The organism is Mucilaginibacter lappiensis, assembly GCF_900155965.1.
GTDB classification, from domain to species: Bacteria; Bacteroidota; Bacteroidia; order Sphingobacteriales; family Sphingobacteriaceae; genus Mucilaginibacter; species Mucilaginibacter lappiensis.
Genome location: NZ_FTMG01000002.1, coordinates 1 through 57,671 on the forward strand (window position 1 = coordinate 1; position 57,671 = coordinate 57,671).

The window sequence follows — 57,671 nt, forward strand, 5'->3', positions numbered from 1 at the left end:
CAAGAAGAACAAAAGTAAAAGTAAGGGTAAACCTGCCGTCGGTCAGATCTTCAAACAAATGGCCCAGGGCTTGCTGAACAGCAAATACATTGGCTGGGGTGCGTTTGCCAGGCGGCTAAGGGGACGTAAAGGGCCGGCAGTCGCCATAAAGGCTACTGCAAGAAAACTTGCCGCTCAATATTGGCGCCTGATCGTCAAGGGAAACGAGTTCGTTGAAAGAGGTATGGAGGCCTATCAAACGATCCTTATCCAGCAGAAAAAGAAGCGCTTAGAAAAGTTAGCCCTCGAATTAGATATGAAACTTGTACCTGCTTAATTAAGTATGTCATGGGTAGGAACGAAGGATCTATTAGCCCACTTCCATGTTGGCGAATAGATGCGTCACTGCGTTCAGCATGACAAATAAAAAATCAAACAACCACCTTCTTCCTAAACCTCCCCTTCACCACAATAAACCCAATCAATAAAACCGCTATAAAACTGCCGGTTTTAGGCAGGTAATCGCCATGCTCTACATAAAAAGTAAGTTCGGAGTTGAGATTAATATCCTGTTTTATGGCAGCCTGTGTCCACCATTTCGTTTGCTGCACGATATCACCACGCTGATTAATGAAAGCCGAGATACCGGTATTAGCTGACCGTGCTACCCAGCGGCGGGTTTCAATGGCCCGCAGTTTGGCATAGTCCAGATGCTGGTCTTTCCCTGAGGTGTTTTCCCACCAGCCGTCGTTGGTAATAATAGCGATGAACTGAGCACCCTTACGTACCGAACGCGCCACATATTCGCCCCAGATAGATTCAAAACAGATCACCGGGTCGGCACCGATACCGCTTTGTGAGTAAAACACATCCGCATCTGCTTGAGGACCATAAGCGCCCGTGGCACCACCCAAGTGTTCAAATACCGGTTTCAGGAACGATAAAGTGTTGCCAAAAGGCAAGGATTCGGCACCTGGCACCAGTCGCGATTTATGGTAGATCTGTACATTACCGCTGTTTTCGATGCCTATAGCTGAGCTAAAATTATCCGCGAATACGCCTGGATGCTGTGTAGCGCTGGCTGTTGGGGTAGCTCGTGAATTATAAAACCGGTAGGTTTCGCCGCCGGTTATCAGCGTGCTGTTTTTGTATTTGCGTAAAAAATACTGGGCCTGTTTAAAGTAAATATTGTTGTTGATACCATCCTCGTTCATATATTCCGGAATGGCGGTTTCGGGCCATAAAAAAAACTCGGTATTGGGTTGGGCCACACTCCGCGACAGGTGGATCATAATATCGATCTGCAGGTTAGCCGGGATAGTCCCTTCCTTTTCATAAGGATCTATATTAGGCTGAACCGCCACCACGTTCGATGGGTTTTTTTGTTCGGTATAGTTATAGTAGGTAAATAACGAAAAGCTAAGCGGCAGTAAAATAGTCAGTACAAACGCGGTGATTAGTTTAAGGCGCAGTTTTTTTGCCTGTGCCTCACGCAAACCTATATAAATTAAAAAAGCCAGTATGTTTACCGCCCATACCCAAATGGTGCCGCCATAAACGCCGGTATACTCGTACCATTGTATCCACTGATGGCTCACCGCGAAGCCGTTGCCAAGCGTCATCCAGGGGAAATTCAGATCCCAGCTCTGGTGCAGATACTCATAGCCTATCCATAAACAAACCAGGCCCGCTAAACTCCAGTTTCGGCCGGTTACCAGTCGTAACCGGTAATACAACCAGCAAGCCAAAGCCATCAGCAACGGCCCCAGCGAATACGGTATCAACGAAATGGGAATAGCTACCAGGTTGCCCACTATTTTCAACGCGTTGTACACCCAGTAAACAGAGCCTACATTCCAGATAAAAAAGCCGATAAAGGCCAGGGTGAATATTTGCTTCCCCTTTTTAGCTGACGTAGATTGGATAATGTTTTCCATCGCCAGCAGCATGGGCACAAAACCAATAAACAGCAAAAAGGTAGTATAAGGCGTAGGCGGCCATGCTATCCACAAAAGTAATCCGGAAAGTATGGCTAAAGGAAGATTTTTTTTCATTAATAATGTATCTATTATGTCATTGCGAGACAGAAGCAAAGAGCCCCCTCTAAATCTCCCCCGGAAGGGGAGACTTTTGGGAATTATTTTTAAGACCCTCCCTTCCGGGGAGGGTTGGGTGGGGCTCATTCTTCTTCGTCTTTATATTTATTCTTCGATGTTTTGCTTTCGGCCCCGGCCACACAGATCACAAACTCCCCTTTTGCGGGATGTGTTTCATAATATAATTTTACCTCCGCTACGGTCCCCCTAACGGTTTCCTCAAACATTTTAGTGAGCTCACGCGATACGGATAACTGGCGGTCGGCACCAAAATAAGTCGCCATTTCATCCAGTGTTTTCAGTAAACGGTGCGGCGATTCATATAGTATTATGGTGCGCTCCTCTCCGGCCAAAAACTTGTACCGTGTTTGTCTGCCTTTTTTCAGCGGCAAAAACCCTTCAAAACAAAACTTATCCGTAGGGAAACCTGAGTTCACCAGCGCAGGCACAAAGGCCGTAGCTCCAGGCAGGCATTCCACCGCGATATCAAACTTCAGCGCCTCGCGCACCAGGTAAAAACCCGGATCGGATATGGCAGGCGTTCCCGCATCAGATATCAGGGCGATGTTTTTCCCTTCCAGCAAAAATTTCACAATCTCGTTGGATGATTGGTGCTCATTATGCTGGTGATGAGAAAACACTTTCTGATGGATGTCAAAATGTTTCAGCAACGGCGCCGATGTACGCGTATCCTCTGCCAGTATCAGGTCGGCCTCTTTCAAAACACGTATGGCCCTCAAGGTAATATCCTCCAGGTTGCCTATTGGGGTGGGTACTAAGTATAGTTTACCTTTTTCGTTCATGGTTATATTTTGTCCATAGACGATGGTCCATAGTCCATGGATTTTATTTGCATGCCTGATTTTTTAGACTATGATCAATGGACCATCGTCTATGGACATGGTCTATCAACCGGAACTTAAAAACTATCGACTATGGTCTATGGACTATCGACTTATTTATATCTTTGCCTAAAAATAAAATAATGCTGCAAGTTAGTTATATCCGCGATAACCGGGAACAGGTTTTAGAACGTTTGGCTGTAAAAAATTTTAAACAGGCCGAACTGGTTGATGAAATTATTCAGTTAGACGATAAACGCCGTCAAACTCAAACCAGTATGGATAACGTTTCGGCCGAGGCTAATTCAGCTGCCAAACAAATAGGCGACCTGATGCGCGCTGGTAAAAAAGCCGAAGCAGAAACCATCAAAGCCAAAACAGGCGCCTGGAAAGAGGACATCAAAAAACTGGGCGAGCAGCTGGCTTTTATTGAAGAAGAATTATACCAAAAGCTGGTTTTATTACCTAACCTGCCGCACAGCTCTGTACCCAAAGGTTTAACTCCCGAGGAGAACGAAGTGGTATTGGAAAACGGGACAAAACCAACATTGCCAGCCGACGCCCTGCCACATTGGGAGCTGGCTGCCAAATATAACCTGATTGATTTTGAACTGGGTGTTAAAATAACCGGAGCCGGTTTCCCCGTATATAAAAACAAGGGCGCTAAACTACAACGCGCCCTCATCAACTTTTTTATTGACGAAGCTGAAAAAGCAGGCTACAGCGAAGTAAGCGTACCGCTGATGGTGAACGAAGCATCTGGCTTTGGCACATCACAATTACCGGATAAAGAAGGACAGATGTATCATGTTGGTGTTGATAATTTATACCTGATACCAACAGCCGAAGTGCCAATCACCAATATGTACCGCGATGTGATACTAAAAGGTGAAGATCTTCCGGTAAAAAACTGTGGCCATACGCCATGTTTCCGCCGCGAGGCCGGTTCATACGGCGCGCATGTACGTGGCCTGAACCGTTTGCACCAGTTTGATAAAGTAGAAATTGTACAGGTAGTACAACCCGACCGCTCTTACGAGGTTTTGGAACAGATGAGCGCCCATGTGCAGGGTCTGCTCCAAAAATTAGGATTGCCTTACCGTGTGTTGCGCCTTTGCGGTGGCGATATGGGTTTTGCATCTGCCCTAACCTATGATATGGAAACCTGGAGCGCCGCCCAGCAACGCTGGCTGGAAGTATCATCCGTATCCAACTTTGAAACATTCCAGAGTAACCGTCTTAAACTGCGTTTCCGCAATACCGAAGGTAAAACCCAGCTGGCCCACACCCTCAACGGCAGTGCATTAGCGCTACCCCGCATTGTGGCCACCCTGTTGGAAAACAACCAAACCGAAAGAGGCATCAGAATACCGGAGGCATTAGTTCCGTATACGAAGTTTGAGTGGATTGATTAATTCCATCACTTCTTTATAATTTGTCATTCTGAGGAACGAAGAATCTACCTCCCAATCGGATTCTTCGTTCCTCTCCTTTTTTGCATCACATTCTTCTTTTGACTACATTTGGGTACAACTGAATATGCCACAACCCAAAAGCGCAAATACCATGATAAGCGTTGTTTTTGCAATGATTGGTATTCCTGTGTGTTTGCTTGCTGGCTATTTTGGCTTCTTTTCATTTATTTATTTAATAGGCGACTTAGATACCCTATTCAATCAAGGCCTGATTGACGACACATTATTAGGTTCTTCCTGTTTTACCCTCATTACAATACTGCTTTTCATCCTGGAAATCTGTTTTTTTAGATTAAGCGTCGGGAACATTGGCCTAAAAACAGAAAAAGGGTTCTGGACCTTTTCAACTGGTTTATTTTTTATCGTTTTCATATCATGCCTTTTTTTCGTGGTAAAAGATCACATATTTTATAGCTTCTCTTTCGCCTTATTGTTTCTTTTAGCTTTTTACACATTAGGCAGCTGGTATGCCTTATCGAATGTGAACCAAGTAATTAAACAATCAACAAACGCTATGATACCCTAAAGCCCTCCCTTTTGGAGAGGGTTGGGAGAGGTCTACAAATAACGCTGAAACTCCTTCCGCACAGCCAAGGGCTTTTTCCCGGTAATACTTTTAAAATGCCGGTTAAAATTGGAGAGATTAGAGAAACCCGATTCATAACTGATAATTACAATGCTGTAGTCTGTTTCTTTTAGCAGTTTGCAGGCATGGTTCACGCGCACTTCCAACAAAAAATCAAAATAACTTTTGTGCACCCGCGATTTAAAATACCGGCAAAAGGCATTGGGCACCATATAAATAACCGCCGCTATTTCCTTTAAGGTAATAACGCGGTGAAAATTATTAAGGGTGTACAGGTAAATTTTGGTGAGCCGGGTTTCGTCGCCCGCGTTAAATGTCTGCTGTTGTATCTGCGGATTTAAAGAGCGATATCCCCGTTCTCCGGCTATAGGTGCCAATAGCTGCATCAGTAAGGATATCCGTTCGCTGGCAGCAGCGTTAAGCAATTGGTTTAATAAAACAATTAAACGTATACGCAAACTACCTTGAAACGCAAGTACGTTCCCGGCCTGACGTATCACGTTGCGCAGGTATTCATTTTCGGGTAAACTGATAAACTGTGCGCCAAATATTTCAGGGTTAAAATGCAGCGTGAGCAATTGTAACGGCAGCTTTATCCGGCCCTGCTTTTGCAAAGGGTATTCAAAAGTATGGGTATCAAACCGAAATAAATGGGGAAGGTTTCCGCCCAACATCAGCAAATCGCCAGCGGCTACAGGTTCTATTTTATCACCCACCAGCAGCACCCCATGCCCTTCCATAATATATATGAGCTCAATTTCGGGATGATAGTGCAGTTCGTTATAAGAATGATAATGCGCGGTAAGCTCCAGACTAAACGACTGGTTAGCCGGGGTGCTGAGCTTTTTTAACCTTGCCTTCATTTTAAATTATTGATTTAGTGAATTAATGTTTGTAAAAGCCTTTGTTCCTATTCCAGGAATCTTTACTCTTTTATTAAAACTATATTATTATCACCAATATAAATTAAAACTATATAAAATTGGTTAATATAGTATTATTTATTGTATATAAGCTCCAGTTTCCGAACGTTTTATCCGATAGTTTTGTAGAAAAAAATGAAGATGAAAACAACAAACTATATTTTGCAGCTAAACGAGGCCGGTATCAATGATATTGACCGTGTGGGTGGCAAAAATGCCTCTTTGGGTGAAATGCTTCAAAATTTGAAGTTATTAGGCATCGACATTCCTTTTGGATTTATTGTTGTTGCCGATGCCTATTACAGTTTTATAAAATATAATAAGCTCGACGTGCTGATCAGCACCCTCATTGGTCAAACCGATGTGGATGACCTGGCGCAGCTTAAACGCTGCGGCGGCGCTATCCGCAGGCTCATCCGTGAGGGAGAATTCCCCGAAGAGATCAAAACGCAAGTTGCCGGCGCGTATGATGCTTTATGCGCCTATTATCAAAAAATGGATGTTGATGTGGCCGTACGCTCATCAGCCACAGCCGAGGATCTGCCCGATGCTTCATTTGCCGGGCAACAGGATACTTATTTGAACATTGCCGGTGCTACCGATTTGCTGGATGCCATCCGCAATTGCTTCGCATCGCTGTTTACCGATCGTGCCATCAGCTACCGCAAAAGTTTTGGGTATGATCATTTCCAGATAGGGCTTTCGGTATGTGTGCAAAAAATGGTACGTTCGGATATTGGCGCTTCCGGGGTGGCTTTCTCGCTCGATACCGAGAGTGGCTTTAAAGATGTGGTGGTGATAAACGGCGCATTTGGCCTGGGCGAAATGGTTGTTCAGGGAGCCGTAAAGCCTGACGAGTTTACCGTATTCAAACCCCTGCTGGGCAAACCTGGTCTGCGCCCTTTAATTGAAAAAAAATTAGGCACTAAGGATAGTAAGATGGTTTATGGCGAAGCTCATGAACCGCGTGTAAAAGTAGTGCCTACTACCGAAATCGAAAAAACGCGTTTTTGCCTTACCGATGATATGGCCTTGCAACTGGCCGCCTGGGTGGTTGCTATCGAAAACTATTACACCGCCCTTAAAGGCAAATGGTGCCCTATGGATGTGGAATGGGCCGTTGATGGCGAAACACAGCAGCTTTATATTGTACAGGCCCGGCCAGAAACCATCCACTCCCGCAAAGCACAGCAAACCCTGCAAATATTTACCATGGACGCGAAAGCTAAAAGCACGCAGTTGCTGTTGCAGGGTATTGCCGTTGGCGATAAAATCGCTTCCGGCCGAGTGCATTTGCTGGAGAACGCAGACACTGTTTCCCTGGCACAACTGAATTTTAAAGCCGGCGATGTATTGGTAACCGACATGACCGACCCTGATTGGGAACCCTTGATGAAAAAAGCGGCGGCTATTGTCACCAATAAAGGCGGGCGTACCTGTCACGCTGCTATTGTGGCCCGTGAATTGGGGGTGCCCGCCATTGTGGGCTGCGGCAACGCTACGGACTTATTGAGCACCGGTCAGCAGGTAACGGTATCCTGTGGCGAGGGCGAAAACGGCTACATTTATGCCGGAGAGATTCCTTTTAAAATACAGGAGTATGACCTGAGCACGTTGCCCTCCGTTGACACACCTATTATGATGAACGTGGCCTCGCCCGATATCGCTTTTAAACTGGCCGGTTATCCGCATTGCGGAGTGGGTTTGGCACGCGAGGAGTTTATCATCAGCAATTATATTAAAATACACCCGCAGGCCCTGTTGCAGCACCGGGAGTTGAAAGATGAAGCCCTGACCCTGCTGATTGAAGATACCATTAAAGGCTATGCCGATGAGCAAACCTATTTTATAGACAAGCTCTCCTTCGGCATTGGTAAAATAGCTTCAGCTTTTTATCCACACAAGGTGATTGTACGGTTCTCTGATTTTAAAACCAATGAGTATGCCAGCATGCCGGGCGGCAGTTACTTTGAACCATCAGAAGAAAACCCGATGATTGGCTGGCGGGGAGCTTCGCGCTATTACTCTGCGGCTTATAAGGAGGCTTTCGGTATGGAATGCCGCGCCATAAAAAAGGTACGCGAAACTATGGGGTTGAAAAATGTGGTGGTCATGATCCCTTTTTGCCGTACCATTAATGAATTGATGCGCGTTTATGAAACCATGAAGGAATACGGTCTGGTTCGCGGTGAAAACGGATTGGAAGTATACCTGATGGCCGAAGTTCCATCCAACGTGATACTGGCCGATCAGTTTGCCCGGTATATTGATGGTTTCTCCATTGGCTCGAACGATCTGACTCAGCTGGTGCTTGGGCTTGATCGCGACTCGGCCCTGGTAGCTGACATTTATAATGAACGCAACGAAGCCGTAAAAATGATGATCTCGCAATTGATCAAGGCTGCAAAAAAGGCACGCATTAAGGTAGGTATCTGCGGTCAAGGGCCATCGGATTATCCCGACTTTGCCCAGTTCCTGGTTGAAGAAGGTATCGACAGCATCTCCATAACCCCCGATTCGTTCCTGAAAACGGTTGAAGCGATCAAGAAAATAGAAGACCAGGCCAACTATCAGGTGAAGCAGACTGCCTGACAAATTTTATAGTATCGACAAATAACAAGAAAAGCGGCCATGAAAAAGTCGCTTTTCTTGTTTTCATAAAGTGTCCTCGCCCGCCCTCTTGCACCAAGCATTTCCTTTAAGTACATTTGGGATCAACATGTTAATTATCCCTAATGAAAAACAAATACCATTCCCTGCTGGCCATAAGCGGCATTGCCCTGCTTGCCGGATGCAGCCAAAACAATAACGGCAGCAAAGAAACCGATAAAGCCATAACTCCAGATGAGATCAAATCGCACATAGCGGTACTGGCCAATGACTCGCTCCTGGGCCGTAAGCCTTTTACCGCCGGCGAAACCAAGGCGATCGCCTACATCTCGTCTGAGTTTAAAAAAGCTGGATTGGAGCCCGGCAATAACGGCAGTTATTTACAGGATGTACCCATGGTAGAGATCACCAGCCATCCATCAGAAACCATGGAGATCAGCGGTGGTAAATCGCCTATAAGTCTCCATAAACTAACGGATTTTGTAACCTTTAGTCGCCGGGAAGTTGATTCGGTACAGCTTAAAAATTCTCCGCTTATTTTTGCAGGATACGGCATTGTGGCTCCCGAATATCACTGGAATGATTATGCAGGTCTTGACGTAAAAGGCAAAACAGTAGTAGTCCTGGTAAACGATCCTGGCTTTAAAAGCGGTGACCCCACCCTATTTAAAGGCGATACCATGACTTATTATGGCCGTTGGACCTACAAATTTGAAGAGGCTGCTCGTCAAGGCGCTGCCGGTGTTATCATTGTGCACCAAACCGAGCCTGCCAGTTATGGCTGGGAGGTAGTATCCAACAGTAACTCAGGGGCCAAGCTCTACCTTACTCAAAAAGACAAGCATATGTCGCGCTGTAAAGTGGAAGGCTGGATCACGGAAGATGTTGCCAAAAAACTCTTTGCCGATGCGGGCATTACCGGCGATCTGCGCGCTATTGCCCGCAGCAAAAGCTTCAAGGCTGTTCCGCTTAACCGGTCGGTTTCTTTAACCATTAATAACAAGCTTAAATATTCTACATCACATAATGTTATTGGTACCATTAAAGGCAGCACATCCCCCGGCGAATACATTTTGTATACCGCCCATTGGGATCACCTGGGCATTGGCAAGCCCGATGCCAAAGGCGATAGCATTTATAACGGCGCGGTGGATAATGCCAGTGGTGTAGCTGCTATTATCGGCGTAGCCAAAGCATTTCAACAGGCTAAAGAAAAACCAAAACGCTCCATTGTATTTTTAGCGGTAACCGCCGAAGAGCAGGGCTTACTGGGTTCTGAGTATTATGCCACCCACCCTATTTATCCACTTAATAAAACCATTGCTGATCTGAACATGGATGCCCTGGGCAGCTATGGCGAAACCAAAGACATTGCCATCACCGGAAAAGGACAAAACGATCTGGAAGATTATGTGGCCGATATAGCCAAACAAGATGGCCTCACTACCGTGGGCGATCGTCACCCAGGTGCGGGCAGCTATTACCGGTCGGACCATTTTAACTTTGCCAAGCTGGGCGTTCCGGCGCTGGACATCAACAATGGCAGCATCAGCAAAACACAGGGTGCAACCTACGGCGAAGAAAAGCAAAAGGAATACAACGATCAACGCTATCATCAACCGGCAGATAATTATAGTGCGGATATGGACGCCACCGGTATGGCCCAGATAGCTGATATTCTTTACCGCATAGGCACCAAACTCAGTAACGAAACCACCTTCCCCGGCTGGAAACCACATTCGGAATTTAAAGCTGTAAGGGATAAGTCATTAGGAAAATAATAGCATTTAAAAACCCATGTCATTGCGAGCCAAGCGTGGCAATCTCGTAGCGTTTATATCGCGAATAGTATGTGCTCCCGACGAGATTGCTTCGTCGTTCCTCCCCGCAATGACATGATTTTTATAAGAGGGAGCTCCCCAAACTAAAAAATCCACCCCGTAACAGAAGGTGGATTTTTCTTGATATATATACTTGAAACTATCAGCCCTAAAAGGTCTGTTTAGTTGCTCATTTTAGCGATGTTGAAGCTTTCGAAGGCCATTTCTTTATTATAATCGTTGGCGATATTTTTGTAGTTGATCAGGTCCACAATGGTTCCGATAAAGCAAAAACCGGCAGTAAAAAAGTAAACCAGGCCCATGCCTATCTGATCGGTCATGAAGCGTTGCACGCCTGATACACCTACAAAACCTAGTAAAGTAGCCAGCATAATATCCTGTGGGTTTCTTCTTTTACCTCCGTAAATGTTTATAAAATACCGCTGCTGATTTTCTGTTAATGCGGCTGTAGCCTGTTGTAAAACAGTAAATTCTTCGGTTGTCATGCCGTCGAACATCATATATGCGTTTGGGTAAGAGTTCATCTTCGTAGCGTTTAAGGTTATCGTTTGTTTAATGATATAAAGATATTACGATAAGCAAAACGAGCCTATGAAAAACTGGTTAGCAGCGGAAACAAGTCGGTAAGCGGGATGGTTTTGGCGGTAAAAACCCATATATGCAGAGAAGATGCTTACAATTGCACGAATAGTGTTCGTGCCATGGCTTTTAAGATACTTATCAGGCTTATTTGTAAAATGTCTTTTTAAATCAATCGATGAATTAAAAAACATTGAAGTGTTTAAGCAACATATGTTTTAGAAAGCATAAATATTATACATAGTTTTAAATCTATCTTTACCTGTATTTAAAATACCATTTATGGCTATAAACGACGCCCTATTAATTTTTTTTATAAAGAATAAATTGCGAGGCAAAGACAGACTATTCACTTTATTAGCCAAATTAGGATTTAGAAGGTTTATACTATTGAATGTGAAGTATGACATTCAATTACAATTAAACCCTAACGAGTATATTGATAACTTAATCATTAAGGAGGGTTTTTACGAATCAGAAATTACTGAAGAAATATTTAAGCATTTACAATCAGATGGTATCTTTTGGGACATTGGCGCTAATATTGGGATCCATAGTATAGCGGTTAAAAAGAACTTTCCAAACTGCAAGGTTTATAGCTTTGAGCCAAACCCCAGTACATTAAGCTTGCTTTATGACAATATAAAACTTAACCACTTAGATATTCAAATATGTGGTTTTGCGCTTTTTGATAAAATAGGTTCAATGACACTACATATAACAGATGGTAATTCAGGAATGACAACACTAACGCCCTGGCACGAAATCAAGTTCAATCAAGCTACCAAATGTTTAACAACAACCGGCGACACACTTGTATCAGAAAGCTTTGATGCTCCTACTGTTATAAAACTTGATACAGAAGGATCGGAATTACACGTTTTAAAAGGATGTAAAGAAATACTGAAAAACCCGGCCCTGAAGGCCATAATATTTGAAGCAGGCAGCGATTTGCTGGAAAACTTAGACAATGACGAAACCGCTTTGCTTTTAAATGAATTTGCCTTTAAAAAGATAAAGCGATTAACCCGTAATGAAAATACACATCATGGTTTATCTAATTTTGTAGCATTAAAAGATTAGATATGCTTGTTTTATATCAGTGGGCAAGTTTACCTGGCAGGAGCCGAGCGGTTATCTTTATCTTTAAACCGACACCCGAAACCCAGTCTGTCTCTACCTAAAACATAGATCCGGTGAAAAATAACGATCACTGCAGGAATGCCCAGCCAATGAGCGTGAAAGGAATTGCGGATGTCGCCGTGGAACAAATAAATGATGGAATGCCCCAGTCCGCAGCCGGGACACCACTTAAATCCCATGAGTTTTAATGGACACAGCGTAAAATGCGATTCGGCGCCTGGCGTACTAAAAGCCAGGGACAGCATAGCCGTTATCCAGAAAACCAGTTCAAAATATTTTGAAAAGAGCCTTTTAATCAACCTTGTTCGCTTTGTTATGGAACAGCAAAGATACAGCAAACGCCAGTAACACGCCTACCAGCAAAGCGCCGAATATACGGCCAGACGATGCCTCCATTACATTGCTCATGGATACATGTGCGTAGCTAAAATATAATATGGTGGCAAAAACGGTTACAATACCACCCGCAATTAATATTTTAAAACTTTGTATCAGGGCTTCTAAAAAACCCATTTGACCTTTACAGTCGTTTTTACGATAACTGTAAATCCCTATAAATAATCCCAGGGCAGGGATCAGGAATGAAAAGTACTCCAGTGTGGCCACTTTTTCGTCGGTTGGTGAAATACCAGAACCGTGCATCACAAACATCCATACTCCACTTAATACGCCAATGACAATACCCCAAATAATTGCATTCTTCATGGTTATAAAATTAGGTTAAAACAATAGGTAGGCTATAATGATAAGTTTATTCAATTTACCATTAAAAAGTAATAATTCATAGAGATTGTTTCATTTTGGAGTAAAGATTTTTGGAATAAAGAGCAAGGACTATGAGATGATTGGATCATTGGACCTTAGGGCTATTGAACCGTAATTCCAAAAAACTTATAATTCCAAAGGCATATGCTCCAAAAGTCTCATAGTCCTAAAATCCAATAGTCTCCAAAAGTCCTATCATCTTTTTACATATATTTGCATCAGTTTTGAACATCCGTGATATTTTAGACAGATACAAGGCTGATGACAGGATCAAAGCGTTGGCAACAGCCCTTAACGCTTCAAAAAATCCCAGAATACAGCTACGTGGTTTAGTCGGGTCAAGTGATTCGGCCATGGCGGTAGCATTGTATTTTTTGCAGCACAAGCACATGGTATTTGTACTGCCCGATCGTGAAGAGGCCGGCTTTTTTCAGGCTGATATTGAAAATCTTACCGGTAAAGAAGCCCTGCTTTTCCCCTCATCATACCGAAAACCCTTTGAGTTTACCCAGCCCGACAGCAGCAATGTACTAGCCCGTGCCGAAGTACTAAACGAGCTTAGCCACTCCACCGAGTTTGGTCAGCTGATTGTGACCTACCCGGAAGCGCTTGCCGAAAAGGTGATTGACCGCGCTTCACTTGAAAAAAACACGCTTGAGATAGCTGTTGGCAGTAAACTGAGTATTGAGTTTATCAATGAGTTTTTAATTGAATACGATTTTGACCGCGTTGATTTCGTTTACGAGCCCGGGCAATTTTCTGTTCGCGGGGGTATTGTTGATATCTTCTCGTTTTCACACAACCTGCCCTACCGGGTGGAGTTTTTTGGGGACTTTATTGAGTCGATCCGCACGTTCGAAATCGAAAGCCAGCTATCTGTTGAGCAGGTTAAAAGCATTACTATTGTACCTAATGTACAATCTAAATTTTTAACTGAAAGCAATATCTCCCTGCTGGAATATGTAGAGCCCGGCACGCAGGTATGGATAAAAGATGTACAGTTTACGCTGGACATTATCCAAACCGGTTTTAAAAAAGCGGTAAATCTCTGGAAAGCGCTCTCTGCCGAAGAAAAAACGCAGAACCCGGAATGGATAGACCCCAAATTCGGCTTTACCGACGAAAAACTGATAGCCGATCAGCTGTTTGACTTCCCGGTGGTGGAGTTTGGCAAACAATTCTTCTATCAGCCCACAGCCTCCATCAATTTTGAGATGCGGCCGCAGCCATCTTTTAATAAAGATTTTACGCTGCTTATCCACAACTTTAAAAACAACGAAGCCGATAAGATTGAGAACTTTATCCTTACCGATTCGGCCCGACAGGTGGAACGTTTATACGCTATCCTGGACGACCTGGATAAAACCGTAAAGTTTACGCCCATCAGCGTTTCCATCCGTGAAGGTTTTGTGGACCAGGAACAAAAACTGGCCTGCTATACCGATCACCAGATATTTGATCGCTACTATAAATACAAACTCAAAAAAGGTTACCAGCGCTCACAAGCCATCACCCTGAAAGAGCTGCGCGACCTGAAACCCGGCGATTACGTTACCCATATTGACCATGGTATTGGCAAATACGCCGGTCTGGAAAAGGTGGAGGTTAACGGCAAACAACAGGAAATGATCCGCTTGATTTACGCCGATAACGATTTGCTGTATGTAAACATCAACTCGCTTAATCGTATATCTAAATACAGCGGCAAAGAGGGCACCGTACCCAGGATGAATAAACTGGGAACCGATACCTGGGAACGTCTTAAGAAAACAACAAAAAAAAAAGTTAAGGACATAGCTCGCGACCTGATCAAGCTTTACGCCCTCCGTAAGGCCCAGCAAGGGAATGCTTTTTCGCCCGATAGTTACCTGCAAACCGAGCTGGAGGCTTCTTTCCTTTATGAGGATACCCCGGACCAGGAAAAAGCTACTGCCGACTTTAAAAAGGACATGGAATCGCCGCATCCTATGGATCGACTGATTTGCGGGGATGTAGGTTTTGGTAAAACCGAGGTCGCCGTTCGCGCAGCATTTAAGGCTGTGGCCGATAGCAAGCAGGTGGCTATACTGGTGCCAACTACCATTTTAGCGGCGCAACACTACAAAACATTTACTGATAGGCTCAAGGGATTCCCGGCCAATATTGATTACATCAACCGGTTTAAAACCAGCCGGCAGATCAAGGATACTTTAGAAAAACTTAAGGAGGGTAAAGTTGATATCATTATTGGCACACACCGTCTGGTAAGCAAGGATGTGAAGTTCAAGGACCTGGGCCTGATGATCATCGACGAGGAGCAAAAGTTTGGTGTATCAACCAAAGAGAAGCTGAAACAAATGCGTGCCAATGTGGATACGTTGACGCTCACCGCCACCCCAATTCCTCGTACATTGCATTTTTCATTAATGGGCGCGCGCGATCTTTCCATTATATCTACCCCGCCACCCAACAGGCAGCCCGTAGTTACCGAGTTGCATGTGTTTAACGATACACTGATCAAAGAGGCCGTGGAGTTTGAACTGGAACGCGGCGGACAGGTATTCTTTATCCATAACCGCGTGGCCGATCTGCCCCAATTAGGCGGCATGATCCATAAACTGGTACCCAAGGCCCGTATAGGTATAGCCCACGGTCAGTTGGAAGGCGACGCACTGGAAGATGTAATGCTGAAGTTTGTGAACCATGAGTACGATGTACTCGTAGCGACAACTATTATTGAAGCCGGTCTGGATATCCCGAATGCTAATACCATCATCATCAATTACGCCCACATGTTTGGCCTGAGCGACCTGCACCAGATGCGCGGTCGTGTGGGACGAAGCAACAAAAAGGCTTATTGCTATCTGTTAAGTCCGCCACTATCCACATTAACGAGCGAGGCCCGCAAACGCCTGAGCGCTATTGAAGAGTTCAGTGACCTGGGTAGCGGCTTTAACGTAGCCATGCGCGATCTGGACATCCGCGGCAGCGGTAACCTGCTGGGTGCCGAGCAAAGTGGTTTTATTGCCGAAATTGGTTTCGAGATGTACCATAAGATCCTGGACGAGGCCATACAGGAACTAAAGGAAGATGAATTTAAAGGTGTTTTCCCGGATGATAAACCACGACCGTTTATTTCCTTTACCCAAATTGATACCGACCTGGAGATCCTGATCCCGGATGAGTATGTGACTAATATATCGGAGCGCTATAACCTGTATACCGAACTATCCAAACTGGAGAACGAGGTTGAACTATCCGCCTTTCAGCAGCAACTGCATGACCGTTTTGGCAAAGTACCGCCGCAGGTTAACGATTTGCTGAACACCATGCGCATGCAATGGCTGGGCAAAGCCATTGGTTTTGAAAAGATCTCGCTTAAAAAGAATGTGCTGCGCGGCTATTTTATCACCAACCAGCAATCGCCCTATTTTGAATCGGACGCTTTTCGTAATGTGCTCACCTTTGTACAAAGCAACATGCGCCGCACCAATCTTAAAGAAGTAAAAAACACTTTGCGCCTGAGCATTGAAGGCGTAAACAGCATTGACCAGGCCGTGTTGTTTTTGAATGAAATTGTGGGTATGGTTGGGGTGGATTAGGGTATTAATAGATACTGATGTCAAAATCATTTTGAGCAGAGGCAACAAAGCTTATCTGAGGAGCTACGACTTTGTCATAGATATCATCTATTTTTCCATCAAAATTTATGTCTTTAAAGATAAGCCCACCAACTACACCCAAGGGCGACTGTATCGGGTGATTCCCTATATCCTGCTGAGATTTAAAAACACCCACCGGAATGTATCCGTCGTAAACGTTTTTCTCGCTTCCTTTCTCAACAATAACATAGTATTTATTTAAAAGTCGCACGCTAAATTTAGCCATACCAGCCTGGTTGGTGGTTCCGGTATACTCAGGCGCATTATTAATCACAGAAGACGAATCGGTATATAGCCTTATCGCGGCTCCACTTGATGGACTTCCAGTTCTACCGTCTGTTACTGTAATTTGAAAAGAGGCTGAACCATGTTTACTACAAGAAAACAGGAAAGATGCTAATATAGTGGCCAGCACATAAGATTTAAGTTTTTTCATGACCGTTAAAAATACAAACAAAACCCTATTTCGATAAATAAAAAGAGCTTTCGAAAGCCCTTTTTATTTTGATTAAAGCGGCTTGCGAGGACACAAACCGCGGAGACAAATCAAATCCGAAATCGAACATCCCAATTCCGAAATACAATTAAACCTTCTTATAAATATCTCTCAAATTCCTTCCCATTTCCTGGTAATCCAGCCCGTATCCTACAACAAATTCGTTCTCAATTTCAAAACCTACATATTTCAGTTCAGCAATCGGGCTTAGTAGTGCTGCTGGCTTCAGTAATAAAGAGCAAACCGCTATAGATGATGGGTTACGCTGTTTTAGTTTATCTATGAGATAGTGCACGGTATTGCCCGTATCTACAATATCCTCAATGATCACAACGTCGCGGTCTTTAATATCCATGATCAAATCAATATCATCGCGAATCTTGAGCTTGCTGGTAGTTCCGCCATAGTAGGAGGCCAATTTAGTAAAGGCTATTTCGCAGGGTCTGTCAATTTGTTTGATGAGGTCAGCAATAAACAAAAAACTGCCGTTCAGCACGCCAACAAACACCGGTATACTATTTTGATAATCAGCGTTTAATTGCTGACCAATAGCCGTTGTTCGTTCTATTATAGATTTTTCACTGATAAGGGGTTCAAATTCAAGATCGGCTATTTTAATTTTCATAAATGGGGGTTACTTTAATGTTTGGGGGCATTTTCAACTACGGTATGCTAAGTAATTACATACACATTACGATTTTCGCCCTAAAATAGTATAAATCGCTTACAATAGCATCAAAATAATTATACTGCATATAATGTATCTTTGCCCTCCATATGATCGATTACCAGGCATACACTTTACCCAATGGCATCCGGATATTATATAAGCATGCACCCTTTGCCATAACCCATTGCTGTTTTATTGTAAATGCCGGCTCGCGCGATGAAGGCGAACACCAGGAAGGCCTTGCCCATTTCATTGAGCATCTGTTATTTAAAGAAACCGAAAGGCGCAGCACCAACCAAATTTTAAACCGACTGGAACTGGTAGGTGCCGATTTGAATGCCTATACCACTAAAGAGTATACCTGTATACACGCATCATTACTTAACCAGCATCTGGAGCGTTCCATGGATCTGTTTGAGGACATCCTGTTTCACTCCACCTTTCCGGAGGATGAGCAGGAAAAGGAAAAGGGTGTAATCCTGGATGAAATAGCCTCCTACCTTGATCAGCCCGAAGAAGCCATACAAGACGATTTTGAAGAACTGCTTTTTAAAGGCCACCCCATCGGTAATAACATTTTAGGAACAACTGATTCTGTTGGGCGAATGAATGGCGATGATATCCGTGCCTTTATCCGGGCTAATTACAGCACATCCGAAATGATATTTGCGGTTCATGGCAATTACGATTTTAAAAAAATCATCAAACTATCCGAAAAATACTTCGGGGGTATTGCAGCTCATCATCCACAAAAAAACAGGATAGCGCCGCAGGCCAATCAAAATGGCATCCATATTGTTAAAAAACCGATATCACAAACGCATTGTATCATTGGCAACCAGGCTTATTCATCGTCGCACCAGCACAAAAGCGGTTTATTGCTGCTTAATAACTTGTTAGGCGGTATGGGCATGAGCAGCAGATTGAACCTCGAGATCCGTGAAAAGTATGGTATCGCCTACACTATTGAGTCGAACTATACCACACTTACCGATACCGGTATTTTTTCCATTTACTTTGGAACCGATGCCGAGAAAGCAGAAAAAGCCTCTCGCCTGGTTCACAAAGAATTGAAAAAACTGCGGGATCAAAAACTGGGTACATTGCAGCTGCACCAGGCCAAAGAAAAATTTATTGGCCAAATTGCGCTTGCCGAAGAAAATCGCATGAGCCTGATTATATCGATGGCAAAAAGTTTGCTCGATTTTAACCATATTGATACGCTGGAGGATGTTTTTGCTAAAATAAATGCCGTTACAGCCGATCAGTTATTGGAAATAAGCAACGAAATTTTTGATATTGACAAGCTAATTACACTGAATTTTGAACCTAAATAAGAATAATCCTGTATTTTTGTAAAATGAAGTATCCTATCATCGCCTACGGAGATCCTGTTTTAAGGAAAAAAGCAACAGCCATTGAACCAGACGAGTACCCTCATATAAAAGAACTGGTTGAAAACATGTTTGAAACCATGTATGCCGCGCATGGCGTTGGTTTAGCCGCCCCACAAGTGGGTATGTCTATGCGTTTGTTTGTGGTTGATGCTTCTGTTTTCAGCGATGATGAGCCCGAACTTAAAGGCTTTAAAAAGGTATTTATAAACGCCACTATATTAGAAGAAACCGGCGAAGAATGGGGCTTTAACGAAGGCTGCCTGAGCATACCCGATATCAGGGAAGATGTGTACCGCAAACCCGTGGTAAAACTATCTTATTACGATGCGGAATGGAAGCATTATGAAGAAACCTTCAATGGCCTTGCCGCACGCGTGATACAGCATGAATATGATCATATTGAAGGCAAACTTTTCACCGATAAATTAAGTCCGCTGCGCAAACGTCTCATTGAGAAAAAACTGAACGATATTTCAAAAGGGATGGTTGATGTCGACTACAAAATGAAATTCCCCGCTGTTAAAAAAGGAAGATAATTTAAGTCGCAAGTCAGGAGTCTTTAGTTCAAAGTCAAAAATGGATATATTTTCTTGACTCTAAAGACACTGTACCCAAAAGAGACTTATGACTACTCAAACTCAGAACTTCGGACTTAATTACTGCTGCTCTTATTATCAGCATCCGTAATCTGTTTGATCAAACTACCCCATGCAAACGGGTTAAGCAATGGATTTGGTGTTAGCGAATGCGAATTCAGGATACTGGTATGCATGCCCTGGGCTGTTGCCGTTTGTATTTCCTGCGCATCGCGGGGTAATACGTTTCCTAAAGCCACCAATGATGTGCGGCTTATGTTTTTACGCGCTATCTCCAGATCGTCATCAGCAAGTTTTATCGCTAAAAAGTCTTTCTTAAACTCATCTGTAGTTGCCCACGGGAACACATGGAATGTAGGCAGGTTGATGATCTGTGGCTTTAAACTAACTTGTAAGGTATAGCTTTTATTGGACACATTTGAAGGAATAACAACCGTTACCGGTCCATATCCAACGCAGGTAAAGCGCAGGGTATCCTGCTCATGCGCCACAAACGAAAAATACCCCTTGTAGTTTGACTGGCCTACCGAATTATGTGTGGAGGTATTGGTAATGGATACATAAGGCACAATAACATTGGTACTGTCGGCATTATGTACTACACCTGTAAACTGCACAACGGGCCTGTCGTCATGTTTTTGTGCAACGGCTCCAATTGTCACAAATAAAAATAATATGGCTATCAGATATTTCATATACCAATCACCCTCTCCGGATATATTACAGGTTATGCCCGGAAAAAGTTTCAAAACTTTAATCAAAAGTACGTTAATGCCGTAAATAAGGGAGGCATTTTAACAATACTTAACACTATCTTAAATTTTCAGGGAGCACCGCGTTAGGGTCGTCAATGTCTGTCAGGTTGATGGCCTCAATACCGGTTACTTCCGGAACGGCTTTTTTAATAGCCTGTTCAATACCGGCTTTAAGTGTCATGATGCTCATTGGGCATGACCCGCATGAACCTAACAATTTTAATTTAACTACACCTTCAGGGGTGATCTCCTCAATCGAAACATTCCCGCCATCAGCCTCCAAATACGGACGGATGCTATCTAAGGCTGTCTCTACTTGACTTAATAAACTCATTTTAACTAAATTATAATAAAAGTAAAGTTACAACAAATTGTTTATTTGTTCATCAGTTTATTAGTTCATTGGTCTTAATCATGTAATCTTATACAATTAATAGCCAATAATAACCAGACGCAAATAAACCCGTGAACTACTGAACTAATGAACCAACCGCTTTTGCGTTTGAAATAGCTACCTGCTGTGCTACACGGCGGGCCATCTCTAAAAAGGCCTGGGTCATTACTCCATCTTCTTCCAGTATGGTTGGCTTGCCGGCATCGCCAGAGTCACTTATACCCTTTACTAACGGAATTTCTCCTAAAAATGGTACATCCAATTGCGCAGCCAATTTTTGACCACCGCCTTTACCAAAAATGTAATATTTATTTTCGGGCAGTTCGGCAGGTGTAAAGTACGACATGTTTTCGACCACGCCCAGTATCGGCACATTAATGGCCGGCATTAAAAACATCCCTATCCCCTTTTTAGCATCGGCAAGTGCCACATTTTGAGGCGTTGTCACAATTACAGCTCCTGTAACCGGGAACGTTTGTGTAACCGTAATGTGTATATCGCCGGTTCCCGGTGGTAAGTCTACAACTAAATAATCCAGTTCGCCCCAGTCGGCATCATTAAACAGCTGTTTTACCGCGGTTGATACCATTGGCCCGCGCCACGGCACGGGTTGATTAGGATCTGTAAAGAAACCGATGGATAACAGCTTGATACCATATTTTTCAATCGGCTCAATACGCGTTTTTCCATTAACCTCGCTGGCTTGCGGGCGTGCCCCCTCTAAGCCAAACATAATAGGAACCGATGGACCGTAAATATCAGCATCTATCAAACCCACTTTAGCCCCAGCTTTGGCCAGTCCTAACGCCAGGTTTGCCGCCACGGTTGATTTACCAACACCTCCTTTACCCGATGCTACCGCTATAATGTTTTTAACGCCCGGAACGCCGGTGTTTTTTTGCGACGTAACTCTCGAGGTCATGTTGATGCTCACCACAGCCTCTTTGCTTATAAAATAGCTAATGGCATTACGGCAAGCATTCTCTATCATTGCTTTCAGCGGGCAGGCCGGTGTGGTTAGTATCACCGAAAAGCTAACGTTGTTGCCATCTATATGAATATCCTGTATCATGTTGAGGGTAACCAGGTCTTTTTTCAGATCTGGCTCTTCCACATTGCCCAGGGCTTGTAAAACTTGTTCTTTGGTAATTATCATAATATTATGGCAAATTTATGAAAACCGGCCGTTGATTTGCGTTTGTTAAAGAAACAATTTGCAGAAACAACCGTTTGCAGGGGATAAGATTTAGTTTAGTTTTGGAAAAATTTACACATGAAGCGTCTTAATCCTAAATACATACGCATAGCCGCATTTATACTGATACCCTTACTGCTTATCCTTTTAATAGGCGGCTACATTGCCTATTCAAAACGCGAGGCCTTGCTTCAAAAAGCTATCAGCAAAGCTAAAGCAAAAGCCAGGAGGGATTATAATTTAGATGTAAAAATAGGTTCGGCCCACTTCACGGGATCCAGCACAGTAGCATTTTCTGATATCTCGATAGTGCCCGAAAATCGCGACAGTTTGCTGAATATCAAAAGCCTGGTGGTAAGTGTAAAGCTGTTACCACTTATTGTTGGCGATATTAAACTGGCCGATGTTTCCCTACAGGATGGGTTTATAAATTTGACCAGCGTAAAAGGGGTTAAAAATTTCGACTTCCTGTTTAAAAAGAAAAAAGATACTACCGCCACACATGATAAGGTTGATCTGGCCGACCTGGCCGATCACCTGGTGAACGAAGTACTTTACAAGATCCCGGATAACCTGCATTTGAATAATTTTTCGATCAGTTTCCGGGATGATAGTACACGGCTAAAACTGCTCGCCAAAACTGCGCTGATCAAAGATGGTAACCTCACATCAACCATTGATGTGGATAACGGCGCTGCTACCTGGCATATTGCTGGTAAAATGCACCCCTCTGATAAAGACATCGACGTAAAATTATATGCCGACGGCAAAAAAGTAGAGCTGCCTATCATTCAAAAAAAATTCAGGCTCGTTTTAAACTTTGATACCATCAGCACAAAACTCACCAAGGTGGAGCACAGTGGCGGCGAAACAAAAATTTATGGTTCGTGGGCCGTACATAACCTGCTTATTAACCACCCGGGTATCTCATCGGGCAATATCGTTTTTCCCGATGCATCTATTGATGCTAATGTGTTTGTGGGTAGCAATTATGTATCTATCGACAGCTCGTCGCTCATCCACATTAAAAAACTTACCGCGCGCCCTTTTATTAAATACACGCTGAACCCGGTAAAAATATATGAGCTTAAGCTCAATACCGGCTGGCTAAACGCGTCCGATATCTTCGACTCCTTCCCTTCGGGTATGTTTGATGCCCTGGATGGCATACAGGTTGCCGGCAAGCTCAACTACGCGCTTAATTTTTATATGGATTCATCCAAGCCCGATGACCTGCAGTTTGATTCACGTCTGAGTAAGGATAATTTCAGGATTGTGAAGTACGGTAAAACCGACCTGACCAAGCTTAACAGTTCGTTTGTTTACACCCCTTATGAAAAAGGTAAACCCATGTCACCGCATCTTATCGGGCCGGAAAACCCGGAGTTTACCCCGCTTGAACAAATATCACCAAACCTGCGCAACGCTGTGATGACGGCCGAAGATCCTTCTTTTTATACCAACCATGGTTTTGTGGAAGAAGCCTTACGCAAATCATTAGTGACCGATTTTAAAACCAAGAAATTTAAGCGGGGCGGTAGCGGTATATCCATGCAGCTGGTAAAAAACGCCTTTTTAAGTCGCGAAAAAACATTGGCCCGTAAAATTGAGGAAATCCTGATTGTGTGGATCATCGAAAACAATCGCGTAATGACCAAAAACCGCATGCTGGAAGTTTATTTCAATATTATTGAATGGGGACGCGGTATTTACGGTATATCAGAGGCATCGCATTATTATTTTGGCAAATCGCCTGCTGAGCTTACTCTGGGCGAAAGTATTTACCTGGCGAGTATTGTGCCCTATCCAAAGGGTGGCTTATACGCTTTTCAACCCGATGGTACACTCCGTCCAGGCCTTCATGGATACTTTAACCTTATTGGTAAATTAATGGCGCAAAAGGGCTATACGGCCCGCGACACCAACGCTTACGGCTTTTATGGCGTTCGCCTGCGGGAAAGCCTGCGCCGGGCAATTGCACCCGTGGATACCGCTACTGCCGATAGCCTGATGAAACAAAGCGACGACAATGAGGTAATGCCGGTACTGGAAGACCCGGTAAAGAAACCAAGCTTCTTCCAACGTTTGTTTGGTAAAAAAGACACCACCGCTAAAAAGGCAGAAGAGCAGGAAAAGATCAAAGAGAAAACCGCTAAAGAGAAATTGAAGGAGCAGATTGAAGCGCTTAAACAGGAGTATAAGCTAAAAATAGATAATATTGATACTACAGGCAAAACCAGGAAGGATATAAGACAGGAAAAGCGACGCCTGAGAAAAGAGCAAGATGATAAAGAGGATGAGCTGAAACAAAAGGCCAACTTATAATTGATGAACGGTCTTGACGTAAATTGAATGTTTAAACATTCAATTTACGTCGGGGTGACTATTTAAAATGTTTAAACATCTAATTTTGTTTAACAAATAGAAAATATCATGTCACTCATAGAAAAATTACAATGGCGCTCAGCCGTTAAAAAATTTGATACTGCTAAAAAAATAACTGCCGCCCAGCTAGATGGTTTATTAAGCGCCGTACAGTTAGCTCCGTCATCATATGGCCTGCAATCATACAAAATAATTGTTGTTCAGGATGCTGAAACTAAAGCCAAACTGCGCGCTGCAGGTTATGATCAACCGCAAATTACAGATTCATCTGCCCTCTTCGTTTTTGCGTCGCTAACCACGCTTGACGAAGATTTTGGTAAAAAGTTCATCGACCTGATTGCTTCAACCCGTAATGTTGCACGCGAAACACTACAAGGTTATGAGCAGGTAATTTTAGGAACCCTGAGCAGCCGTACCGACGAGCAAAAAGTAGCCTGGTCACACAGACAAGCCTATATAGCCCTAGGTGTTTTGTTAAGCGCCGCTGCCGAACTGGGTGTTGATGCCGCACCGATGGAAGGCTTTGATGCCGAAAAATTTGATGAAATACTGGGATTAAAAGAAAAAGGCTTAACCGCTTCGGTTATCGCGGCCGTTGGTTTCCGCGCCGATGATGATCATTACAGCCAAATGATCAAAGTACGCCGCCCAAAAGAAGAACTGTTTATTCACGTATAAATAAGAATCAGATATAAGAGTCAAGAATTAAGAAAAGCCCGGTTCCAAACTCTTGGCTTTTGATTCTTGACTCTTGGTTCTTCCTTCCCGTAATACCAAGTGAATCAATGGCATGGCCTTTGCATAACTATCATGATGATTAAAAAGATCATGGCAAAGAAAATATTGATAGTTGATCATAATGGCTTAATGACGGAGGTAATGTCATACATATTAATCAGTAATGGTTATGAGGTAATGACCCTTGACAATGCAGCCCAGATATTCAGCAGCATCCGCCAAAATCAGCCAGACTTAATTATCCTTGATGCCGTTTTACCCGGTATAGATGGCATAGATGTGTGCCGCCTGCTCAAATGGAATAAAGAGACCCAAACCCTTCCCGTAATTATTTGTACCGATAATGATGATACCGAAAACTACCTGAAACAGGAAGGCGCTCCCAATGATGTATTGCATAAACCTTTTGGTATGAATAACCTGATAGAAACAGTTGAGCACCAACTGGCCGCCTGAATAAAAGCCACCTGTTTTGTTTAAAATGCTCGATTTATAAACAACAATTGTATATTTACCCCGAGGAGAAAAAGATGGGTCTGCCACTACGAATAACATACAACGATACCGACCACGTTTACCAGATAAACACCGCACCGATCAGTAAAGCCACCACCGAGCTTGAAATACTATTAAACGGCGAAAAAATAACCCTTCAAAAAGACATTCGCGGAGCATGGATCCAACAGGGAGAAGGCCAGCTGATTGATCCGGAATTGGCCCAGGCATTAGGCCGGTCTGTATCCCTTAGGTTTAGGATGTAGTTTTTCCAGCTACCCTTTGTAGAATAAAATCTACATTAATCCCTTTCTCTAACCCAATATAAGCTTTCGTTGCTTTTATAAAGCAAACCAAGTATTTTTGTTTCATGAGTATTCTTGTAACCGGAAGCGCCGGTCACCTCGGTGAAGCCATTTTGCGAAGCCTGAAAGCACAAGGCAGGCAAGCGCAGGGTGTGGATATCAAAGCATCAGCGTTTACAGATCATATAGGGTCCATAACCAACAGGGAATTTGTCCGCAATTGCCTCAAAGATGTACAGGCCGTAATTCATACCGCAACGCTGCACAAACCCCACATCGCAACCCACACCAACCAGGATTTTATCGACACCAATGTTTCGGGTACACTGGTACTGCTCGAAGAGGCCGTAGCTACCGGTATAACTACTTTTGTTTATACCAGTACCACCAGTACGTTTGGTGCGGCGATGAATTCCGCTCCCGGTGAGCCTGCGACCTGGATTACCGAGGAAGTAACGCCCATCCCCAAAAACATTTATGGTGTAACCAAAATAGCAGCCGAGAATCTGTGTGAAATGTTTGCCCGCAAGCATGGTCTTGGGGTAGTGATTTTGCGAACATCACGGTTTTTTCCCGAAGCGGATGACGATGCTACGGTAAGAGGAAAATACAGCGCCCCCAACGTACAGGCCAACGAACTGCTGTACCGCCGGGTGGAAATGGAAGACGTGGTTGACGCACATATCCTGGCTATTGAAAAAGCCCCGACTATTGCATTTGGCCGTTATATCATTTCGGCCACAACACCATTTACGCAGGGAGATCGGGCCATGCTCCATACCGATGCCCCGGAAGTAGTAAAACGGCTTTTCCCTGATTACAAGCAGCTTTTTGCCAGCCAGGAATGGACCATGTTCCCGCATATCGATCGCGTTTATGTGAATAGCCTGGCCCGCACCGAACTGGGCTGGCAGCCTAAATATGATTTTGCCTATGTACTGAAATGCCTTGGCGAGGGCACCGATTTCAGAAGTCCGTTATCCCGTGAAGTTGGCAGCAAAGGATACCATGATACTGTTTTTGAGCAGGGCCCTTACCCGGCTGAATAGCCTTCTATTAGTAGATGGGGTTAAGTATAATTCCTAAACAGGTGGTCCATTTGGTTAAAAAGTGGGTTTACATGGTTTACACTTTTCATGGTTAACGCTTATATAACTAATTAATAATCAATTATTTAAATGTAGTTTTTCGTTATATAGTGTGTTTATATGTAAACCCACTCAAAGTCTCTTGAAAGGCCTTCCTAGTTTACCTCGGACCCAGCTATATCCCTCAGGGTCCTCTGCGAGTTTAAGTTAACCCATAAAATCTAAATATGAACTAAAGAGTCCCCGGAAGGCAAGTTCAGGATCAGGAGACTCCGCAGGAGTCCGGTATTTCTTTAGATTTTATCTATAAACAGGTGGCCTCTCTGAGGCCGAATGGTACTCCAGGTATACTGATTATAGTATAAAGCATTGCCGGCCCCAGCGGTGCCACCTGTTTATAGCTCTAAAAAAGCACCTTCTTTGGCTCCGTAGGTGCCTCCCGTTGAAATTTCAAGTTGATCAATTTTGTGGGTTAACTTAAATCTGCGAGAGACCCTGAGTGGACTGTAATATTAAAAAAGGGCTGTCACCCTAAGCTCTGTCGAAGGGTAGAGCGCAGGGGGACTGCCCACCGTGCTTCGACGGAGCTCAGCATGATACCACCTCACCTTATTAATGGTTAATTACTCTTAGTAGGGCTTTACCTATCTTATTTTGTTCTTTTCCTTACCATGAACTTGTCTTTGTCTGGATAAATTCCCTCTGATAGTTCAGCGGGCTTTTACCGGTTATCTGTTTAAAATATTTATGGAAATTGGTAAAGTTGTTAAAGCCACTTTCATAGCAAAGCTGTTTTAAGGGCAACTTATTTTCGATAAGTAGCTTACAGGCATGGCCTACCCTGATCTCCAGTAAAAATTTGGAGTATGTTTTACGCGTGCGCGATTTAAAATAACGGCAAAAGGAGTTTGGACTGATACCCGCCAGATCGGCAAGTTCATCCATGTGGATCTTGTTTTTGAAATTGGCCAGCGAGTACTCATAGATCACGTTGATACAATCGTTTCTGGATTTCTCCATGTTTGGACTAAAACCAATGGACGACAGGATATCGGCATGATCATACCCGGCAATAATATTTAATGCTTCCATCAACAGGATGATCCGTTTGGAGCCTTCGGCGCTAAGCAGATCTTCCATGATCCCGGCAATAGCCTTTTTTGCCCTGCCTGTAATTTGTATACCCCGCCTCGCTTTTTCCAATACCATTTTGATCATCTTATTTTCGGGTAATTGCAAAAACCCATTTCCCCAAAAGTTTTCGCAAAAATGTGCCACCCTGATGTCAACCGGAGCCGTATCCTCTTTTGAAAAATAAACATCATCAAAGCGCCAGTAATGAGGCAGGTACGCCCCTATCATCACCATATCCCCGGCGTTGAACTGCCTGATATTATCGCCGACGAACTGGGTTCCGCTCCCTTTTTTAAAATGGATCAGTTCAATTTCCGGGTGGTAATGCCACCTGTTGTTAATACACGGAATGAGGTCTTGTCGTACACTAAAAGACTGAGCAGGACCTGCTGACACTTTGAGTAATTGTGGCTTCATTCAATTGGTTTTTAACTGGTTATTAAAACAAAACTATTGCTCCCGGATAGAGATATCGGCAAAATCAACATCTTCATCCCTGATGTATTCTGCGCTTTTCAGGCTACGGTATATGCCCCATTTCGGACGGCAAAATGATGTACCCTTTCGCCACAGATCGATATCCTTATTGGTATAATTCAATAATACTTTGCCATCGGCCACCCGCTTAATGGTGACCGTGTAGGTACCATGAGTATCATAATGCAGTGTTTCGGTTGCCTCAACCCAGGCTCCTTTAAAATCGGCCAGGCTTACTTTGGTTAAAACACCCTGAGAGGTTTCTTTTGCCGATCCGGTATGGATAACTTCAAATTGATCGGGCTTGCCAAACCGGGGCGTAAAGGTGATGACTGGTGCCCCGGCATCACCATCGCCAGCTTTAATCTGGTGGATATGCGTAAATGTAGGTTGAGCTTTAAAACCGCTGTCTATTTTAAATTTCCATTTGTATTCAACCGTTTCGCCCAGTTCTCCCTTCAGATTAGCGGCAGAGGGGCCATAAGTTTTGATCTCTACCCGCTCCCGGTCGAAGTTTTTACAGCGATCATTATCTTCTTTCACATGGCTGTGAAAAACAAACACATATTCGTTCAGCTGTTTATCAAAAGCTTCGGTAATATGTTTAACCGGATGGGCGCAATCCGGAACTTCGCAGGCATCGCCGCCCAGCACGCGCGATATCTGCTTATAGGCATCGCTGCTCCCATCGGCTTTTAGCATCTCCTGGGCCTTTAGCGTGCTGCCCGTAAGCAGCACGCCGGCTATTAAAAATATACGCCTGATAAATTTCATGGCTTAATCAAGTGCTCCGGTTTTCATTTTCCCGGCAGGGTTTGTTGTTTCGGATGCCACCACACCCTTCACTTCTAGTTTAATTACCGTGGCTATATTATCTGTAGCGCTGGCAGGTACATTTACGGTTACGCCATCGTTGGAAGTTTCGGTCTTTAAGGCGGCTCCGCTCGCCAGCATCTTGGCGTTAATTATTTCATTTTTTAATCCGGGAACAACCAGCTTGCCATCTGATGGCCAGTTAAATACAGACAAATACAGTATGGTATTTTTACCATTGGGTTTAAGTGTGCAACGGCCCCAGCTTAGCGCAGGTAGCGGACTTGCTTTGGTAGCGTATATGGCTTCGCTGTTTACTTTCATCCACTCACCCATTTTTTTTAAAGAGGCTATACTTTCCTGCGGAAATTCGCCTTCGGCATTCGGACCAACATTTAACAGGTAGTTGCCCCCTTTGGAAGCGATATCAATGAGGTTATGGATCAGTGTTTCGGGCGATTTCCATTTATGATCATAACTTTTGTAGCCCCAGGTACCGTTCATGGTCATACAGGTTTCCCAGTCTTTGCCATCAAGCTCGCTCTGGTTCGGGATCTTTTGCTCGGGGGTTTTATAATCACCAGCAAAGTTGGGTCGTTTCAAACGATCATTAGTGATGATGTTGGGCTGCAGCTTGAGCAGGTCATTCAGCTTTTGAGCAAACTCATCGGTCATATTGGTTGGCGTATCCCACCAGATCACCGCTACATCACCATAGTTGGTTAACAGTTCTTTTACCTGCGGCACGGCTACCCTGTCGATATATTCGGCCATGGTTGATGTGGTTTGAGCCGGGTCCCAATGACCGGTGTGGTCTTTGGTATAAGCATCTATTTTGGCCGAATCTGGATTTGGCCAGCCTTCGGCGCTTACTTTGCGGGCGGCCGCGCCACCGGGGTTATTCCAATCCTGCGCCTGCGAATAATAAAAACCCAGCTTAATGCCATACTTTTTGCAGGCAGCCGCCAAAGGTTTTAAAACATCCTTGCCATAAGGTGTGGCATCGGCAATGTTCCATTTACTGGCATTTGATTTAAACATGGCAAAGCCATCGTGATGTTTTGCTGTGATCACAATGTATTTCATACCGGCTTCTTTGGCCAGTTTTACCCAGGCATCAGCATCATATTTTACAGGATTGAATTTTTTGGCAAAAGCCTGGTATTCGGCGACAGGTATCTTGGCCCTATTCATGATCCATTCGCCGCCATGCCCTATCTCATAGCCTTTGTACATGCCACCTAATCCGGCATAATCGCCCCAGTGAATGAACATACCGAAACGGGCCTCGCGCCACCATTTCATGCGCTCATCGCGCGACAGCTCTTTTTGAGCAAAAACACTATGTATAAAAAATACGGACAGCAAACATGCTATAAAAAGTTTCTTCATCAGGTTTTTATTTCGGCAGGTATTACACCTGCCCTGGTTTATAATATTACTATTGAATTAAATAAACAAAGCCGGTTAAGTAGCCAACATGGTTTACGGTTATGCTTAATTGGTTATGAGCATACATTTGGTATAGCTTTTACTATTACTATACAATGCGCGTGGTGTTTGGTACCACATTTGGCTGCAATAATCTACGCAAACGTTTTCGTTCGGGTTATATCTTATTGTCCGGGCTTCTCCCCCTTTCCATATACATACCGAAATTATTGATGGCCACATAATCGTTGGCTTTCAGTACGGTTAGGCGAACCTTCCAGGCGATGGTTGACGAGAATTTTACCACCAGGTTTTTCCCTATAGTTGTCCCCTGCGTCAGCAGTTTCCAATCGCTGTTCAACTGGGCCTCTACTTTATAAGCTGTTATATGTTGCCCTTGCTCGTTGATCTGCAGGGTGTTTATTTCCACAGGGCCTTCCATATCAACCTCGAGCGTTGCTTTGGTTATGCCATCATTCGTGCACCAGTAAGTATTGGGATTACCATCAATCGCTTTTTCACCACCAAACTCTCGGGTGCTGCCTTTCACATCACTGGTATTTACCGGTCGATCAATAGCTTCGTTAAATCCAAGTTTATCTGTTTGCGTTTTAAGCTGCAATGTGCTTACCTGCTTATTCGGGAACATATCTACAGTATTGGCTCTGTACCCTATATTTTTAAGGCCCTTGATACCTACTCTCTCTGCCAGTTGGGCCAGGTAAAGACTTTGTATCTCCACCGGCGAACCGTGCGAATCAAAATTACCATCGGGCAAAACAGGGGCACTGTCAAACAAGCGGGCGGTTTGTTCGCGCTTGCCGATACAACCAATGGCCCAGTTTGCCGCGCCCGGCGGGTTTTGAATAATGTATGTTTTGGCTATGCAATTCCAGGCTACGGCCCAACCCATTGTCCACCCATGACCCGAGCCGGCGATGCCCCGGTTCATAAAATCTATACCGCCATCGGGTACGGTACAATTATCTACCAAAAGCCCGGTCGCCCAGCGCTGGTGGGGTTGAACCCGGCTCCGTGTACCCCTAAAGGTGCAATTGAGTAAAACATTCGGTCCGGCAATTAAGGAGGAGGTCCACACAAAATACATATTGCCCCCAGTGATCTCGCAGCGGTCTATCAGGTTTTGGCCGCCTTCTAAACTAAAATCTGTTGGTTTTGATGCGCCGAGATTGGCGTAAGTATGTTTCACGATCACTTTTTCCATAGTGATGCGGTTACCGGCAAGTACCGTGGTATTCATGGTTTCTTCGCAATACACTTCTTTAACCCAGCAGTCGTCACCCCCAACCCGTATACCGGCATGGGGGGCATGCCCGTAGTCAATTTCAAGCGGTGGGCATTGGATATGGATATTTTCGACGCCCACCTGCGTAACCCGCGGTACCGGTTTTGCTTTTACGATGATGGTACCCGGAACATTTAAAAACCGGGCATCGTAGGAGTCGGCCAGGGGAATATCAACCGTTATTTTATTACCGGAGATGGAAACGATCCTCCTTTTGGTAATACCCCGTGCACCTGCTTTGAGCCAGGTTTCTTTTTTACCATCGCGCCACATATTGTCCATCCCCATAAAATGAACCCAGCTTTCGGTTACCTGCCGGTTAATAGCTATGGTATCGCCAATGGCAAATCCCGATGCATTACTTACGGTAAAAGAGGTGCTGCCCGATGGTACATAGGTATCTGTAATAATTGTTTTGGCAGCATTGGCGGCTGTACTATCAGATCTTTCTGTCTTACCCAAGGGAACATTGGTGTTGCCGCGACCGATCACGATGGCCGTATGGTGCTCTCCAACCATTTTGATGGTGGTACCATTTGCCCCAGCGCCACGCAATACCACTCCATTTGTTGATAAGAGTAAAGAGCCGGAGCAGGTAAAGGTTCCCTGGGCCAACTCCACTGCACCACGGAAACCGTTCTGAAGGGGCATGGCCGATACCTCGTCTATAGCGTTTTGTATGATCTGCGTATCATCATTGCCCGATGGTTTTACGACACGCTTTACCGGAACATTGGGCAATACGACTCCACCGCCCATATAGCCAGCGGACGAGAAATCCATGATCCTGTCGCCGGTGGGTGTGGTTTTATAAATCAGCTTACCGTCCTTACCCCGGTATACCCACTGGCTTTTACTTTTTTGTGCGAATGCGTTGACTGTTATCAACCAGCATAATATAAATAAGCTAATGTGTTTCATTTGATATATCTCCTTTAATTTTTAGCCTGATAACCCACCTCGGCAGCGCTAAGCGCATGTGCTTTTATCGGAGCATTACTTTGTTCGTCGGCACCAATGTCAAACGGCGCGGTTCGTGGCTGACCGTCCATATCTGTACCTAAAGCAGGATAAGCGGTCGTTCCATGGTCAATAGCCGGACTGCCTGCTTGTAAATGATAAGTTCCAGAGGTATTTCTTGCCAGTTTAGGGTCAACAGTAATATAACCCTCCGCGGGCATATTACCCGCATCCTTTACCTGGAATACGATATTGCCTGTCCACTGCGGATTAGTATACGGGCCGGAGATAGTAGCCGCCGGCCCGCCACCCTGGATGAGATTATCGGCTACAGTGATGTAAGTAGCTCCCAGCCCATTTTTGCGCGCGGTTTGGATAATATTTTCTTTGTTGTTAACCAATGTGTTAAAGGCGATCAGTACCCGGTCTGGCCGGTCGTGCGCGGTAAGCTGGGCGCCGTCGGCAACCTCTCCGTCACCATTCCCAACCATAATGGCTGAGCTGCAGTTTTCAAAATAATTGCTGTAGATGAGATGATCGTCGCCAAAGATCCTCAGGCCCGGCGTATTGAAAAAGTAATTGCCATATACCAAACTTTTGTTGCCATGGCGCAAGGTAAACTGCGCCGGGCAATCCCGGATGGTATTATACCGGAGTATTACCGCCGATGCTTTAACCGAGATCAATTCATTTTCCCCTTCACAGCGTTCAAAAAGATTGTATTCCACCACACTGTTGCTTGATGATAAGCTGAACCCACTTAAACCGAACTGCAACGCTTCGGCACCGTTTTTACCGCCCTGGCTGGCAAAATTGTTAAAATAGTTATGGTGGATGTACAACCTTTCGGCAATCTGTTTTCCTTCACCACGGATGGCTATAAACCGGCCCATGGCATTTTTATTCTGAAAGGTGTTATGATCCACTTCCTGGTCGCTGCCGGCGATGGTGAGGTCTTCCCCATCACCCTGGTTTTCAAATATGTTTTGAGTAAAGCGACAGTGGGTAGTGCCTACCCCCATTTTGGCTTTGGATGCCGCATGGGTGAACTTAAAGCCCCGGATGATCACATATGCCGCCGGGCTCTGTAAACTAAAACCGCCCTTGCCCGTAATTTCCGCGGCACCTGTATGCTGAGCGGCAATAGTAATCGGTTTTTCGCGGGTTCCTTTTCCACGAACAACTACATCTTCGGTGGTAGTATAAACGCCATCGGCCAGCAGGACCATGCTACCAGGCTTTGCCTTATCAATAGCCTTCTGCAGATCGGCAACTGACGATACTGTAATCGTTTGCGCCAACAATGTTTTTGAAGCCAGCAATAATAAAACAACAAAAGCAACAGCCATCCGGGATATTTTGCTTTTTAAATAGATGTAGGGATATTTTTTGTGCATTGCGATATGTGTTTTACTGGGACAAAAAGTACAATATGACTAACATCGGTTTATTTTTTAACGGATTACTTGTGCAAACAAGCTAATTTATACACTCCATTGGCTTTAACATTATTGTTACAAAACCAGCCAGTTACGGTGGGATACGGATTTATCATATCTGTTTCCCCTTGTTTTTAATTTCAGTGTGTTTAAAGAACCGGCCGCAACAGGGAGCCCCATCGCGACCGGCGAACCAATTAAACCAAGTACTATTTTGTTTGATAAAAAAGCACCCTGTCAATTACCTGTATAGCCCCGTTGATGGGCAAAATATTACTCGTACGCACGCTTACATAAGCTACCGAATTTGAAAAATCATTTAGCCGCATAGTAAAGTTTTGATCGTTATTAACCCGCAGGGTCATGATCGATGTAGGATTCAGCGGATCATAATTTAATGGTTGCAGTGTGGTGCCCACCACATTGGTAGGTGTTAAATTGTTAAAGGAATATGCCCCTTGAACAATTAAATACAACAGGTAGTTTTTTACCTGATCTTTAGGGTAATCGCTCCATTTTGTACCCGGCTTGCCATTTATTAGGTATTTGCCCCAGTAACAGTCGGCCGTTATAGTTGGCACTTTATTTACTACCGTTGTTCTGAAAACAGCATCATTATGCAATAACACAAATGTACAATTGGTTTTAATATATAAATTGGTATCAATCCCCGAGTATTCGATGGCTTGGAGCATGAGCTTAAAAATGGTATCCTTTCCCGAAAAGTTGTAGCTGCGGTCCTTGATATACTGCCAGGTAGTTTTGTTAATATGGGGATCAAGTACATAGGGGTGATAGTCGGCATTTTCCTGCAATTTTAATCCGGCCAGATTACACCCGGCCATGCTTATTAAAAGGCCCATACATGCAAGCCATACAATTGCTTGTTTCATCTTCTTCATTTGATATAGATTAATAAGGTGGATTTTGAGTGAGTTTGGTATTGGCATTCAATACATTCTGGTTTATTGGCCAGAATATTTTCCGGATATCGCCAAAACCTGTTGGAGGGAAGCCCTTTTGTGTTTGTCTTGCTTTAATTAAAGGGTCCATGGTTGAAACGATGATACCGTTGCGCTGCAGATCGAACCAGCGTTTAGCCTCACAAAAGAATTCCAGTTGCCTTTCGCGCAGAATGCCATTCCCATTTACCGGATTGCCATAAAGCATCGCATCAGCATTGTTAAAATCACTTGCTTTATAAGCTGGTAAACCGGCACGGGTATGTACCATATTTAAATAAATAAGCGCGTTAGCCAGGTCGCCGGTCCGGTTTAAAGCCTCGGCACGCAAAAGGTAAATATCAGCAAGGCGGTATAGTGGGAAGAGCAAGTTAGCCTGCGGCGAAGTAGGATAGATCTGGTTGCCGTTCTTATCCAGGTTGGGAGCATAGTACTTTAATATTTTATCGTGATTGTTCACTTTAAAATCAATGCTTTGTGCTCCCCTGATATCTGCGGCTGTAGTTGTAAAATAGGTCCATAATGCTGGGTCAACAGCAAAATCGCTGTTGGTATCCCCCGCTCCAATTTCCTGCGATGTTTTATTGCCGCCATCAACTGTGAAGTCCCAGTTCAAACTCCAGATATCCTCCTTGGAGTTTGTAGGCGATGTAAAGATATTTTTCCAGGTGGCAGTCGGTTCCAGGCTGTAGCGTTTTAAGGCTAATAGGTTATCGCACCATAGCAAGGCGTTGGTATAGTCATGGTTGTACATATAAACATCCATCAACATGGCGGCAATTCCCCCGGAATTAAGATTCCAAACCACCGATGCTGTTTTGTCAGACAGGTCATAAGCCTTCAGCAGATCGGGCAGGATCTCGTTTTTCATAATATCGGCTGCCGGGGTTACCCCTTTATATGGGTCGGTACTCAGGTCTTCATAGGGTTCGGTCCACAGCGGCACGTTGCCCCAAAGCCTTATCAGCCAGAAATAACAATAAGCCCTAATACCCAATGCCTGTGCCTGGTAATCTTTTGACAATGCCGGATCAATTACCGGTATAGTTGGAATGTATTTTATGGCAAAGTTTGCCCGGCTTATAGTGGTATAGAGCAGCGTCCAGTCGGCGCCATTTGTATTGGGCGTTAATACATTGATAGCCAAAGGCAAGGCATCGTTATAGGTTGGGTGGAAAGTGAGGTTATCGCTCCGGCCATCGCCCCAATAGATGAACTGGCTGTTAAACATATTCTGAACACCATCATATATACCCGCAACGCCAGCTTTGGCGTCATCGGCATTTTTCCAGAACTTATCACTTCCTAACTGACTTTTAGGGGGTTGATCCAGCAGCTTTTTACAGCCGGATATCGTGATCATCAATGTTAAAAAAGTAACGCTTAATATTTTTTTCATGTCTCGATGAATTAGAAATTAACATTTATACCAAAACCAAACTCTCGCCTGCGCGGATAACGGCCATTATCATTACCCGGGGTGAGGGCTGAGCTGGAAGAAAATTCAGGATCATACCAGGAGTAATTTGTCCAGGTAAGCAGGTTTGCACCGTATACATAAGCCCCAATGTTTTTGAGCTTATAGCGCGAAGCCAGGTTGCCGGGTAAATTATAGGTAAGCTTTGCGTAGCTCAACCTTATAAACGAAGCATTTTCCAGGAACCTGGTTTGCGTACCCGGGAAATTTGCTGTTGAGTTTTTCCGGCCCATGTAAGGGATATCGGTAATATCGCCCTGCTTTTTCCAGGAATTATAGGTAGTATTATTATCGGCAACAATACCTGATGTAGCCAGGTTATCTAATGTTTGCCGCGGACTGTCATAGATTTGGCCGCCCCAGGTAGTATTCAGGGTAAATGATAAGGAAAACTGCTTATAATTTATGGTATTGATGATGGAAGCGTAAAATGACGGCTGCGCATTACCTAATACCTGGCGGTCATTGGCATCAATTACGCTATCTTTTTTAACGTTATCAAATATCATATCGCCACCAAGCAGCAATGCTCCGCCGGCATACATATGATGTACAGTACCGCTATATGTTTGCCCGTTCAGCGTATATTTTTGAGCGGTTTTACCATCGGCAGAAACGCCTACTGGTGTTAACCTGTTCCAGTTGCCATCATAAGCGTTGGACGCATCATACTGGTAAACCCCAAGGCCTTTGTAGCCATAAAAATCGCCAATCTTTCCGCCTTCCTGCACCAGGTAAGTGGCGCCTCCTGCTGTTGCCAGGAAAGGCTGATGATTGTATAAGCTCTTGATGCGGTTGCGTTCAATGGTAAAATTGGCCCCAATATTCCAGTTAAAGTTTTTGAGGGCAACAGGTGTTGCATTCAACGAAAGTTCAAATCCCTTATTGGTAACATCGCCCACATTTACATATACATTGGTGAAACCCGTTTCCACCGGTATATTGCGCTGATAAAGCAGGTTTTTGGTTACCTTTTGATAATAATCGGCGGTTACATTCAGCCTGGAGTTGAAAAACTGCAGATCGAGCCCGATACCTTTCTGGATATTGCTTTCCCATTTCAATTGAGAGTTGCCGAACTGGTTACTTAATACCACGCCATTTACGGCATTGTAAAAAGAAGAGCCAAAAGTATAGATCAGCAAATTAGAGTTGGATGGGATACGATCATTACCTACCTCACCATAATTTAAACGGAGCTTGGCATCATTCAGCACTTTTTTTGCCCAACCCATAAATGGTTCGTCCGTAAAGCGCCAGGCAGCAGATGAGCCGTAGAAATTACCGTATTTGTTATCCTTCCCAAACCTTGATGAACCGTCTTTCCTGTAAACAGCACTGAATAAATAGCGGCTTTTATAATTATAGGTAACCCGGGCATAAAGTGATTCGCGACTGGTTGAACCGGCATCAGTACCAGTATTGGTTTGGTCAATAGTGCCATAAACATTGGAGGTGTATATGGTTTCGTTGGCAGAATTTGAACCGGCTATTTTAAAACTGTTATTCTGCGTTTTTTCGGCGCTTACACCCGCTACTGCGGTTATGGAATGGTTGCCAAATGTTTTACCATAATTTAAAAATCCCTGATAGGCCCAATTGGTATTAACCGCAAAACTTTCCCTGCCAGAATTAACCAAAGGTGCTGCACTGCTTAACAATTTAGGGTCGAAAAACACATTGTGTGGTGTTGATAAACCAAAATCAAAATTGTTGGTTACGCGCAGATCTTTGGTAATAGTATAATCGATCTGGTTAAAGAGGTCGCCGGTATATGTATTGGTTTGATTAATCTCCAGCAGAGCAACCGATAACTGGTTACGCCGTCCGCTGATGTAACCGGTTAAAGTACCATCTGGATAATATAAGGCCAGGTTTGACGGTCGTTGAAATGCCTGGTTAATGGTATTGCCCTCATTAATGTTATTGTTGGTGTTATACCCAAAAGACAGGCGGTTGCTGTATTTAAATCTTGGAGATACCTGGTAATCCAAGTTAAACCTTGCCTGAAGCGTTTTCGCGTAACTGTTAACAATAAGGCCTTCGTCATTAATATATCTGATACTGGAGTAATATTGAATACTCTTTTCGCCCCCGCTTACACCAAAGTCAAGAATATCCCTTTTGGCAGTTTGGGTAATAACCGCTTGATTATCATTGTCGGAGTTAAAAACAACATTTAATGAATCATTAGTGGTAGTCGGTTTATCCGGACTGGCGCCGTTATATAAATTCCGTTCAATACGCAGATCTTTGGAGTTTGGCTGCTCCAGTTTATACGCCATTACACCAAAAATGCGGGCATACTGGGCATTAACCATGGGTTTGCCCGGCTTACCTCGTTTAGTGGTGATCAATATAACACCATTTGCCGCCTGCGAACCATAAATGGCAGCAGAGGCCGCATCTTTTAACACCTCGATAGATTGGATATCATTGGGGTTTACATTATCGGCTGATTGACTTAAAATACCATCAATTACAAATAATGGCGCGTTACCCGCACTTGAAAATGTTGAGCCTCCGCGGATCTGAATAGAGCCTGTTGCCCCCGGCTCGCCCGAATCATTGATAACCAGCACACCGGATGCCTGTGACTGCAAAGCGTCTATCAGGTTTATAGGATGGCGTTCCTCTATCTGTTTGGCGCTTATGGTTGATATGGCTCCGGTAAGATCCCTTTTTGTTACCGATTGACCATAGCCGGTTACAATAACCTCGTTTAAATCGGTTGCCGATTCCTTTAGGGTAACATTGATACTTTTCCGGTCGCCAACAACTAATTCGGTTGAAACATAACCTATTGACGAGAACACCAGTGTCGCATTATTATCGGGTACATTGATCAGGTACTTACCATTCCCATCAGTAAGAACCCCTACCTGCGTACCTTTTAATTTTACGCTTACACCAGGCAATGGACCTTTGGCATCACTTACCACACCAGAAATGGATATAGGTGCCGTTTGTTGCCTTTTATCGGTAATGATGATCAGGTTGTTTCCGTTCAGTTTATAGGTAAGATTTGTTTGTGACAGCAACTTTTCCATCACCTCTGCAATAGAAGCGTTGCTGAGATCGACTTTACCAATGAGCTTTGCATTTAACGCATCATCGTTATAAACAAAGCGATAGCTGCTTGCCTTTTCCACTTCGGCAAGTGCTTTTTTTATCGAAACGTTATGCAGGTTAATATTGATCTTATCCTGCCCGTAGCCTTTTGAAAAAACCTGAAAGGACGATATCACGATCAGGATCAGGGTGCACTTTGTCATGAGAAATATTTTTATAAGGCATTGCAACCGCATATTGCTTATGCGGCAAGCATTTTTTTTCATAATTTAGTCTTTAGGTTACTTTAATTATTGGTTTAAGACGACTGGTAATTTTGAAGGACCAACACTGCGGGGGATGCGTCAACATTCTCCGTTTTTTGGTTTTATTAGCATTTTTATGGGTCAATTTTTATCATACGCAAGTTGTTTAAGGTTAAAATGCCGGTTAATAAATAACCACTTTATCGTTATCAATTAAAAAGTTAAAATTGCTGGTGGCCTTAAGCGCATCCAGGGCTGTTGCCAATGACTCTTTGGTAAACTTTCCGCTAAATTTCTTCTGTTTCAGCTCCTCATTTTTAAAAGAGATGGAAACGCCGTACCAGCGTTCCATTTTTTTGGCTACATCATCAAAATATTCATCATCAAACACCAGCTTGTTTTCAAGCCATTGCGCTTCTGATGGTAATGAATCGTTTTGCTCATGATGTAAAGAGCTCAGTGTTATCAAAGTATTATTCACATTGCTGCTGTGTACAATTTTGTTAGGGATGGTTAATTTTTCGGAAGGTTTTAAGATGATCTTATGATCGGGGTTTGCTACTGGTGTCAGTTCTATCCGGCCCCTGATTAACGATGTTTCTGATGCATTATCATTGGCATATGATCTTACATTAAAAGCGGTGCCCAATACCTTTATCTGCATAGTGGTGGTATTGACAATAAAAGGATGTTCGCTATCCTTCACCACATCAAAGAAAGCCTCGCCGGTTAAGCGTATTTCCCTGTACTTGTTGCCGTAATTGGTTCCGTAAAATATTTCGCTGCCGGCATTAAGCCATACTTTACTGCCATCGGGCAGTATTATTTTGCTAATGCCTCCCAGCGGCGCCGCAATCTGGTAAGTTTTACCCATGCTATCGCCTGTAAAACTTCTCCAGCAAAAAAATGACAACAGCCCAAAGACCAAACAAGCGGCGGCAATGGACAGGCGAGTAGAGCCAGACCAGATATTTCTTATTTGGGCAGAGGAGTCCGCCTTATCTTCAGGGCTTTGAAAACTATCCGTCGGGTGGTTATCTGTTTCGAGTTTGTTTTCCAAACGGTCCCATTTTTCCTGTAGCTTATGTGAAATAAAGCGGGGTGGCTGATCCGGATTTTGTTGCCATAAGGCTTCCAGCACCTGTATGGTATAAGCATCTGCCCAGGGTTGGGCAAGCAATATATCCAGCTGCCGAAGTTCTTCAGGAGTAGCTTCCTTATTCAGTTTTTTTCCTAAAAGTGTCCAAAGAGTTTCCTGGTCCATTGTTTAAAGCTTCAATAACAAGGACAGGGGAAAACAAAAACACCCTAGTGAAAAAAATGAAATTAATTGGCTGATGCCTTTTTGAAGCCCCTTTTATGATGGCCCGGCAAATCTGAAATTGCTGCCGCTATAGTTTTAAGGGCGTTACCCATATGATATTCAACCGTTTTTGGCGATATATTCAGGATTTCTGCAACGTTCCTGTATTTCAAGCGGTCTTCCTTAACCAGTTTAAATACCATTTTACATTGTTCGGGTAAACGCTGTACAGCATCATTTATAACTTTAGCGAGTTCTGCTGTGATCAATACATCTTCGACAGAATTACTGATATCTTTTAGTTCAAACCCTACCGATTCGATGTCAACACAGATGATACGGTTGACCTGATTATAATTAAAGGCTTGGTTTTTTATGGCTACGTACAAGTAAACCGTTAAATTATTTACCTCGTTTAGTTTGGTGCGGTTTGCCCATATTTTTACAAACACATCATCAACAATCTCTTCAGCTACTTCGGTTTGCTTTACAAAAGAGCAGGCTAGTTTTAATAATCGTTCATAGTATAAAAAGTAGATCTTTTGAAAAGCAGCAAGATCGTTATCATGCGCTATTTTTAATAATAGCTCTTTAAGGTCAATGTTTAACATCTATAATCAGGTTTGAACAGGTGCATTCTTAGTGGAGAAATGCAGGTAATTGGTTAAACCTAATTTAGGGTTGAAAAATACCTCAGAAATAAACAATATTGACTAAATACTAACTTCTATTTACAACAATTGAAGGATTCTGAAGGAATCACGATCCTGGAGTGGTTTAACGCAGCTACATATGTATCAACATATACTAGCCTTATCAGACTTATTTAGCCCGCAAATTAAGCCTGTGTTAAGTTTTGGTTATTGAATCTGTTTGGGGTTAATTATTCAGTTTTTCTCCAGTATTCAACAGGTTTCTTTGCGAAAAATCAAAATCCGTAGTCCATGAAACACTCCTACTTCCTTAACAGGTTATTGTTGTTTTCTTCTTTAATCTTCCTTTTTGCCTTTTCGTCTGTTGCACAGACCATAAAAGGTAAAGTTGATGATTATAAAACCGGCGAGCCCCTGGCCGGAGCAACAGTACATTTAACACAGCAAGGCGTAAATAAAACAGCCCCCGTAAACTTGAATGGGGCTTATGCTTTTAAAAACGTACATTCAGGTTCTTATCAAATACAGGTAAATTATATCGGCTATAAATCATCTCAGGTTTATGAGGGTAACATCAACTCTACCGATGAGATAAAGATCATCAACATTGATCTGCAGGATGCAAGCACACAGGTGGCCGAGGTTAAAATTACCGGCCAGGGTAATAATAAGGAAACGGATCGGGCTGCACGCGGTATCGAAAAAAATGCAGTGATGATCGAAAACATTTTATCTGCCAATACCATTCAGCTTTTACCTGATGTAACCGTAGCCAACGCTTTACAACGTGTTAGCGGTGTAAGCATACTGCGCTCGCCCAGCGGCGAAGGCCGTTATGCTATTATCCGTGGTATGGAACAGCGTTATAACTCTACGCTGGTAAATGGCATCAAAATCCCAAGTCCGGACCCAGCCTACCGTTTTGTTCCCATGGATATATTCCCGTCGGAAATGTTGGAGCGTCTGGAAATAATAAAGGCCCTTACGCCCAATATGGAGGGCGATGCTATTGGCGGGGTCATGAACCTGGTTATGAAAAGCGCTCCCAATCATTTTGTGCTGAGCGCAAACATATCTGGCGGCTTTTCTTCCTTATTCTCTAAAGGCCGTTTATTCAATGCTTTTGATCCATCATCTGCGCGTCAATCACCAGCTACGATACATGGCAACAGTTATGGGGCTACCTATGCCGATTTTAACAACAAAGCATTGACCAGCGACCAAAGTCTTAACAATCCGCTAAGCTCTACGGCTGGTTTAACCATTGGCGATCGGTTCCTGAATAATAAACTGGGTGTAATAGTTTCGGCCAGTTACCAGAATATCTACAGGGGTTCCAATTCTAAACGACTAATCCCTAACGCACAGCCAGATTATCAGCCTTTGCCAAACAGCCCTCAGTTTTCTGATTCTTTTGACCGCACGTATTCTACCCAAACGCAACGTTTAGGTATCCATAATAAAATTGACTATGCTATTGACGATAAAAACAAAATCTCGTTGTACAATTTGTACATCCATCAAAATGAGTTTGAATCGCGCCTGTCATCCGATACATTGGGTTTAGGCTTAAACTCCACTAACTTTAGCAAGCAGATCACGCTGTCAAACAGAAGCACCTTAACTCAGCAAACCATTTACAACTCTACACTGCACGGGGAGCATTTTTTAGGAGATGAATGGAAACTTACCTGGGATGGGGTTTATTCCAGGGCTACCCGCAATATGCCCGACAGAACCGAGTTTTCGTACGATGCAAATAAAGCCATCAATAGTACTGGTGTTGTTACCAATGAATATGATAACAATACGGCATTAACTCACCATTGGGAAAATAATAAGGACCAGGATATAAGTGGTTATGCCAACCTGATCTATACCCCTAAAATAGCCGGCAAACCCGTTGAATTTTCAACCGGAGGCTTATTTCGTCATAAAATAAGAGACGCGTATTATATGGAATACACGTTAAAAGGAGGTTCAACCCTGTATAACAATAATTTTAATTCCATTCCATTCACCATGTCGTTACCTATAGATGGTACCGGCAACAGTAATCCTGGTTTATCCAATAACTATCATATAACCGAAAACGATAATGCGGAGTATTTGCAGGCCCGGTTTGATTTACTGCCTAAACTACAGGTTTTAGGTGGTGTCAGGATTGAAAATACCAACCTTTCCTACCTTACTCAATCACCCATCACTGTTTCGGCCAGAAGTGGAAAATATATTTACACTGATGTTTTGCCAAGCATCCATTTAAAATATGCGTTAACTGATAACCAAAATATCAGGGCATCGTACTTTGCGTCCATCAGTCGCCCAGGCTTTGGTGAACAGGTACCTTATCAAATAGATGGAGAATATTACAAAGAGATAGGAAACCAGAATTTGAAACATATTACCGCTGATAATTATGATGTGAGGTATGAATTTTTCCCTGGCGGGGCCGACCAATTATTGCTGGGCTCTTTCTATAAAAAAATCTATAACCCTATCGAATATTATGTGGTTCGGGGTTCGGGCCCAAGCGACTTGTTTATTCAGCCGCAGAACGCCCCGGGGAATGCTACCAACTATGGTTTTGAAGCTTTGGCAACCAAGTTTTTTGGGATAATTGGTTTCTCTGCTAATTATACTTATACCCATTCCAGGGTCACTACGCCTAAACTTCTTTATGCGCCAACGGGGGCAAATGGTCAGCCAATGAACAGCATTATAAATGAAACTCGTCCGTTACAGGGGCAGGCCAACAACGTGGGAAACGCATCCGTATTATTTAAAAGCGCTAACCTTGGCTTAGATATGCAGCTGGCCTTTGTATACACCGGCGAACGTCTTGCGCAGGTTTCCGCATACGCAAATCTCGACTTTTACCAGCATGCCTATAACCAGTTAGATTTTTCATTCGAAAAAACGCTTACTAAACACCTATCCTTTTACGGCAAGATCAATAACCTTACCAATGCCGCTGCTAAAATATATCTGAAATATCCGCATGATAAAATTAAGTCGCAGTTGCAGGAGTTTTTGGGCAAACAGGACATAGCAGCACAAACTTTAGTGCAAAGCGATTATTACAAAACATTATTCCTTGGTGGTTTCAGGTATAAATTCTAAAAATCGCGAGGCTCTAATTGGTGCTATTAAAAAAACAAGTCACGAACGAATAAACTAGAACAATGAAAAAATATATAATCCCCATTATTTCCCTGATATTATTTGCATCAGTCTCCGGCTGTCAAAAATGGAAAGGCGAACATACCGAGATTTACAGCTATACACCGCCTGCAGCTAACCCGGTAAGCGATAAAGCCCCGCTATCTTGTGGCGGCGGTAGCACGGTTAGTGCGGTAAAGGGCACCATGCTTAGCGGCAAAACCTACACTGTACAGGCTGGTTGCGACCTGGTTATTAACCCTTTAGACACCTTGTTGATGCAACCCGGCGTAACTTTAAATATGGGTGCAGGTAGCAGCTTGATTGTTTTGGGTACCTTGGTTAGCAATGGCTCAAAAAACCAGCCTAACTGGATTACCATTCCCGGGATAACCAAAAACGATGCGCCTGGTGGCCTTGCCCCTACTGCTGATCCTGCTTATGCTGGCAAATGGAAAGGTATTATTGGCGGACCAACCTGTAACCTGATGGTATTGCGATGGACACACGTGGAATATGCCGGTTTAACCGAAGGCGACGCAACATCTAAGCTTGCCGATGCGGGATCGGGCAATCAATACAGCATTTTATTTGCCAATTACAAAGGCAGCTTTATCATGGAAGATTCCTGGTTATACGGCGGTGTGGATGATCCCATCCGTATATCGGCCGGGAAGGTAGCCATTTTCCGCAGTACGTTTGAAAAAAACGGAGCTATCGGTGGTGATTGTTTAAATGCCAAAGGAGGTACCGTTGGAACCATGGCTTATAACCTTTTTATGGGAACAGCAACAAACGGTCAAAAAGCATCCAATAAAGGGCAGGCCATCGGCGCACCACAAACCAACCTGGTGATGTACAATAACACCTTTGTAAGCGGAGGATACCGGCAACAACAAAGCGGTCGTGGTGGCTGTATCAATTATGAAGAAGGTGCCGCGGGTATGTATTACAACAACGTAGCCATCAATTGCCGGTTTGGATACCGGGTGGTAGGCAATCCGGTTGCCGATGTGGCGCATCTTTCTTACGGCAATAACTATCAGTGGGCCGATTCATTAAGCGTGGCAAACCAGTTTTATCCTACCGGATACATCACCCAGCCACAAAGTACCGATATTCCATCCATTACCACTTCCGCAAAATATCTTCCTACAAATTACCAACTGGGGTCAATTTATGATGGCAGCGATGTGGTTCAGAAAAACAACCCTGCATTTTTAAATTTTCCTTTGCCAACATCAGGTCACGCTCTTTCACAATATAGCGCCGTTGGCAATTTCAATTTCCATTTGCAACCGAGTTCTCCTCTGATCGGAAAAGGAAACACCGGTATAAAACCACTGATCACCGTTCCTTTGGATAAAATTTACGGGCTATCTGATCCAACGCCTCCGGGAGCCGATCTCGGTTGCTACCAATTAAACGGCACAGGTAACCAACACTAATTTTTAATTTACCAGAGCGATAGCTGAATGTACATTCAGCTATCGCTTTATAATCCCATCATCCATGAAATTACTTATTAAAAGCGGCACCATATTACTGGTTTGCGCTTGGTTTATAACAACAACCGCCTTCGCTCAATCTGCTGATTTAAAGATCATATTTATACGCCATGCCGAAAAACCAGTAAAAGGCGATAACCTCACCTGCCAGGGAGTGAACAGATCGTTAAAACTTCCGGCTGTTATTAATGCCAAATTTGGTGTTCCGGCTTATCTTTTCGTCCCGGCTATGGGTTTAGGAGAAGCAACCAAACATTCCCGGATGTTTCAAACTATCGTTCCTTTGGCCGCAAAATATAACCTGACGGTTAACAGCAGCCGGCAGGAAAAGGATTCATTGGGAATGGCTGCCGATCTTAAAAGCAGAGCCGGAACTACCCTGGTAGTTTGGGAACATAATAATATTGTGCCCATTGTAAAAGCATTAGGTGTAAAAGAAGCCGGCCTAAAATGGCCCGATGACGATTATGACAGCATCTGGGTAGTAACGTTCAAAAACGGAAATGCCACAATTACCTTTGATAAGGAAAATATACGCCCTTCTGCCGATTGCGGCTTTTAGCTTTTCTGTGCCTGCTCGGGTCCTGCTTTGGTTACTCTTATCAACTTTTATTGATAAACATTTTGCTTATCCCTCTTTTTTCTTTTTTTGATCAAGATGGGTTGTGTATCTTTATATACCTTCCTAAGATCACGGCATATATTATCAATCAATTATATCCTTAAAAACAGAAAAACATGTTAGAGAACCTACTTCAATTAGTGACACAAAATGCAGGAGATGCGATTACCAATAATCCTCAGATTCCGAACGAACACAACGAAGCTGCTGTACACGATGCATCCTCATCCATCATGGATGTATTAGGCAGCCACGCCTCATCAGGTGGTGGTGGCCTATCAGGTGTTCTGGACCTGCTTAAAGGTGTTGGTGGCGATTTGACCAGCAATCCTATTGTGGGGCAAATTATACAACAGTTTAGCGGTAAATTACAAGATAATTATGGCGTTGACGGTGCGGCGGCTCAATCAACGGCAAGCAGCCTGATACCTCAGGTTTTAGGACAATTAGCCAATAAAACAAACGATACCAGCGATAGCTCTTTTAATATTCAAAGCATTTTAGGCTCATTAGGTGGTGCTGACGGCAAATTTGATATGAGCGATGCCCTTAATCTTTTTCATGGAGGCGGCGACAACGCAGAAGGCGGCGGAGGCATATTAGGAAAGCTGACCGGTTTATTTGGAGGGTCCAAATAGGTTAAACGTCGATTCCTTTTATATCGAGCAGATAATTTAAAAGCCTTGATTGCTAAAAACAATCAAGGCTTTTATTTTCGTCGGGATGGCGGGATTCGAACCCACGACCTCCAGCACCCCATGCTGGCGCGATACCGGGCTACGCTACATCCCGAAATGGTTGGGAAGGCAAATATAATAAGTAGCCACTTATCTCAAAATGATTTATACAAAAGTTGTGCTAACTCACCCAACCATGTTGATTACTTCGGAAAAGCCCCCTTTACGAACAACAACTTATAATCCTCGAAAAACCTTATTTTAGTTGTAATTATAAACCCTCAAAATTACCGGAATGCCTATTCATCATTTACCATCTGTGCAAATTGCGGCAAGATCATGGTCTGGATTCTGCAAAAAGCAATTGTTTGCCTTAGTTTTATGCTTATTATTCTTTAATAATGCTCTTTACGCCCAAAAAGCAAGCTCATTTCCTATCAGCACGCCTGAGGCGGAGGGGGTTTCCGCAGCCGGAATTGACAGTTTTCTGAATGCGGCAGTACAAAGCAAACATGAGTTTCATAGTTTTATGTTTTTACGACATGGTAAAATAATAGCTCAAGGCTGGTGGAACCCCTATCAGTCAATGCTAAGACATAGTCTTTATAGCTGCAGCAAAAGCTTCACCTCTACCGCTATTGGCTTTGCCGTTGGCGAAAAGCGCCTGTCGGTAAATGATAAAGTGGTCTCTTTTTTTGCCGGCAGCTTACCGGATACCATAAAGCCTTACCTGGCAGCACTTACTGTAAAAGATCTATTAACTATGAGTGTTGGCCAAGCTATTGACCCTACTTTTGCCATTGTATCCAAAGAGGATAATTGGATAAAGGCTTTCCTGGCATTACCGATAGCACATAAACCTGGCAGTACGTTTTTATATAATTCCATGGCTACGTTTATGCTATCGGCAATTGTGCAAAAAGTAACCGGGCAAAAAGAAGTTGATTATCTTAAACCACGCCTCTTTGACCCCTTGGGGATAACAGGCATGGACTGGGAAATTAATAAGCAAGGCATCAATACCGGTGGCTGGGGGCTGCGTGTAAAGACGGAGGATTTGGCTAAACTGGGGCAGTTTTACCTGCAAAAGGGCGTATGGAATGGAAAGCAATTGTTGCCAAAAGAATGGGTTGAGGAAGCCACATCCATTAAAATTGACCAGGCGCCAGGCGTTGCTCAAAGTAGAAAAGACTCTAGCGACTGGATGCAGGGTTATTGTTATCAATTTTGGCGCTGTCGTCATAATGCATTCCGGGCCGATGGTGCTTTCGGACAGTACATCATTGTGATGCCCGATCAGGATGCTGTGATCGCGATAACGTCGGAAACGGCCGACATGCAGGGAGAACTTAACCTGATATGGAAATATTTACTCCCGGCTATGCATCCAAAGGCATTACCGCTCGACAAGGCAAATGATGTTAAGCTCGATAAACATTTAGCTGCTTTAAGTTTACCGCCGGCAACTAATACAGGCAACAATACTAACAGCAATTTTACGAAAACATTTTCCATTCAACCTAATGATCTTCATATCAGTTCCATAACCTTTAACATGACCAACAATGTTTGCCATGTAACCTTAAAAAAGGATTCGGCCAGCTATATACTTAATTTTGAAACCGGCAAATGGCTGCCAGGCAAAACTGATATGCAGGGCCCGGGCTTAGTTACCGGGGGCAGGGAAGATTTTTCATTATTGGTCCCTTACAATGTGGAGGGTAGTTATGGATGGAATGACAGCCAGACATTGCAATTAAAACTACGCTATATAGAAAGCCCGCATACAGAAACCATCACCTGCCATTTCAACGATCAGCAGTTAAATGCCGATGTAGAGTACAGCTTTAACTATGGCAGAAATAAGTTGGTGTTACACGGGGAGTTAGTTAAATAAGATGATACATTGTCTATCATCTTATTTCTATCTCATGCCCCAAATCAACAAAAAATTGTTTTAACAACTCATATACTTTAACATCCGCGTTTATTTCTGAAAACATTTTTGTGGCCATATATTCGCAACTAAAGCAAATATTTAATGTAGATACAATGTTTCCTTCATCATCATAAAAAACAATAGCATCTCTATAAACAGGAGCACACATCCATTGTGGAATATCTTTTGCTTCTATTCTTAAAATGGCGATTAACTGTTCAATTTTCGGGTCTGTTCTTTTTAATACCTGTATTTTTTCACTTGAGGGATGAAACTTCCCCTTAATGTCAATCAGGTATCTTGTTTCACCTTCATCACTTAATTTTAAAAACTCTCTCTCTTCGTCTGCGGTTAGCTTTCGCTTTCTCTTACGTTCTTTTAGTTTAATATATTCGGCCAGCCGTTCTTTCCTCCGCACTTCAAATTCTTCCCCTCTTTGGAATGAATAGGTTTCAATATAATCAAAATGCAATTCATCTATATAATCTGAAGACGTTTTATAACTGTAAGGCATTATCATTTAGTTGTGTTTTTTACTTATTAACCGGCAGCTCAATACAGCTTGCAAATTTTGCAGAGTGATAGATTTTTTGCGTTGCGGTTTGATAGTCACTTTCTTTAGCTTCATAGATATTGGGCACAAACTTTTGCGGATTCCGGTCATATATCGGGAACCAGGTACTTTGAACCTGTACCATAATGCGATGCCCTTTCTTAAATACGTGGTCAGCTCCATGCAGGTCAATGGCATATGCTTCTACCTTGCCCGGTATTAGCGGTTCTGGCTTACTAAAGCTGTTTCTGAAACGTGCCCTGAAAATATCTGAGGAGATCATTAATTCATATCCAGACATCTTCAGCTCTTTCTTATAAAATTTAGGATAAACATCTATTAATTTCACCACCCAATCAGCATCCGTTCCGCTGGTTGAAGCAAACAATTTAGCCAAAACATTTCCGGTAATGGTTACATCCTCCGTAAGTGTATCCGTTTGCCATTGAACAACATCCGGGCGGTTATCTACAAAACGTTGATTGTCGGTAAGCCAATAATACCAGCGCGAATTGGTGCCGTAAGTTTCTTCTATAGGCCTTACCCGGTATGGCACTGGCTTAGCCGGGTCAGAAACATAGCTATCGTAAGCCTTCGTTTCTGCGGCTGTTGGCTTCTCAAAGGAAAGCTTGCCATTGGCATGAAAATAAATGTTTTTGGTTACGCTTTCTTTTGGCGGCCAGGCGGTATAAGTTTTCCATTGGTTGGATCCGGTTTGAAAAGAGATCGCTTCTGCAAACTTTCCGTCTCCTTTCCCCTTCAAATACCAGGCAAACCATTTGGCCTGTATCTGTTCCCTGAAATAAGTGGCGGTAGGTTGATCATCAAATTTTATATTTCCCAGGCTTTTGCCTGTGCCGTTGGCCCACTGGCCATGCAGCCAGGGTCCCATAACAATAAAGTTTCGGTTACTGCTGTCTCTTTTCTCTAATCGCCTGTAAACATCCTGCGGACCAACCATATCCTCTTCATCCCACCAACCACCTACATGTTGTATCGGTATCCGGGGATAATCCAGCCGGTAAGCCAATGCTTGCTTTTGCCAGAAAGCGTCATAATTTGGATGAGCTATAAAGTTGTTCCAGGTAGGAAGACTGCTGTGCGCATACATTTTATTAATATTGGATAAAGGGCCGAGCCTTAAATACCAATCATAAGTATCGTATTCGCCAAAGTCATATAAAGAATCGGTTTTAGCGGCCTCGGTAAGTACCGAGTATTCAAATCCGTAACTTAACCTGAATGCTCCATTATGATGAAAATCATCATTCATAAACATATCGGACGGTGTAGCTTGTTCCGATGCTGCCTTTAAGGCGGGGTGCGGATCCGCTGCTGCTATAATTGAGGTCCAACCATCGTAAGAAATACCATAAATTCCTGCTTTTCCATTATTATCAGGAATGTTTTTGAGCAGCCAGTCAATGGTGTCATAAGTATCGCTAGCCTCATCAATAGATTTTGGGGCTTTTTTATCGCGACTTACCCTGGTCATTTCAAATTTTCCTTCGGATAAATATCGCCCTCGGATATCCTGTGCTACAAAGAAATACCCATCGGAAGACAGCTCTTTAGTATAATCGCTTTTTTCAGGGCTTCGGGTTGAGCTCACACCATAAGGTGTACGAGTTATCAAAAAAGGAAGTTTATCGGTCGGATATTTAGGTGAGTAAATAATCGTATGTAATTTCACACCATCCCTCATAGGTATCATCACCTCCATTCGTTTATACTTGTCGGCTGTAGTATCCTGTTGTGCAAATAAAATAGTACCGGATAACAGTAAAAGCAGGTGTATAAATATTGTTTTTATAGCCATCGTATTATTCGTGATAATATAAAGCTAATTAATTTTAACGAATGTGTAGTGATTGTTGACCACCTATTCAGTGACATCTCTAATTAACTATTGTCTTTAAAAGTTATCGTGACGCCAGGATATTTGCAAGGTTCTGAACTAGAAAACAGCTTGATCAATAAAAAAAGCCCTTAAATTATATATTTAAGGGCTTTTTTATTGATCTTGTTAAAGTCGGGATGGCAGGATGCATCCTAAACTCTCTATATTGTTGAAAATCTGCAAATTACAAACTCTCAAAATTGAGAGGGTGCAGAATAGGGCATTTTTCAATTCATAACAAAATGAACTATTTCACATGGTTTGACTGCTTTCTTTGTGTCTTGCCGGCGCTTTACAAAAATAACATTAACTGTATTAAGAACCAAAAATAAAGTCAAAGAATTGTAGTTTTTCCAACTTGTATTTCTTTAAAAGAAATACATATTATAAGCGAATTATTTTACTTATAATATGGATTTTTAGCTATAAATCCATTGTTTATATAAGTGCATTTTGTTCACAAACCCGCTTTTACGCGAAAAAAAGCCCTTTTGTTTTTCTTATTTTTTTTTCATTCAAAAAATAATCACTTGTATTTTTAAAAATAGTTTACAATCTTTACGAATAACTTAACGTAAAACGAAATATATCAGTTTTGTTGTTTACCTTAAAGTTAAAGGTGTCGAGCATATCCAAGCCGACGATAATTAAAACCTAAACTTTAAAAATCTGATTAAGTGAATACAACAAAAGCAATATAACATCTCAATAAACTTATACAATAATTAAACCTTATCACAATCAATTTACGGGCTGGTAACCGGGATTGAATATTTATAACGTATGCCCGTCAATCATTTTATCCAGTTACTCAATAGTTATCTTCCCCTTTCGGAAGCTTATCAAGATTTCACACGTCATCACGTGCAAACGATACATGCAAAAGCGAAAGAAATACTGTTGCCATTAAATCATCACAAACTTGTTTTTATTTTTGTCTTTAAAGGGATGATCTTTTCCTGGCGAAACGATGGTGCGGGTAACGTTGTACCACGTAATTTTACACATGAAGGCCAATTGACCGGAACAACTATCCATCCACTTTACCCGGTCGTAATCCCTGACGGAATAAGTTGCTTGGAAGATAGTATAGTTGTAATGGGTGAGATCGCAATTGCAAAGCCAGCAATCGAATTGTTTGACGAAGCCCGTGAATTAATTAACATTTTGGTCCACCAAAATCAATATCATCAACAGGAGTTACAGGAGGCATTGTTAATACATGATGCCGAACACCGTTTTAAGAAGATGCAGTCGCTAGCGCCTGAATTATTCAAAAGAGTTCCCGAGCGTTTACTTGCGCCATATCTAAATATGAGCAGAGTACATTTTAACAGGCTTAAAAACCGTGTTTACAAAGGGCCGCGTTAAGCAATAAGTATTCCAAATATTCCCAAAAGTTGTAACATATGTTACAACTTTTGTGCTACCTCACACCCTAACTTTGTTTTGTCAAAAGGTTTCACAGCACTACTTTACAGAAAAACTATTCCTGTAAATATCTGCCGAAGGATCAGAATATTTGACCGCTTATTTAACTGAATAATAAATCAAAAAGGAAAGGAGCGCGGTGACAAACAGAAGTGAATTAAAATTGCGGGTTACGCACCTGCCGGTAACGTACGTTATTAATTAAAGATGGCTAATCTTAATTATCATGGAAAGTGTAATTACAAGAAGATCAAAAATTCAATTTGCAGAAAGAATAAGAGTGGTAACAATAATTGCAATACGATGGTTATGTATGGCATTATTTCTCTATACCTCGTCTGCCAAGATATTTGACCATGACCGTTTTTTAAAAGGTCTGAGCAAGGTTCATCTTATCAGTAGGTATTCGATATTTATCTCTTACCTGGTTCCTGCAACTGAAATCGTAATCGGCTTGTTATTAATAATCCCAAAAACTGCAAAGCAGGGTTTATATAGCTTTATGTCAACAATGATTTTATTTACGGGCTATATTATCGCTGCAATGTTTTTGGAAAAACAACTGCCATGCCGATGTGGAGGAGCCATTGAAAAACTAAGCTGGTCACAGCATATATGGTTAAATCTCGCATTTATCGCTTTAGCCGTAGTTGCCCTCTGGCTCAACGATTTAAATACATCTTTAAAAAAATCAAAATGAAAAATTTCAAACAAGTTGCCTTTGGTCTAATATTAGGCGCAATGGTTTTTAGCTTTAGTGCATTTACTAATTCTGCTTCAAGCAAAGTAAACAAATCAAAGTTCACTAAAACTTTTTACGGCTTAAATCAGGCCGGTACAATTTATACAAGGGAAGCATCTAACCCAGCAGGTGATTGTACACCCAAATCAAACAATCCGAGTTGTGTGATTAGCTACCCTTCTGATCAAGGACCGTCGCTAAATGTCAGTTCGCTTCCATCCGGATCGACATCTGAAAGCTCACCTGGGTGGGTTAACCCCTGAATTTTTGAAGTTTTGCGGCCAATTCAGGCCGCAAAACTTTTATAAATTTTGATTTATCATAGAAATAAATTTCTTTGTACTCTCATCATCAAGTGGTTTTTCTGGATTACTCGATATTATATTTCCGTTTTTATCAATTACCAATAAGTTAGGAAAACTATTGTATTGATAATATAATAGCAAAGGATGTATTTGACCCATCCCACTTGTCCAGGTATATATAGCTTGTTTTGACCCGTATTTACCGCTTTTGGCACCTTTCTCAAAATTTGTATAATCTCTTGCAATCGCATCCATACTTATAAAAACTAAATTTTTCTCGTTTTTATAATGTTCGGCTATAGGCTCCATGTGAGCAGCTAATTCTCGGCATGGCAAGCATCCGTTATAATAGGTTTCTAAAACAATTAGCTTGCCTTTGAAATCGCTTAATTTAATCTGTCTTTTATCGAGCGTTTCTAACAAGAAATTATATGCTCTTGCGCCTGATGATTTTGCTAATGCAACTTGCTTTAATATTCGCTGTCCGATACTGTCTTTTACAAGTGATAAAGCTTCGGGTAAATTCGAAATTATATCCGGATTTCTTTTCAACATTGTCAAAAAGCAATAGGGTAAAACTTTATCCCTCAACAATCCGTCGTATTCTAATTTTATATTGTTGTATACTACCTGTGCGGACGATTTATCACTCCTGGCTTTAATCATGGCTATTGCTTTATTAAGCTCAAAAAGATATTGAATATACATAAAAAAGTTTTGCAACAGCGTTGGGTCAGATACCAAAAATCCATTTTGTTGAGTAATCAGGAAGTTCACCTCCTCTTTTACTTTTCGATAGTAAGTGCTATCTGAAAAATTTGATGGAGATAAAATGCCGTTTAAATATTGTTTTGAAATACTACTCGCGGTATTTAATCGTAAGACATTTTTAACTTGGCTACCAAGAGTAGTGTCCTTATTTAGGACATTCATGGTAACAGCCATAAACCGAACCGCCCGCTGCTTGTCATAGTTCATAATGTCTTCCATTTTATCTTTCGGCCCCCATACCTTTTTATCAGACCAAATGTATTTCCCTGCCCAGTTTTGATAATTTAACATTTGAGATCCTTTACCGGAAAACGCAACAGTGTTAAGATTACTTATCGTGATTAGAATACTGTCACCACGCTCGATCAAAAACTCGTCATTCGTAATTGACCTAAACATCCCCCCACCAACATCAAAGTACCCAAATTGATTATGTGGTGTGATGGTCACCTCGAATTTACCATTTGTTATTTTAAGCGGAATTATTTCTCTCGATGACGGGTCTTCTGAATTATAATTGTCGTAAAAAGTAATGTAAGGAGCCTTGTTGATCGGATTGATCATTGAATCAGGTACAATGCCGGTTATTGTAATCCGATCGTTATTTAACAAGTTTTTAGTTTGGGCCATACCTTGCAAACCAGCAAGCATCATTATAGCATAAATTAATTTTTTCATTTTTTATCTGATGTTTTGTTGAATACCGCTTAATACAATCTCATCATCTGGTATAGGAAATACATATAGTGATGAATTAGGGGTAAGTGTATAGGTTACTTCCCCAAGATTTCTTTTCAGTGTTATATTGGCACCATCCCGGTTCAAACGCTTTAAATCTGACCAGCGTAAAGCCCTCCAGACTAATTCTTTTCTTCGTTCCAAAAGAACCTGGGATAATGCTGTGGTCGAGTTCGAAGTATTAATTGGTACAAAAGTTCCCTTTCGATATCTATTGAGCAACAGTTGGTTCAAAGTGTTCATTGCGGTTGGAGCATCGTTTGCCCTGGCTGCACATTCGGCCTTAATCAGCATCACTTCATCCGTAGCCAGGCCAGTAAACCCATAAAATCCACCGCCGACATAACCACGCTTTACATTATAATTATTGAGGGCGTTCAATGCAAAAAAGATCGGCAATCGTAAATCATTAGTCGAATAGCTTTTTAACAGTGTGGTATCAACTCCGATAGTTGTCCAATTAGTAGTGTATCCTGTTGTATAGGTATAAGAAACTTGTTGCTTTGAAAAGAATATCGTTTCGTCCGTGCTATAAGAAAATGGGGTGGTTTTGGTAGTGCTAATGGTATTATAATCGATCAGCCTATTATATTTGGCCAAGCACTGGTCGGCGGCATTCGCTGCTTCAGTATAATTTCCCATGTATAAATACACGCGGGCTAGCATCGCGTTCACGGCTGATCTGGATGGCCTGTTTCTATTTACGGTTGAAAAATCATCTCTTAAAAGAATTAACGAAGTATTCAGGTCGGAGATAACCAGGTCAAAAGTCTCCTGCAAATTCGAGCGTTTCAGGGTCGCATCAATACCGGCTGACGTTCTTAAAGGCAAGCCGAGGTCGCTAGTTGCAGTTTTCTGATTATAGACCGTGCAAAAATTTCTTACAAGGTCATAGTAAGCATAAGCCCTGAAAAAAAGGGCTTCCCCTTTTACATTATTATAATCAATTCGGTTTGCAGATGACTGGCTGATCGCATTTAAACCGTCAAGTACACTATTTGCATAAAAAATTGCATTGAAGTCTCCATTCCAATCCTGAATGTTTGTTTCACCGCCA

45 protein-coding genes, 1 tRNA gene and 1 pseudogene (1 of these 47 running past the window's edge) are annotated in these 57,671 nt (G+C 42.8%); 21 read left to right on the plus strand and 26 right to left on the minus strand.

Features of this window, described 5'->3' with window-relative positions:
• Positions 1–316: pseudogene (locus BW976_RS29225) on the plus strand (hypothetical protein); the annotation flags it as partial.
• Between the two features lie 94 nt (positions 317–410).
• Here the strand turns inward: BW976_RS29225 and lnt are convergent.
• Positions 411–2,033, minus strand: a complete 1,623-nt coding sequence (gene lnt / locus BW976_RS03980) for an apolipoprotein N-acyltransferase (RefSeq protein WP_076370698.1) — start codon at positions 2,031–2,033, stop codon at positions 411–413.
• A gap of 125 nt (positions 2,034–2,158) precedes the next feature.
• Complete coding sequence (gene rsmI / locus BW976_RS03985; RefSeq protein WP_076370700.1) at positions 2,159–2,878, minus strand: 16S rRNA (cytidine(1402)-2'-O)-methyltransferase; 720 nt, start codon at positions 2,876–2,878, stop codon at positions 2,159–2,161.
• 182 nt (positions 2,879–3,060) lie between these two features.
• Here rsmI and serS point away from each other — a divergent pair, with 182 nt between their 5' ends.
• Positions 3,061–4,332: a serine--tRNA ligase gene (serS, locus tag BW976_RS03990; protein ID WP_076370702.1), complete on the plus strand. Its 1,272-nt coding sequence runs from the start codon at positions 3,061–3,063 to the stop codon at positions 4,330–4,332.
• A 618-nt stretch (positions 4,333–4,950) separates the two neighbouring features.
• Here serS and BW976_RS04000 read toward each other — a convergent pair.
• Positions 4,951–5,841, minus strand: coding sequence for an AraC family transcriptional regulator (locus BW976_RS04000; RefSeq protein WP_076370706.1), 891 nt, complete (start codon positions 5,839–5,841; stop codon positions 4,951–4,953).
• A 201-nt stretch (positions 5,842–6,042) separates the two neighbouring features.
• On the opposite strand from BW976_RS04000, the gene ppsA reads away from it, so the two are divergent.
• Positions 6,043–8,493, plus strand: a complete 2,451-nt coding sequence (ppsA, locus tag BW976_RS04005) for a phosphoenolpyruvate synthase (RefSeq protein WP_076370708.1) — start codon at positions 6,043–6,045, stop codon at positions 8,491–8,493.
• A gap of 143 nt (positions 8,494–8,636) precedes the next feature.
• Positions 8,637–10,292 (plus strand): M28 family metallopeptidase, encoded by a 1,656-nt coding sequence (locus BW976_RS04010; protein WP_076370710.1) that lies wholly within the window; start codon positions 8,637–8,639, stop codon positions 10,290–10,292.
• A 221-nt stretch (positions 10,293–10,513) separates the two neighbouring features.
• Here the strand turns inward: BW976_RS04010 and BW976_RS04015 are convergent, their stop codons facing one another.
• The gene (locus BW976_RS04015) at positions 10,514–10,876 is read right to left on the minus strand and encodes a TM2 domain-containing protein (protein ID WP_076370712.1); all 363 of its coding nucleotides are present in this window, start codon (positions 10,874–10,876) and stop codon (positions 10,514–10,516) included.
• Between the two features lie 337 nt (positions 10,877–11,213).
• Here BW976_RS04015 and BW976_RS04020 point away from each other — a divergent pair, with 337 nt between their 5' ends.
• Positions 11,214–12,014 carry an FkbM family methyltransferase gene (locus tag BW976_RS04020; protein ID WP_076370714.1) on the plus strand — a complete coding sequence of 267 codons (801 nt, stop codon included), beginning with the start codon at positions 11,214–11,216 and terminating at the stop codon, positions 12,012–12,014.
• 29 nt (positions 12,015–12,043) lie between these two features.
• On the opposite strand, the gene BW976_RS04025 is transcribed toward BW976_RS04020, so the two are convergent.
• On the minus strand, positions 12,044–12,373 hold the full coding sequence (locus BW976_RS04025; protein WP_245834633.1) for a DUF2752 domain-containing protein: 330 nt from the start codon (positions 12,371–12,373) through the stop codon (positions 12,044–12,046).
• Positions 12,366–12,779: a DUF4199 domain-containing protein gene (locus BW976_RS04030; protein ID WP_076370716.1), complete on the minus strand. Its 414-nt coding sequence runs from the start codon at positions 12,777–12,779 to the stop codon at positions 12,366–12,368. The genes BW976_RS04025 and BW976_RS04030 overlap by 8 nt, the downstream gene beginning before the upstream one ends.
• A gap of 284 nt (positions 12,780–13,063) precedes the next feature.
• On the opposite strand from BW976_RS04030, the gene mfd reads away from it, so the two are divergent.
• Positions 13,064–16,420 carry a transcription-repair coupling factor gene (mfd, locus tag BW976_RS04035; RefSeq protein WP_076370718.1) on the plus strand — a complete coding sequence of 1,119 codons (3,357 nt, stop codon included), beginning with the start codon at positions 13,064–13,066 and terminating at the stop codon, positions 16,418–16,420.
• A 4-nt stretch (positions 16,421–16,424) separates the two neighbouring features.
• Here the strand turns inward: mfd and BW976_RS04040 are convergent, their stop codons facing one another.
• The gene (locus BW976_RS04040) at positions 16,425–16,916 is read right to left on the minus strand and encodes a hypothetical protein (protein WP_076370720.1); all 492 of its coding nucleotides are present in this window, start codon (positions 16,914–16,916) and stop codon (positions 16,425–16,427) included.
• Between the two features lie 148 nt (positions 16,917–17,064).
• The gene (gene hpt, locus BW976_RS04045; protein WP_139332199.1) at positions 17,065–17,601 is read right to left on the minus strand and encodes a hypoxanthine phosphoribosyltransferase; all 537 of its coding nucleotides are present in this window, start codon (positions 17,599–17,601) and stop codon (positions 17,065–17,067) included.
• Positions 17,602–17,756: 155 nt separating this feature from the next.
• On the opposite strand from hpt, the gene BW976_RS04050 reads away from it, so the two are divergent.
• Both BW976_RS04050 and def read left to right on the plus strand, forming a co-directional pair.
• Complete coding sequence (locus tag BW976_RS04050) at positions 17,757–18,983, plus strand: M16 family metallopeptidase (RefSeq protein ID WP_175614060.1); 1,227 nt, start codon at positions 17,757–17,759, stop codon at positions 18,981–18,983.
• 23 nt (positions 18,984–19,006) lie between these two features.
• Entirely contained in the window at positions 19,007–19,579 is a 573-nt protein-coding gene (gene def, locus BW976_RS04055; protein WP_076370724.1) for a peptide deformylase, read from the plus strand.
• 116 nt (positions 19,580–19,695) lie between these two features.
• Here def and BW976_RS04060 read toward each other — a convergent pair whose 3' ends face one another.
• The 3 genes from BW976_RS04060 to BW976_RS04070 all read right to left on the minus strand — a co-directional run bounded on the left by BW976_RS04060 (position 19,696) and on the right by BW976_RS04070 (position 21,944).
• Positions 19,696–20,334 carry a peptidase associated/transthyretin-like domain-containing protein gene (locus BW976_RS04060; RefSeq protein ID WP_076371819.1) on the minus strand — a complete coding sequence of 213 codons (639 nt, stop codon included), beginning with the start codon at positions 20,332–20,334 and terminating at the stop codon, positions 19,696–19,698.
• 115 nt (positions 20,335–20,449) lie between these two features.
• A complete protein-coding gene (locus tag BW976_RS04065; RefSeq protein WP_076370726.1) occupies positions 20,450–20,728 on the minus strand; it encodes a NifU family protein in 279 nt (92 codons plus the stop codon).
• A 136-nt stretch (positions 20,729–20,864) separates the two neighbouring features.
• Positions 20,865–21,944, minus strand: coding sequence for an Mrp/NBP35 family ATP-binding protein (locus BW976_RS04070; RefSeq protein ID WP_175614037.1), 1,080 nt, complete (start codon positions 21,942–21,944; stop codon positions 20,865–20,867).
• 117 nt (positions 21,945–22,061) lie between these two features.
• Between BW976_RS04070 and BW976_RS04075 the strand changes: the two genes are divergently transcribed.
• From BW976_RS04075 to BW976_RS04095, 5 genes are all read left to right on the plus strand, one after another.
• Positions 22,062–24,308, plus strand: a complete 2,247-nt coding sequence (locus tag BW976_RS04075) for a transglycosylase domain-containing protein (protein WP_076370728.1) — start codon at positions 22,062–22,064, stop codon at positions 24,306–24,308.
• Positions 24,309–24,416: 108 nt separating this feature from the next.
• Entirely contained in the window at positions 24,417–25,046 is a 630-nt protein-coding gene (locus BW976_RS04080; protein ID WP_076370730.1) for an NAD(P)H-dependent oxidoreductase, read from the plus strand.
• A 150-nt stretch (positions 25,047–25,196) separates the two neighbouring features.
• Entirely contained in the window at positions 25,197–25,562 is a 366-nt protein-coding gene (locus tag BW976_RS04085) for a response regulator (protein ID WP_076371823.1), read from the plus strand.
• A 74-nt stretch (positions 25,563–25,636) separates the two neighbouring features.
• Entirely contained in the window at positions 25,637–25,867 is a 231-nt protein-coding gene (locus BW976_RS04090; protein ID WP_076370732.1) for a hypothetical protein, read from the plus strand.
• Between the two features lie 104 nt (positions 25,868–25,971).
• Positions 25,972–26,955 carry an NAD-dependent epimerase/dehydratase family protein gene (locus tag BW976_RS04095; RefSeq protein ID WP_076370734.1) on the plus strand — a complete coding sequence of 328 codons (984 nt, stop codon included), beginning with the start codon at positions 25,972–25,974 and terminating at the stop codon, positions 26,953–26,955.
• A 705-nt stretch (positions 26,956–27,660) separates the two neighbouring features.
• Here the strand turns inward: BW976_RS04095 and BW976_RS04100 are convergent.
• The 10 genes from BW976_RS04100 to BW976_RS04145 form a co-directional block, all read right to left on the minus strand.
• Complete coding sequence (locus tag BW976_RS04100) at positions 27,661–28,545, minus strand: AraC family transcriptional regulator (RefSeq protein WP_076370736.1); 885 nt, start codon at positions 28,543–28,545, stop codon at positions 27,661–27,663.
• Positions 28,546–28,578: 33 nt separating this feature from the next.
• On the minus strand, positions 28,579–29,379 hold the full coding sequence (locus BW976_RS04105) for a hypothetical protein (protein ID WP_076370738.1): 801 nt from the start codon (positions 29,377–29,379) through the stop codon (positions 28,579–28,581).
• 3 nt (positions 29,380–29,382) lie between these two features.
• Entirely contained in the window at positions 29,383–30,810 is a 1,428-nt protein-coding gene (locus BW976_RS04110; RefSeq protein ID WP_076370740.1) for an alpha-L-fucosidase, read from the minus strand.
• Between the two features lie 217 nt (positions 30,811–31,027).
• Positions 31,028–33,076, minus strand: coding sequence for a discoidin domain-containing protein (locus BW976_RS04115; RefSeq protein WP_076370742.1), 2,049 nt, complete (start codon positions 33,074–33,076; stop codon positions 31,028–31,030).
• Positions 33,077–33,090: 14 nt separating this feature from the next.
• A complete protein-coding gene (locus BW976_RS04120) occupies positions 33,091–34,512 on the minus strand; it encodes a polysaccharide lyase 6 family protein (protein WP_245834634.1) in 1,422 nt (473 codons plus the stop codon).
• Between the two features lie 251 nt (positions 34,513–34,763).
• Positions 34,764–35,456: a fasciclin domain-containing protein gene (locus BW976_RS04125; protein WP_175614038.1), complete on the minus strand. Its 693-nt coding sequence runs from the start codon at positions 35,454–35,456 to the stop codon at positions 34,764–34,766.
• A gap of 10 nt (positions 35,457–35,466) precedes the next feature.
• Complete coding sequence (locus BW976_RS04130) at positions 35,467–36,915, minus strand: RagB/SusD family nutrient uptake outer membrane protein (RefSeq protein ID WP_076370746.1); 1,449 nt, start codon at positions 36,913–36,915, stop codon at positions 35,467–35,469.
• Between the two features lie 11 nt (positions 36,916–36,926).
• Complete coding sequence (locus BW976_RS04135) at positions 36,927–40,268, minus strand: SusC/RagA family TonB-linked outer membrane protein (protein WP_175614039.1); 3,342 nt, start codon at positions 40,266–40,268, stop codon at positions 36,927–36,929.
• Between the two features lie 226 nt (positions 40,269–40,494).
• On the minus strand, positions 40,495–41,574 hold the full coding sequence (locus BW976_RS04140) for a FecR family protein (RefSeq protein WP_076370748.1): 1,080 nt from the start codon (positions 41,572–41,574) through the stop codon (positions 40,495–40,497).
• Positions 41,575–41,636: 62 nt separating this feature from the next.
• Positions 41,637–42,224: an RNA polymerase sigma-70 factor gene (locus BW976_RS04145; RefSeq protein ID WP_076370750.1), complete on the minus strand. Its 588-nt coding sequence runs from the start codon at positions 42,222–42,224 to the stop codon at positions 41,637–41,639.
• A gap of 333 nt (positions 42,225–42,557) precedes the next feature.
• Between BW976_RS04145 and BW976_RS04150 the strand changes: the two genes are divergently transcribed.
• From BW976_RS04150 to BW976_RS04165, 4 genes are all read left to right on the plus strand, one after another.
• Complete coding sequence (locus BW976_RS04150; protein WP_076370752.1) at positions 42,558–45,389, plus strand: TonB-dependent receptor; 2,832 nt, start codon at positions 42,558–42,560, stop codon at positions 45,387–45,389.
• A gap of 62 nt (positions 45,390–45,451) precedes the next feature.
• The gene (locus BW976_RS04155) at positions 45,452–46,876 is read left to right on the plus strand and encodes a hypothetical protein (protein ID WP_076370754.1); all 1,425 of its coding nucleotides are present in this window, start codon (positions 45,452–45,454) and stop codon (positions 46,874–46,876) included.
• A 64-nt stretch (positions 46,877–46,940) separates the two neighbouring features.
• Complete coding sequence (locus tag BW976_RS04160) at positions 46,941–47,498, plus strand: histidine phosphatase family protein (RefSeq protein ID WP_076370756.1); 558 nt, start codon at positions 46,941–46,943, stop codon at positions 47,496–47,498.
• A 176-nt stretch (positions 47,499–47,674) separates the two neighbouring features.
• The gene (locus tag BW976_RS04165) at positions 47,675–48,196 is read left to right on the plus strand and encodes a hypothetical protein (RefSeq protein WP_076370758.1); all 522 of its coding nucleotides are present in this window, start codon (positions 47,675–47,677) and stop codon (positions 48,194–48,196) included.
• An 80-nt stretch (positions 48,197–48,276) separates the two neighbouring features.
• Here the strand turns inward: BW976_RS04165 and BW976_RS04170 are convergent.
• Positions 48,277–48,350, minus strand: a tRNA-Pro gene (locus BW976_RS04170).
• A gap of 180 nt (positions 48,351–48,530) precedes the next feature.
• On the opposite strand from BW976_RS04170, the gene BW976_RS04175 reads away from it, so the two are divergent.
• Complete coding sequence (locus BW976_RS04175; RefSeq protein ID WP_076370760.1) at positions 48,531–50,132, plus strand: serine hydrolase domain-containing protein; 1,602 nt, start codon at positions 48,531–48,533, stop codon at positions 50,130–50,132.
• 16 nt (positions 50,133–50,148) lie between these two features.
• On the opposite strand, the gene BW976_RS04180 is transcribed toward BW976_RS04175, so the two are convergent.
• Together BW976_RS04180 and BW976_RS04185 are read right to left on the minus strand one after the other, a co-directional pair.
• A complete protein-coding gene (locus BW976_RS04180) occupies positions 50,149–50,688 on the minus strand; it encodes a hypothetical protein (protein ID WP_076371829.1) in 540 nt (179 codons plus the stop codon).
• 19 nt (positions 50,689–50,707) lie between these two features.
• Complete coding sequence (locus BW976_RS04185; RefSeq protein WP_076370762.1) at positions 50,708–52,546, minus strand: CocE/NonD family hydrolase; 1,839 nt, start codon at positions 52,544–52,546, stop codon at positions 50,708–50,710.
• Between the two features lie 864 nt (positions 52,547–53,410).
• Here BW976_RS04185 and BW976_RS04190 point away from each other — a divergent pair.
• From BW976_RS04190 to BW976_RS04200, 3 genes are all read left to right on the plus strand, one after another.
• Positions 53,411–53,998, plus strand: a complete 588-nt coding sequence (locus BW976_RS04190; RefSeq protein WP_076370764.1) for a cyclic nucleotide-binding domain-containing protein — start codon at positions 53,411–53,413, stop codon at positions 53,996–53,998.
• A gap of 286 nt (positions 53,999–54,284) precedes the next feature.
• Positions 54,285–54,758 (plus strand): MauE/DoxX family redox-associated membrane protein, encoded by a 474-nt coding sequence (locus tag BW976_RS04195; RefSeq protein ID WP_139332201.1) that lies wholly within the window; start codon positions 54,285–54,287, stop codon positions 54,756–54,758.
• Positions 54,755–55,063 carry a hypothetical protein gene (locus BW976_RS04200; RefSeq protein WP_076370768.1) on the plus strand — a complete coding sequence of 103 codons (309 nt, stop codon included), beginning with the start codon at positions 54,755–54,757 and terminating at the stop codon, positions 55,061–55,063. The genes BW976_RS04195 and BW976_RS04200 overlap by 4 nt, the downstream gene beginning before the upstream one ends.
• 39 nt (positions 55,064–55,102) lie before the next feature.
• Here BW976_RS04200 and BW976_RS04205 read toward each other — a convergent pair whose 3' ends face one another.
• Together BW976_RS04205 and BW976_RS04210 are read right to left on the minus strand one after the other, a co-directional pair.
• Positions 55,103–56,554: a TlpA family protein disulfide reductase gene (locus tag BW976_RS04205; RefSeq protein ID WP_076370769.1), complete on the minus strand. Its 1,452-nt coding sequence runs from the start codon at positions 56,552–56,554 to the stop codon at positions 55,103–55,105.
• A gap of 3 nt (positions 56,555–56,557) precedes the next feature.
• Positions 56,558–57,671 carry the 3' portion of a RagB/SusD family nutrient uptake outer membrane protein gene (locus BW976_RS04210; RefSeq protein ID WP_076370772.1) on the minus strand. It continues 269 nt past the right edge of the window, so the window shows 1,114 of its 1,383 coding nt (coding positions 270–1,383); the start codon falls outside the window, past its right edge — the gene reads right to left on this strand; the stop codon is at positions 56,558–56,560.

Coding starts and splice junctions, on each gene's coding strand:
- BW976_RS04135 (WP_175614039.1), bottom strand. CDS start 40,268: ATGACAAAGTGCACCCTGATCCTGATCGTGATATCGTCCTTTCAGGTT.
- hpt (WP_139332199.1), bottom strand. CDS start 17,601: ATGAAAATTAAAATAGCCGATCTTGAATTTGAACCCCTTATCAGTGAA.
- BW976_RS04095 (WP_076370734.1), top strand. CDS start 25,972: ATGAGTATTCTTGTAACCGGAAGCGCCGGTCACCTCGGTGAAGCCATT.
- BW976_RS04015 (WP_076370712.1), bottom strand. CDS start 10,876: ATGAACTCTTACCCAAACGCATATATGATGTTCGACGGCATGACAACC.
- BW976_RS04090 (WP_076370732.1), top strand. CDS start 25,637: ATGGGTCTGCCACTACGAATAACATACAACGATACCGACCACGTTTAC.
- BW976_RS04110 (WP_076370740.1), bottom strand. CDS start 30,810: ATGAAGAAACTTTTTATAGCATGTTTGCTGTCCGTATTTTTTATACAT.
- BW976_RS04065 (WP_076370726.1), bottom strand. CDS start 20,728: ATGAGTTTATTAAGTCAAGTAGAGACAGCCTTAGATAGCATCCGTCCG.
- BW976_RS04145 (WP_076370750.1), bottom strand. CDS start 42,224: ATGTTAAACATTGACCTTAAAGAGCTATTATTAAAAATAGCGCATGAT.
- BW976_RS04105 (WP_076370738.1), bottom strand. CDS start 29,379: ATGAAATTTATCAGGCGTATATTTTTAATAGCCGGCGTGCTGCTTACG.
- BW976_RS04180 (WP_076371829.1), bottom strand. CDS start 50,688: ATGCCTTACAGTTATAAAACGTCTTCAGATTATATAGATGAATTGCAT.
- BW976_RS04200 (WP_076370768.1), top strand. CDS start 54,755: ATGAAAAATTTCAAACAAGTTGCCTTTGGTCTAATATTAGGCGCAATG.
- BW976_RS04130 (WP_076370746.1), bottom strand. CDS start 36,915: ATGAAAAAAATATTAAGCGTTACTTTTTTAACATTGATGATCACGATA.
- BW976_RS04000 (WP_076370706.1), bottom strand. CDS start 5,841: ATGAAGGCAAGGTTAAAAAAGCTCAGCACCCCGGCTAACCAGTCGTTT.
- BW976_RS04070 (WP_175614037.1), bottom strand. CDS start 21,944: ATGATAATTACCAAAGAACAAGTTTTACAAGCCCTGGGCAATGTGGAA.
- lnt (WP_076370698.1), bottom strand. CDS start 2,033: ATGAAAAAAAATCTTCCTTTAGCCATACTTTCCGGATTACTTTTGTGG.
- BW976_RS04155 (WP_076370754.1), top strand. CDS start 45,452: ATGAAAAAATATATAATCCCCATTATTTCCCTGATATTATTTGCATCA.
- BW976_RS04040 (WP_076370720.1), bottom strand. CDS start 16,916: ATGAAAAAACTTAAATCTTATGTGCTGGCCACTATATTAGCATCTTTC.
- BW976_RS04185 (WP_076370762.1), bottom strand. CDS start 52,546: ATGGCTATAAAAACAATATTTATACACCTGCTTTTACTGTTATCCGGT.
- BW976_RS04165 (WP_076370758.1), top strand. CDS start 47,675: ATGTTAGAGAACCTACTTCAATTAGTGACACAAAATGCAGGAGATGCG.
- def (WP_076370724.1), top strand. CDS start 19,007: ATGAAGTATCCTATCATCGCCTACGGAGATCCTGTTTTAAGGAAAAAA.
- BW976_RS04060 (WP_076371819.1), bottom strand. CDS start 20,334: ATGAAATATCTGATAGCCATATTATTTTTATTTGTGACAATTGGAGCC.
- BW976_RS04195 (WP_139332201.1), top strand. CDS start 54,285: ATGGAAAGTGTAATTACAAGAAGATCAAAAATTCAATTTGCAGAAAGA.
- BW976_RS04160 (WP_076370756.1), top strand. CDS start 46,941: ATGAAATTACTTATTAAAAGCGGCACCATATTACTGGTTTGCGCTTGG.
- BW976_RS04190 (WP_076370764.1), top strand. CDS start 53,411: ATGCCCGTCAATCATTTTATCCAGTTACTCAATAGTTATCTTCCCCTT.
- serS (WP_076370702.1), top strand. CDS start 3,061: ATGCTGCAAGTTAGTTATATCCGCGATAACCGGGAACAGGTTTTAGAA.
- BW976_RS04205 (WP_076370769.1), bottom strand. CDS start 56,554: ATGAAAAAATTAATTTATGCTATAATGATGCTTGCTGGTTTGCAAGGT.
- BW976_RS04085 (WP_076371823.1), top strand. CDS start 25,197: ATGGCAAAGAAAATATTGATAGTTGATCATAATGGCTTAATGACGGAG.
- BW976_RS04120 (WP_245834634.1), bottom strand. CDS start 34,512: ATGCACAAAAAATATCCCTACATCTATTTAAAAAGCAAAATATCCCGG.
- BW976_RS04115 (WP_076370742.1), bottom strand. CDS start 33,076: ATGAAACACATTAGCTTATTTATATTATGCTGGTTGATAACAGTCAAC.
- rsmI (WP_076370700.1), bottom strand. CDS start 2,878: ATGAACGAAAAAGGTAAACTATACTTAGTACCCACCCCAATAGGCAAC.
- ppsA (WP_076370708.1), top strand. CDS start 6,043: ATGAAAACAACAAACTATATTTTGCAGCTAAACGAGGCCGGTATCAAT.
- BW976_RS04140 (WP_076370748.1), bottom strand. CDS start 41,574: ATGGACCAGGAAACTCTTTGGACACTTTTAGGAAAAAAACTGAATAAG.
- BW976_RS04020 (WP_076370714.1), top strand. CDS start 11,214: ATGGCTATAAACGACGCCCTATTAATTTTTTTTATAAAGAATAAATTG.
- BW976_RS04100 (WP_076370736.1), bottom strand. CDS start 28,545: ATGAAGCCACAATTACTCAAAGTGTCAGCAGGTCCTGCTCAGTCTTTT.
- BW976_RS04010 (WP_076370710.1), top strand. CDS start 8,637: ATGAAAAACAAATACCATTCCCTGCTGGCCATAAGCGGCATTGCCCTG.
- BW976_RS04175 (WP_076370760.1), top strand. CDS start 48,531: ATGCCTATTCATCATTTACCATCTGTGCAAATTGCGGCAAGATCATGG.
- BW976_RS04150 (WP_076370752.1), top strand. CDS start 42,558: ATGAAACACTCCTACTTCCTTAACAGGTTATTGTTGTTTTCTTCTTTA.
- BW976_RS04125 (WP_175614038.1), bottom strand. CDS start 35,456: ATGAAGAAGATGAAACAAGCAATTGTATGGCTTGCATGTATGGGCCTT.
- BW976_RS04075 (WP_076370728.1), top strand. CDS start 22,062: ATGAAGCGTCTTAATCCTAAATACATACGCATAGCCGCATTTATACTG.
- BW976_RS04030 (WP_076370716.1), bottom strand. CDS start 12,779: ATGAAGAATGCAATTATTTGGGGTATTGTCATTGGCGTATTAAGTGGA.
- BW976_RS04080 (WP_076370730.1), top strand. CDS start 24,417: ATGTCACTCATAGAAAAATTACAATGGCGCTCAGCCGTTAAAAAATTT.